This is a genomic window from Falsiroseomonas bella, from assembly GCF_003173615.1.
GTDB lineage: Bacteria > Pseudomonadota > Alphaproteobacteria > Acetobacterales > Acetobacteraceae > Falsiroseomonas > Falsiroseomonas bella.
Window position 1 is genome coordinate 274237 of sequence record NZ_QGNA01000004.1, and the last position, 53692, is coordinate 327928.

General features: G+C 71.8%; 60 protein-coding genes and 1 tRNA gene (2 of these 61 running past the window's edge). 48 read left to right on the forward strand and 13 right to left on the reverse strand.

The genetic code is table 11. The features are described 5' to 3' along the window. The 3 genes from DFH01_RS18195 to DFH01_RS18205 form a co-directional block, all read left to right on the forward strand. On the forward strand, nucleotides 1–374 hold the 3' end of the coding sequence (locus DFH01_RS18195; RefSeq protein WP_233256174.1) for a TRAP transporter small permease subunit. The gene continues 406 nt to the left of window position 1, outside the view; the window shows 374 of its 780 coding nt (coding positions 407–780); its start codon lies off the left edge, out of view; it ends in the stop codon at nucleotides 372–374. A gap of 140 nt (nucleotides 375–514) precedes the next feature. Next, nucleotides 515–1933 carry a TRAP transporter large permease gene (locus tag DFH01_RS18200; RefSeq protein WP_109871900.1) on the forward strand — a complete coding sequence of 473 codons (1419 nt, stop codon included), beginning with the start codon at nucleotides 515–517 and terminating at the stop codon, nucleotides 1931–1933. Next, entirely contained in the window at nucleotides 1933–2643 is a 711-nt protein-coding gene (locus DFH01_RS18205; protein ID WP_109871901.1) for a hypothetical protein, read from the forward strand. The genes DFH01_RS18200 and DFH01_RS18205 overlap by 1 nt, the downstream gene beginning before the upstream one ends. 3 nt (nucleotides 2644–2646) lie before the next feature. Here DFH01_RS18205 and DFH01_RS18210 read toward each other — a convergent pair whose 3' ends face one another. Continuing rightward, on the reverse strand, nucleotides 2647–2973 hold the full coding sequence (locus tag DFH01_RS18210) for a c-type cytochrome (protein WP_199231285.1): 327 nt from the start codon (nucleotides 2971–2973) through the stop codon (nucleotides 2647–2649). A gap of 66 nt (nucleotides 2974–3039) precedes the next feature. After that, nucleotides 3040–3411, reverse strand: a complete 372-nt coding sequence (locus DFH01_RS18215; RefSeq protein ID WP_109871903.1) for a hypothetical protein — start codon at nucleotides 3409–3411, stop codon at nucleotides 3040–3042. Nucleotides 3412–3451: 40 nt separating this feature from the next. On the opposite strand from DFH01_RS18215, the gene DFH01_RS18220 reads away from it, so the two are divergent. From DFH01_RS18220 to DFH01_RS18245, 6 genes are all read left to right on the forward strand, one after another. Further along, on the forward strand, nucleotides 3452–4393 hold the full coding sequence (locus DFH01_RS18220; RefSeq protein WP_109871904.1) for an ArsR/SmtB family transcription factor: 942 nt from the start codon (nucleotides 3452–3454) through the stop codon (nucleotides 4391–4393). 8 nt (nucleotides 4394–4401) lie between these two features. Beyond that, nucleotides 4402–7893 carry a methionine synthase gene (gene metH / locus DFH01_RS18225; RefSeq protein ID WP_109871905.1) on the forward strand — a complete coding sequence of 1164 codons (3492 nt, stop codon included), beginning with the start codon at nucleotides 4402–4404 and terminating at the stop codon, nucleotides 7891–7893. Between the two features lie 67 nt (nucleotides 7894–7960). Beyond that, on the forward strand, nucleotides 7961–8863 hold the full coding sequence (locus DFH01_RS18230) for a cation diffusion facilitator family transporter (protein ID WP_199231286.1): 903 nt from the start codon (nucleotides 7961–7963) through the stop codon (nucleotides 8861–8863). Beyond that, nucleotides 8860–9867 (forward strand): energy transducer TonB, encoded by a 1008-nt coding sequence (locus DFH01_RS18235; RefSeq protein ID WP_146217087.1) that lies wholly within the window; start codon nucleotides 8860–8862, stop codon nucleotides 9865–9867. The genes DFH01_RS18230 and DFH01_RS18235 overlap by 4 nt, the downstream gene beginning before the upstream one ends. Further along, complete coding sequence (locus tag DFH01_RS18240; RefSeq protein WP_109871907.1) at nucleotides 9867–10427, forward strand: cob(I)yrinic acid a,c-diamide adenosyltransferase; 561 nt, start codon at nucleotides 9867–9869, stop codon at nucleotides 10425–10427. Before DFH01_RS18235 ends, DFH01_RS18240 begins: the two co-directional genes overlap by 1 nt. A 65-nt stretch (nucleotides 10428–10492) precedes the next feature. After that, the gene (locus DFH01_RS18245) at nucleotides 10493–10960 is read left to right on the forward strand and encodes a YHS domain-containing (seleno)protein (protein ID WP_109871908.1); all 468 of its coding nucleotides are present in this window, start codon (nucleotides 10493–10495) and stop codon (nucleotides 10958–10960) included. Between the two features lie 4 nt (nucleotides 10961–10964). Here DFH01_RS18245 and DFH01_RS18250 read toward each other — a convergent pair whose 3' ends face one another. Then, nucleotides 10965–11588 (reverse strand): glutathione S-transferase family protein, encoded by a 624-nt coding sequence (locus tag DFH01_RS18250; protein WP_109871909.1) that lies wholly within the window; start codon nucleotides 11586–11588, stop codon nucleotides 10965–10967. Nucleotides 11589–11679: 91 nt separating this feature from the next. Between DFH01_RS18250 and DFH01_RS18255 the strand changes: the two genes are divergently transcribed. Beyond that, on the forward strand, nucleotides 11680–12153 hold the full coding sequence (locus DFH01_RS18255; RefSeq protein WP_109871910.1) for a disulfide bond formation protein B: 474 nt from the start codon (nucleotides 11680–11682) through the stop codon (nucleotides 12151–12153). Nucleotides 12154–12157: 4 nt separating this feature from the next. Here DFH01_RS18255 and DFH01_RS18260 read toward each other — a convergent pair whose 3' ends face one another. Continuing rightward, nucleotides 12158–13333 carry an MFS transporter gene (locus DFH01_RS18260; RefSeq protein WP_158287808.1) on the reverse strand — a complete coding sequence of 392 codons (1176 nt, stop codon included), beginning with the start codon at nucleotides 13331–13333 and terminating at the stop codon, nucleotides 12158–12160. Between the two features lie 241 nt (nucleotides 13334–13574). On the opposite strand from DFH01_RS18260, the gene DFH01_RS27865 reads away from it, so the two are divergent. Beyond that, nucleotides 13575–14444, forward strand: coding sequence for a dienelactone hydrolase family protein (locus tag DFH01_RS27865; protein ID WP_233256175.1), 870 nt, complete (start codon nucleotides 13575–13577; stop codon nucleotides 14442–14444). A 54-nt stretch (nucleotides 14445–14498) separates the two neighbouring features. Here DFH01_RS27865 and DFH01_RS18265 read toward each other — a convergent pair whose 3' ends face one another. Further along, complete coding sequence (locus DFH01_RS18265; RefSeq protein WP_109871912.1) at nucleotides 14499–15074, reverse strand: HNH endonuclease; 576 nt, start codon at nucleotides 15072–15074, stop codon at nucleotides 14499–14501. 174 nt (nucleotides 15075–15248) lie between these two features. After that, nucleotides 15249–15899, reverse strand: coding sequence for an alpha/beta hydrolase (locus DFH01_RS18270; protein WP_109871913.1), 651 nt, complete (start codon nucleotides 15897–15899; stop codon nucleotides 15249–15251). Nucleotides 15900–15938: 39 nt separating this feature from the next. On the opposite strand from DFH01_RS18270, the gene gluQRS reads away from it, so the two are divergent. Continuing rightward, nucleotides 15939–16793 carry a tRNA glutamyl-Q(34) synthetase GluQRS gene (gene gluQRS / locus DFH01_RS18275; protein WP_109871914.1) on the forward strand — a complete coding sequence of 285 codons (855 nt, stop codon included), beginning with the start codon at nucleotides 15939–15941 and terminating at the stop codon, nucleotides 16791–16793. Between the two features lie 92 nt (nucleotides 16794–16885). Here gluQRS and DFH01_RS29025 read toward each other — a convergent pair whose 3' ends face one another. Further along, the gene (locus DFH01_RS29025) at nucleotides 16886–17500 is read right to left on the reverse strand and encodes a histidine phosphotransferase family protein (RefSeq protein WP_109871915.1); all 615 of its coding nucleotides are present in this window, start codon (nucleotides 17498–17500) and stop codon (nucleotides 16886–16888) included. A gap of 94 nt (nucleotides 17501–17594) precedes the next feature. Here DFH01_RS29025 and DFH01_RS18285 point away from each other — a divergent pair, with 94 nt between their 5' ends. From DFH01_RS18285 to DFH01_RS18320, 8 genes are all read left to right on the forward strand, one after another. Next, complete coding sequence (locus DFH01_RS18285) at nucleotides 17595–17774, forward strand: DUF3553 domain-containing protein (protein WP_332903282.1); 180 nt, start codon at nucleotides 17595–17597, stop codon at nucleotides 17772–17774. Next, on the forward strand, nucleotides 17771–18526 hold the full coding sequence (locus tag DFH01_RS18290) for a sulfite exporter TauE/SafE family protein (RefSeq protein WP_233256176.1): 756 nt from the start codon (nucleotides 17771–17773) through the stop codon (nucleotides 18524–18526). The genes DFH01_RS18285 and DFH01_RS18290 overlap by 4 nt, the downstream gene beginning before the upstream one ends. Before the next feature lie 60 nt (nucleotides 18527–18586). Further along, the gene (gene moaA, locus DFH01_RS18295) at nucleotides 18587–19579 is read left to right on the forward strand and encodes a GTP 3',8-cyclase MoaA (protein ID WP_109871917.1); all 993 of its coding nucleotides are present in this window, start codon (nucleotides 18587–18589) and stop codon (nucleotides 19577–19579) included. After that, nucleotides 19580–19972 (forward strand): hypothetical protein, encoded by a 393-nt coding sequence (locus DFH01_RS29030; RefSeq protein ID WP_109871918.1) that lies wholly within the window; start codon nucleotides 19580–19582, stop codon nucleotides 19970–19972. 99 nt (nucleotides 19973–20071) lie between these two features. Continuing rightward, a complete protein-coding gene (locus DFH01_RS18305) occupies nucleotides 20072–20449 on the forward strand; it encodes a hypothetical protein (protein WP_146217089.1) in 378 nt (125 codons plus the stop codon). 84 nt (nucleotides 20450–20533) lie between these two features. Continuing rightward, entirely contained in the window at nucleotides 20534–21376 is an 843-nt protein-coding gene (locus DFH01_RS18310) for a carbon-nitrogen hydrolase family protein (protein ID WP_109871920.1), read from the forward strand. 139 nt (nucleotides 21377–21515) lie between these two features. Continuing rightward, nucleotides 21516–22277: an NAD kinase gene (locus DFH01_RS18315; RefSeq protein ID WP_199231328.1), complete on the forward strand. Its 762-nt coding sequence runs from the start codon at nucleotides 21516–21518 to the stop codon at nucleotides 22275–22277. Nucleotides 22278–22299: 22 nt separating this feature from the next. Beyond that, nucleotides 22300–23499, forward strand: a complete 1200-nt coding sequence (locus DFH01_RS18320) for an MFS transporter (protein ID WP_109871921.1) — start codon at nucleotides 22300–22302, stop codon at nucleotides 23497–23499. Here the strand turns inward: DFH01_RS18320 and DFH01_RS18325 are convergent. Beyond that, entirely contained in the window at nucleotides 23463–24083 is a 621-nt protein-coding gene (locus DFH01_RS18325; RefSeq protein ID WP_109871922.1) for an SH3 domain-containing protein, read from the reverse strand. The two genes, DFH01_RS18320 and DFH01_RS18325, sit on opposite strands and share 37 nt — an antisense overlap. A 202-nt stretch (nucleotides 24084–24285) precedes the next feature. Here DFH01_RS18325 and hisG point away from each other — a divergent pair, with 202 nt between their 5' ends. The 7 genes from hisG (at nucleotide 24286) to DFH01_RS18360 (ending at nucleotide 28804) form a co-directional block, all read left to right on the forward strand. Further along, nucleotides 24286–25002 carry an ATP phosphoribosyltransferase gene (hisG, locus tag DFH01_RS18330; protein ID WP_109871923.1) on the forward strand — a complete coding sequence of 239 codons (717 nt, stop codon included), beginning with the start codon at nucleotides 24286–24288 and terminating at the stop codon, nucleotides 25000–25002. Continuing rightward, complete coding sequence (gene hisD, locus DFH01_RS18335) at nucleotides 24999–26294, forward strand: histidinol dehydrogenase (RefSeq protein ID WP_109871924.1); 1296 nt, start codon at nucleotides 24999–25001, stop codon at nucleotides 26292–26294. Before hisG ends, hisD begins: the two co-directional genes overlap by 4 nt. Nucleotides 26295–26417: 123 nt before the next feature. Then, nucleotides 26418–26636: a translation initiation factor IF-1 gene (infA, locus tag DFH01_RS18340; protein ID WP_026033499.1), complete on the forward strand. Its 219-nt coding sequence runs from the start codon at nucleotides 26418–26420 to the stop codon at nucleotides 26634–26636. A gap of 154 nt (nucleotides 26637–26790) precedes the next feature. Beyond that, entirely contained in the window at nucleotides 26791–27390 is a 600-nt protein-coding gene (locus DFH01_RS18345) for a Maf family protein (protein WP_199231287.1), read from the forward strand. Next, nucleotides 27375–28481, forward strand: a complete 1107-nt coding sequence (locus tag DFH01_RS18350; protein WP_109871926.1) for a ribonuclease E/G — start codon at nucleotides 27375–27377, stop codon at nucleotides 28479–28481. Before DFH01_RS18345 ends, DFH01_RS18350 begins: the two co-directional genes overlap by 16 nt. Beyond that, nucleotides 28478–28666 carry a DNA gyrase inhibitor YacG gene (yacG, locus tag DFH01_RS18355; protein ID WP_109871927.1) on the forward strand — a complete coding sequence of 63 codons (189 nt, stop codon included), beginning with the start codon at nucleotides 28478–28480 and terminating at the stop codon, nucleotides 28664–28666. The genes DFH01_RS18350 and yacG overlap by 4 nt, the downstream gene beginning before the upstream one ends. Nucleotides 28667–28728: 62 nt before the next feature. Beyond that, nucleotides 28729–28804: transfer RNA gene (locus DFH01_RS18360), tRNA-Phe, on the forward strand. A gap of 22 nt (nucleotides 28805–28826) precedes the next feature. On the opposite strand, the gene DFH01_RS28265 is transcribed toward DFH01_RS18360, so the two are convergent. Further along, on the reverse strand, nucleotides 28827–28985 hold the full coding sequence (locus DFH01_RS28265) for a hypothetical protein (RefSeq protein WP_158287810.1): 159 nt from the start codon (nucleotides 28983–28985) through the stop codon (nucleotides 28827–28829). 163 nt (nucleotides 28986–29148) lie between these two features. On the opposite strand from DFH01_RS28265, the gene DFH01_RS18365 reads away from it, so the two are divergent. The 10 genes from DFH01_RS18365 to DFH01_RS18410 all read left to right on the forward strand — a co-directional run bounded on the left by DFH01_RS18365 (nucleotide 29149) and on the right by DFH01_RS18410 (nucleotide 39020). Continuing rightward, on the forward strand, nucleotides 29149–30063 hold the full coding sequence (locus tag DFH01_RS18365) for an ABC transporter permease subunit (RefSeq protein ID WP_109871928.1): 915 nt from the start codon (nucleotides 29149–29151) through the stop codon (nucleotides 30061–30063). Further along, nucleotides 30060–31343 carry a high-affinity branched-chain amino acid ABC transporter permease LivM gene (gene livM, locus DFH01_RS18370; protein ID WP_109871929.1) on the forward strand — a complete coding sequence of 428 codons (1284 nt, stop codon included), beginning with the start codon at nucleotides 30060–30062 and terminating at the stop codon, nucleotides 31341–31343. The genes DFH01_RS18365 and livM overlap by 4 nt, the downstream gene beginning before the upstream one ends. Further along, nucleotides 31340–32191 carry an ABC transporter ATP-binding protein gene (locus DFH01_RS18375; protein WP_109871930.1) on the forward strand — a complete coding sequence of 284 codons (852 nt, stop codon included), beginning with the start codon at nucleotides 31340–31342 and terminating at the stop codon, nucleotides 32189–32191. The genes livM and DFH01_RS18375 overlap by 4 nt, the downstream gene beginning before the upstream one ends. Then, complete coding sequence (locus DFH01_RS18380; protein ID WP_109871931.1) at nucleotides 32188–32907, forward strand: ABC transporter ATP-binding protein; 720 nt, start codon at nucleotides 32188–32190, stop codon at nucleotides 32905–32907. Before DFH01_RS18375 ends, DFH01_RS18380 begins: the two co-directional genes overlap by 4 nt. Nucleotides 32908–32979: 72 nt before the next feature. After that, entirely contained in the window at nucleotides 32980–35502 is a 2523-nt protein-coding gene (locus tag DFH01_RS18385; RefSeq protein WP_109871932.1) for a hybrid sensor histidine kinase/response regulator, read from the forward strand. A 75-nt stretch (nucleotides 35503–35577) separates the two neighbouring features. Further along, nucleotides 35578–36042: a chemotaxis protein CheW gene (locus DFH01_RS18390; protein WP_109871933.1), complete on the forward strand. Its 465-nt coding sequence runs from the start codon at nucleotides 35578–35580 to the stop codon at nucleotides 36040–36042. An 8-nt stretch (nucleotides 36043–36050) separates the two neighbouring features. After that, entirely contained in the window at nucleotides 36051–36437 is a 387-nt protein-coding gene (locus DFH01_RS18395; RefSeq protein ID WP_109871934.1) for a response regulator, read from the forward strand. Then, on the forward strand, nucleotides 36434–37531 hold the full coding sequence (gene cheB / locus DFH01_RS18400) for a chemotaxis-specific protein-glutamate methyltransferase CheB (RefSeq protein ID WP_332903283.1): 1098 nt from the start codon (nucleotides 36434–36436) through the stop codon (nucleotides 37529–37531). The genes DFH01_RS18395 and cheB overlap by 4 nt, the downstream gene beginning before the upstream one ends. Next, nucleotides 37528–38352: a CheR family methyltransferase gene (locus tag DFH01_RS18405; RefSeq protein WP_109871935.1), complete on the forward strand. Its 825-nt coding sequence runs from the start codon at nucleotides 37528–37530 to the stop codon at nucleotides 38350–38352. Before cheB ends, DFH01_RS18405 begins: the two co-directional genes overlap by 4 nt. Nucleotides 38353–38393: 41 nt before the next feature. Next, nucleotides 38394–39020: an MSMEG_1061 family FMN-dependent PPOX-type flavoprotein gene (locus tag DFH01_RS18410; protein ID WP_109871936.1), complete on the forward strand. Its 627-nt coding sequence runs from the start codon at nucleotides 38394–38396 to the stop codon at nucleotides 39018–39020. A gap of 63 nt (nucleotides 39021–39083) precedes the next feature. Here the strand turns inward: DFH01_RS18410 and ctrA are convergent, their stop codons facing one another. Next, nucleotides 39084–39812 carry a response regulator transcription factor CtrA gene (gene ctrA, locus DFH01_RS18415; RefSeq protein ID WP_109871937.1) on the reverse strand — a complete coding sequence of 243 codons (729 nt, stop codon included), beginning with the start codon at nucleotides 39810–39812 and terminating at the stop codon, nucleotides 39084–39086. Nucleotides 39813–39983: 171 nt separating this feature from the next. On the opposite strand from ctrA, the gene DFH01_RS18420 reads away from it, so the two are divergent. Both DFH01_RS18420 and DFH01_RS18425 read left to right on the forward strand, forming a co-directional pair. Then, nucleotides 39984–41285, forward strand: a complete 1302-nt coding sequence (locus tag DFH01_RS18420) for a FliI/YscN family ATPase (RefSeq protein ID WP_109871938.1) — start codon at nucleotides 39984–39986, stop codon at nucleotides 41283–41285. Next, nucleotides 41272–41664 (forward strand): flagellar FliJ family protein, encoded by a 393-nt coding sequence (locus DFH01_RS18425; RefSeq protein ID WP_109871939.1) that lies wholly within the window; start codon nucleotides 41272–41274, stop codon nucleotides 41662–41664. Before DFH01_RS18420 ends, DFH01_RS18425 begins: the two co-directional genes overlap by 14 nt. A 4-nt stretch (nucleotides 41665–41668) precedes the next feature. Here DFH01_RS18425 and hppD read toward each other — a convergent pair whose 3' ends face one another. Further along, nucleotides 41669–42778, reverse strand: a complete 1110-nt coding sequence (gene hppD, locus DFH01_RS18430; protein ID WP_109871940.1) for a 4-hydroxyphenylpyruvate dioxygenase — start codon at nucleotides 42776–42778, stop codon at nucleotides 41669–41671. 111 nt (nucleotides 42779–42889) lie between these two features. Here hppD and DFH01_RS18435 point away from each other — a divergent pair, with 111 nt between their 5' ends. Beyond that, nucleotides 42890–43369, forward strand: coding sequence for an Lrp/AsnC family transcriptional regulator (locus tag DFH01_RS18435; RefSeq protein WP_109871941.1), 480 nt, complete (start codon nucleotides 42890–42892; stop codon nucleotides 43367–43369). 50 nt (nucleotides 43370–43419) lie between these two features. Continuing rightward, nucleotides 43420–43890 (forward strand): GNAT family N-acetyltransferase, encoded by a 471-nt coding sequence (locus DFH01_RS18440; protein WP_109871942.1) that lies wholly within the window; start codon nucleotides 43420–43422, stop codon nucleotides 43888–43890. Nucleotides 43891–43896: 6 nt separating this feature from the next. Here the strand turns inward: DFH01_RS18440 and DFH01_RS18445 are convergent, their stop codons facing one another. Beyond that, nucleotides 43897–45072 (reverse strand): BaiN/RdsA family NAD(P)/FAD-dependent oxidoreductase, encoded by a 1176-nt coding sequence (locus DFH01_RS18445; protein ID WP_109871943.1) that lies wholly within the window; start codon nucleotides 45070–45072, stop codon nucleotides 43897–43899. A gap of 41 nt (nucleotides 45073–45113) precedes the next feature. Between DFH01_RS18445 and DFH01_RS18450 the strand changes: the two genes are divergently transcribed. Together DFH01_RS18450 and DFH01_RS18455 are read left to right on the forward strand one after the other, a co-directional pair. Beyond that, nucleotides 45114–46118 (forward strand): NAD-dependent epimerase/dehydratase family protein, encoded by a 1005-nt coding sequence (locus tag DFH01_RS18450; protein WP_109871944.1) that lies wholly within the window; start codon nucleotides 45114–45116, stop codon nucleotides 46116–46118. A 79-nt stretch (nucleotides 46119–46197) separates the two neighbouring features. Then, the gene (locus tag DFH01_RS18455) at nucleotides 46198–48558 is read left to right on the forward strand and encodes a xanthine dehydrogenase family protein molybdopterin-binding subunit (protein ID WP_109871945.1); all 2361 of its coding nucleotides are present in this window, start codon (nucleotides 46198–46200) and stop codon (nucleotides 48556–48558) included. Nucleotides 48559–48583: 25 nt separating this feature from the next. On the opposite strand, the gene DFH01_RS18460 is transcribed toward DFH01_RS18455, so the two are convergent. Further along, nucleotides 48584–49411, reverse strand: coding sequence for a hydroxypyruvate isomerase family protein (locus tag DFH01_RS18460; RefSeq protein WP_109871946.1), 828 nt, complete (start codon nucleotides 49409–49411; stop codon nucleotides 48584–48586). Nucleotides 49412–49543: 132 nt separating this feature from the next. Here DFH01_RS18460 and ilvD point away from each other — a divergent pair, with 132 nt between their 5' ends. The 5 genes in view from ilvD to DFH01_RS18485 are tightly spaced (each overlapping or abutting the next) and all read left to right on the forward strand, a layout consistent with a single transcriptional unit that may run on beyond the window. After that, nucleotides 49544–51238 carry a dihydroxy-acid dehydratase gene (gene ilvD / locus DFH01_RS18465; protein ID WP_109871947.1) on the forward strand — a complete coding sequence of 565 codons (1695 nt, stop codon included), beginning with the start codon at nucleotides 49544–49546 and terminating at the stop codon, nucleotides 51236–51238. Continuing rightward, the gene (locus DFH01_RS18470) at nucleotides 51235–52128 is read left to right on the forward strand and encodes an NAD(P)-dependent oxidoreductase (protein ID WP_109871948.1); all 894 of its coding nucleotides are present in this window, start codon (nucleotides 51235–51237) and stop codon (nucleotides 52126–52128) included. Before ilvD ends, DFH01_RS18470 begins: the two co-directional genes overlap by 4 nt. Next, the gene (locus DFH01_RS18475) at nucleotides 52125–53177 is read left to right on the forward strand and encodes a TRAP transporter substrate-binding protein (protein WP_109871949.1); all 1053 of its coding nucleotides are present in this window, start codon (nucleotides 52125–52127) and stop codon (nucleotides 53175–53177) included. Before DFH01_RS18470 ends, DFH01_RS18475 begins: the two co-directional genes overlap by 4 nt. Next, the gene (locus DFH01_RS18480; protein WP_109871950.1) at nucleotides 53174–53662 is read left to right on the forward strand and encodes a TRAP transporter small permease; all 489 of its coding nucleotides are present in this window, start codon (nucleotides 53174–53176) and stop codon (nucleotides 53660–53662) included. The genes DFH01_RS18475 and DFH01_RS18480 overlap by 4 nt, the downstream gene beginning before the upstream one ends. Further along, nucleotides 53662–53692: the 5' end (the start) of a TRAP transporter large permease gene (locus DFH01_RS18485; protein ID WP_109871951.1), read on the forward strand. 1274 nt of this gene lie beyond the right edge of the window; only the first 31 of its 1305 coding nucleotides appear in the window; the start codon lies at nucleotides 53662–53664; its stop codon lies off the right edge, out of view. Before DFH01_RS18480 ends, DFH01_RS18485 begins: the two co-directional genes overlap by 1 nt.

Below are 53692 nucleotides of genomic sequence, written 5' to 3' on the forward strand. Positions count from 1 at the left end.
TGATCTCCGGCTGGCACTTCTTCGAGCTGAGCTGGATGCAGAACGAGCGGAGCAGCGTCAGCCCCACGGGGCCGATCATCTGGCCGTTCAAGTTCCTCATTCCTGCCGTTGGCCTGCTGCTGCTGCTGCAGGGGCTGGTGGAGGTCGTGCGCTGCGTGCAGTGCATCCGCAGCGGCGACTGGCCGCCGCGCATCTCCGACGTCGAGGAGCTCGAGAAGCAGATCCTGCTCGCCGCGCAGGAGAAGGGCGCGGAGGCCCTGGCCGCCGAGATGGCCAGCGGTGGCGAGGCGGCGATCCTGAAGGCGGCGCACGAGGTCGAGGAGAAGGCCTCCCGCGACCCCCGCCCGCACGCGCGCGACCACCACGAAGGCTGACGCCGCGCCATGGCGAAGAACGATCCGACGCGGCCGGCAAGGCCGGCCAGCGCACCGCCCAGCCGTCGTCATCCGTGCAACCCGTCAGAGGCGCGCAAGCCAAGCCGGCGTACGCCGGCGCCGGCGCCTGAGGGCACACCATGATCTCTGATGCCGCCCTGGGGCTCACGCAGCTCCTGCTGTTCCTGTTCTTCATCATGCTGGGCTTCCCCATCGCCTTCACGCTGATGGCGATGGGCCTCTTCTTCGGCTACCTCGGCATGCAGGAGCGCGTCTTCGACCTGCTGGTGCAGCGCACCTATGCGGTGATGAGCAACGACGTGCTGATCTCCGTGCCGCTCTTCGTCTTCATGGGCTACATCATCGAGCGGGCGAACATCCTCGACCGGCTGTTCCGCTCGCTGCAGCTCGCCTCCGGCGGGCTGCCGGGATCGCTCGCGGTCGCGACGCTCGCCACCTGCGCGCTGTTCGCGACGGCGACCGGCATCGTCGGCGCGGTGGTCACGCTGATGGGCCTGCTGGCCTTCCCCGCGATGCTGCGCGCGGGATACGATGCGCGGCTCGCGGCCGGCGTCACCTGCGCGGGCGGCTGCCTCGGCATCCTCATCCCGCCCTCGATCATGCTGATCCTCTACGGCGCGACGGCGGGCGTCTCGGTGGTGCAGCTCTACGCCGCCGCCTTCATCCCCGGCGTGACGCTCGCGCTGCTCTACATCCTCTATGCGGTCGGCGTCGGCATCGTCCGCCCCGACATGGCGCCGCGCCTGCCGCCGGAGGAGCGCAACGTCCCCGTCAGCACGATCCTGCTCTCGCTGCTCACCTCCTTCTTCCCGCTGGCCTTCCTGATCGCCGCGGTGCTCGGGTCCATCATCATGGGGCTCGCCACGCCGTCCGAGGCGGCGGCGATGGGCAGCCTCGGCTCGATCGTGCTCGCCATCGCCTACCGCGCCTTCACCTGGCAGAAGCTGAAGGAGAGCGTGTTCCTCACCGCGCGGACCAGCGCGATGGTCTGCTGGCTGTTCGTCGGCAGCTACATCTTCTCCTCGGTGTTCGGCTATCTCGGCGGGCAGACGGTGGTCGAGGAGTTCGTCAAGAGCCTGCCGCTCAACAGCTTCACCTTCCTGCTGCTGGCGCAGGTGATCATCTTCATCCTCGGCTGGCCGCTGGAATGGACCGAGATCATCGTGATCTTCGTGCCGATCTTCCTGCCGCTGCTCGACGATTTCGGCGTGAGCCCGATCTTCTTCGGCATCCTCGTCGCGCTGAACCTGCAGACCAGCTTCCTGTCGCCGCCCGTGGCGATGGCGGCCTTCTACCTGAAGGGCGTCGCGCCGCCTCAGGTGAAGCTCGAGCAGATCTTCGCCGGCTGCATGCCGTTCATCTACATCGTCGTCTTCACCATGGCGCTCGTCTACATCTTCCCCGATCTGGTCACCTGGCTGCCGGAGGCGCTCTACGGCAACGCACCGATCGAGCCTGGCGCGCCGACCATGCTGGACAGCCCGCCCGCGGGCGGCTTCCAGGAGCAGGAAGAGATCAGCCTGCCGCCGCTGAACTGATGGCGAGCCATGATCCCGCCGCGGCGGGGCGCTGGATCGCGGAAGCCGTCGAGACGGGCAATCCGCTGGCGCCGCTGCCGACGGAACTCGCCCCGACCGACATGGCGGAGGCCGAGGACACCGCGCTTGCCGTCCTGGAGGCGCTGGGGATCGCGCCCATTGGCCTGCGGCTGGTCCGCCGGCCGGAAGGCGGCGCGCTGGCCGGCCCGTTGATCGAGGGGCGGCTCTTGCGAACGGGGGTGTCGGTGGCACCGGCGACGCTGCGCCATCCGCAGGTCACCGCCGCGGTGATCGGCGTCCTGGCGGAGCCGCTCGAGGAAGGGGCGGATATGCCGCCGGTCTTTGCGCGGCTGCACCCGGCGCTCGACATCGCCGCCAGCCGGTTCACCGCGCTGCCGGAGGATCCGCGCCTGCTGGCGGCCGACCTGGCGCGGCTCGGCCTCGTCGTAGTGGGGCGGGCGAAGGTGCTGGAACCCGGCCGCTTGCGCGTCGCCCTGGGGCCGAAGGGCAGCCGGGCGCGCGGCATCGAGACCGACCTGGCCGCTGCCTTCGCCGAGGCCGCGGCCGCGGCGCGGCGCATGGGTGGGCTGCCGGCGGGCGCGCTGCTGGTCGTCGCCGGCCTCGCCCTGCCGATGGAGCCCACGGGGACGCTGCGTGCCAGCTTCGGCGCGCTGGGCGCCGCGGAAGCCAGCTTCGCCGTGCCCGCCTGACCCTCAGCGCCGGGGCTCGCCCCGCAGCGACAGGATGTAGGCGATCACGTTGTCGAGCTCGGCCGGCGTCAGCACGATGTCCGGCATCGGCGGGTGCGGCTGGCGCAGGAAGGCCTGCAGCGCGAGTTGGGTGGTGGAGGGCATCGCCGCGACGTCGGCGAAGGCCGGAACGCCCGGAATGCTGCGACCCGACGCGCCGGGCCCGATCGCATGGCAGGCGCTGCACCGGGCCTCCGCGAGGCGCCGTCCCGCGGCGGGGTCGCCGAAGGGCTGCGCGAGGGCCGCGCCCGCAGCGAGGGAGAGCGCGAACGACATCAGCAACATGCGCATGGGCATATCCTCCGGCCCGATCCTGCCCCGCAACGCGCGCCGTGGCGACCTGTCGCAGCGGGAGGGTCAGTTCGCGGCGCGGAACCGGGCCGCGGTGACGGCATCCTCGCGCAGCGCCGCGGCGATCTCGGCCCGCGCCGCATCGGTGCCGGCCAGCGCCAGGACGCGCTCGAACCAGCCGCATTGGCCGCGGACACGGGCCTGGAACAGGCGGTCGAGCGCTGCCGCGGCGGCGCTGCGCCCGGCGCAGCAGGCGCAGGCGGCGGGATGGGCCGGCCCGGATGGCTCGAAGCTGGCCGAGGCGATGGCGCCAGGCAGGTCCGGGTGCGGCGTCGCCGCCAGCACGGCCGCCGGCTTTCCCGCGGCCAGCGCTACGGCCAGGGCCGCCGGGTCCGCCACGGTCACGATCGGGATACGTGCGTCGAGCGACCAGGTCATGTGCTGGACATAAGGATATCTTTATGCCATTTGCAAGCGCATGGACGACCTTCTCACGCAGCTGCGCGCCGCGGCCGAGCCGACGCGGCTCCGCCTGCTCGCCCTCTGCGCCCGCCAGCCGCTGTGCGTGACCGACCTTTGCGCCGTGCTCGGGCAGTCCCAGCCGCGGCTGTCGCGGCATCTCAAGCTGCTGACGGATGCCGGGCTGCTGGAGCGCGTGCCGGAGGGATCGAACGCCTATTTCCAGATGCCGGCCGGCGCCGAGCTGGCGCGGATGATCCTCGCCCGCCTGCCCGAGGATGACGTGCGGCTTTCCGCCGACCGGCGCGTGGCGGCGCGGCTGGCGGCGGAGCGAGCCCGCAGCGCCTCCGACGCCTTCCGCCGCGACGGCATGGACTGGGACGAGATGCGCGCCCTCGGCCTGCCGGCGGCGGCCATCGAGCAGGCGCTGCTGGATTCGCTCCCCGCCCGGATGGAGGCGCTGCTCGACATCGGCACCGGGACCGGCCGCCTGCTGGAACTGGTGGCGCCACGCGCCGAGCGCGCCCTCGGTGTGGACATGAGCCGCGACATGCTGGCGCTGGCGCGCGCGCGCCTGGCGGAGCGCGGCCTCGCCGACCGCGCCACGGTGCGCCAGGCGGACATGTATCGCCTGCCCTTCGCCGATGCGTCCTTCGACGCCGTCGCGATGCAGATGGTGCTGCACTACGCCGAGGATCCGGCCGCCGCGCTGGCCGAGGCCGCGCGGGTGCTGCGCCCGGGCGGTTCGCTGCTGATCGCCGACCTCGCCGCGCATGGGGAGGCCGCGCTGCTGGAGAAGCATGCGCATCGCTGGCCCGGCTTCGACGATGCGCAGCTTGCCGGCTGGCTGGGTGCCGCCGGCTGCAGCCTGGCGCAGGCCACCAGCATTCCCGGCCCGCTCACCGTCCGCGTCTGGCCCGCACAGCGCCAGCCCGCTTCCGTTTCCGCTCTCGCCCGCTGAGGTACCGCATGTCCCGCCCCCATCTTCTCGACGCACTGCGCGATCGCGTCCTGCTCTGCGACGGCGGCTTCGGCGCCCGCATCCAGGGCATGACGCTCGACATCGAGCGCGACTTCTGGGGCAAGGAGAACTGCACGGAGGTGCTGAACCTCTCGCGCCCCGACATCGTGCGCGAGATCCATCACAGCTACTTCGCCGCCGGCGCCGACATGGTGCTGACCAACACCTTCGGCGGTTCGCCCGTCACGCTCGGCGAGTTCGAGCTGGAGGAGAAGGCGTTCGAGATCAACAAGCTCGCGGTCGAGATCGCGCGCGAGGCGGCGGCGGAGTTCGCCGACGGCCGCCATCGCTACGTCATCGGCGACATCGGGCCGGGGACCAAGCTGCCGACGCTCGGCAACATCGGCTACGACGCGCTGGAGGCGGCGCTGGTGGTGCAGTGCCGCGGCCTGATCGCCGGCGGCGCGGATGCGCTGCTGACCGAGACCAACCAAGACACGCTCTACATCAAGGCGGCCGTCAACGCCGCGAAGATCGCGCGCGCGGAAGCGAAGTCGGACATCCCGATCTTCGTGCAGGTCACCGTCGAGACGACGGGCACGCTGCTGGTCGGCCCCGACATCTCGGCCGCCGCCGCGGTGGTGCATGCGCTGGACGTGCCGTTGCTCGGCCTGAATTGCGCGACCGGCCCGCAGGAGATGGCGGAGCATGTCCGCTGGCTGTCGAAGAACTGGCCCGGCCTGATCAGCGTGCAGCCCAATGCCGGCCTGCCGGAGCTGGTGGACGGGAAGACGCATTATCCGCTCGGCCCGTCGGAGCTCGCCACCTGGATGGAGCGCTTCGTCACGGAGGACGGGCTGAACCTGATCGGCGGCTGCTGCGGGACCAACGACACGCATATCGCGGCGTTGGATGCGCTGCTGCGCAAGCTGGCGGGCGGCGCGGCGCGGCCGGCGCCGGTGGCGCGCAAGCCGTTCTGGGTGCCCTCCGTCGCCAGCCTCTACACGGCGACGGCGCTCCGGCAGGAGAACAGCTACTTCTCGATCGGCGAGCGCTGCAACGCGAACGGGTCGAAGGCTTGGCGCGAGCGGCAGGCGCAGCACGACTGGGACGGGTGCCTGGCGATCGGGCGCGAGCAGGTGGCGGAGGGCAGCAACAGCCTCGACATCTGCACCGCTTTCGTCGGCCGCGATGAGATGGCGGAGATGAACGAGGTGGTGCGCCGCTTCACCAGCAGCGTGAACAGCCCGCTGGTGATCGACAGCACCGAGACGCCGGTGATCGAGGCGGCGCTGAAGCTGCATGGCGGCAAGGCGATCATCAACTCGATCAACTTCGAGGAAGGCGAGAAGGCGGCGCATGACCGCATGGTGCTGGCGAAGAAATTCGGCGCCGCGGTGATCGCGCTGACCATCGACGAGGTCGGCATGGCCAAGACCGCCGAGGACAAGCTGCGCATCGCGGAGCGCCTGGTGGACTTCGCCTGCAACCGCTACGGCCTGCCGCAGTCGGACCTGATGATCGACCCGCTGACCTTCACCATCGCCACGGGCAACGAGGACGACCGCAAGCTCGGTCAGTGGACGCTGGAAGGCATCCGCGCGATCCGCGAGAAGTTCCCGGAGATCCAGATCATCCTGGGCCTCTCCAACATCTCCTTCGGCCTGAACCCGGCCGCGCGCCACGTGCTGAACAGCGTCTTCCTCGACCACGCCGTGAAGGCGGGGATGACGGGCGCGATCGTGCATGTCTCCAAGATCAAGCCTCTGCACCAGATCCCGCCCGAGGAAGTGCAGGTCATGGAGGATCTGATCTACGACCGGAGGCGCGAGGGCTACGACCCGCTCCAGAAGGTGCTGGAGATGTTCGCCGGCCGGAAGGCCGCGGATGCCGGCGCGAAGAAGCGCGCCGAGACGGTGGAGGAGCGGCTCAAGGACCGCATCGTGGACGGTGACCGCAAGGGGCTGGACGACGAACTCGCGGATGCGCTGGCCAAGGGCATCGCGCCGCTCTCCATCATCAACGACATCCTGCTCGACGGGATGAAGGTGGTGGGCGACCTGTTCGGCGCGGGCAAGATGCAGCTGCCCTTCGTGCTGCAGAGCGCGGAGACGATGAAGGCGGCGGTCGCCTATCTCGAGCCGCACATGGAGCGCGTCGAGGGTCAGGAGAAGGGGACGATCGTGCTCGGCACGGTCAAGGGCGACGTCCACGACATCGGCAAGAACCTCGTGGACATCATCCTGACCAACAACGGCTACAAGGTGGTGAACCTCGGCATCAAGGTGCCGCTGGCCGACATCGTCACCGCCGCGAGGGAGCACAAGGCGCATGCCATCGGCATGTCGGGCCTGCTGGTGAAGTCCACCGTGGTGATGCGCGAGAACCTCGAGGAGATGTCGCGCCAGGGCGTCGAGCTTCCGGTTCTGCTCGGCGGCGCGGCGCTGACGCGCAACTATGTCGAGGAGGATTGCGTGAAGGCCTATGCCTGCGGGCGCGTGGCCTATGCGCGGGACGCCTTCGACGGCCTGCACCTGATGGACAAGGTGATGGGCAACGGCTTCGACGACTACCTCGCCGCGCTGCAGGCCAAGCGCAAGGGCAAGGCGAAGAACGAGAAGCGCACGCTAGGCCAGGCCGATCCGCGCGGCTTCGCGCCGGTGGACGTGAACTACGCCCAGGCGCGCCGGCGTCGCGTGAGTGCCGAGAGCAGCGCGCCGACGCCGCCCTTCTGGGGTGCGCGCGTGATGGAGGCGGCGCCGAAGGCGCTGGTGCCCTTCATCAACGAGCGCAGCCTCTATCAATTCCAGTGGGGCTTCCGGAAGGCCGGCCGCTCGCTCGACGACTTCCTCGGCTGGGCGAAGCAGGAGCTGCGCCCCGTGCTGAAGCGGATGCTGTCGCTGACGGACGAGCAGAAGATCCTGAAGCCGCAGGCGATCTACGGCTACTGGAAATGCGCGGGCCAGGGCAACGACCTGGTGCTGTTCGAGGAGGACGGCGTGACGGAGGCGTGCCGCTTCACCCTGCCGCGCCAGCCCAAGGAGGACGGCGAGTGCATCGCCGACTTCGTGACCGACATCGAGGACGGGCGCGACGTGATCGGCCTGCAGGTCGTCACCGTCGGCCAGAAGGCGTCCGACATGGCGCGGGACTGGTTCGAGGAAAATCGCTACCAGGACTACCTCTACCTGCACGGCCTGTCGGTCGAGATGGCGGAGGCGATGGCGGAATACGTCCACAAGCGCATCCGCGCCGAATGGGGCTTCGCCGGCGAGGACGACCGCGACATCGAGAAGATGCTGCAGCAGGGCTATCGCGGCGGCCGCTATTCCTTCGGCTACCCCGCCTGCCCGCGGCTGGAGGACCAGGAGCCGTTGCTGAGGCTGCTCGGCGCCGAGCGCATCGGCGTGACGATCAGCGACGAGTGGCAGCTCCATCCGGAGCAATCCACCAGCGCGATCGTGCTGCACCACCCGCGGGCGAAGTACTTCAGCGTCTGAGGGTTGCCGGCGCCGGGCCGGGCGGGGCAAAACCCTGCCTCGCCCAGCACCGGGGAAGGTTTTCCGTTTGGCCGAGACCAGGGCCTCGCGCATCGAGCACGTCGCCGCCGCCTCCGTCGCGGTGGCGCTGGCCGTGCTCGCTCTCAAGGCCGGTGCCTGGTGGATCACGGGCTCGGTCGCGCTGTTCGCCGACGCGCTCGAATCGGTGGTGAACGTCGCCGCCGCCGTGGCGGCGCTGCTGGCGATCCGGCTCTCGGCCCTGCCGCCCGACGCCAACCATCCCTATGGCCACGCCAAGGCGGAGTATTTCTCCGCCGTGCTGGAAGGCGCGCTGATCATCGTGGCCGCGCTGCTGATCCTGCACGAGTCCTGGGCCGCCTGGCAGAATCCGCGGCCGCTCGACCAGGCGCCGCTCGGCCTTGTGGTCTCCGCGGTGGCCACGGGCGTGAATGCCGCCTGGGCCGCGCTGCTGTTCCGCCGCGGCCGGGCAGGGCGCTCCCCGGCGCTGCTGGCGGATGCGCGGCACCTGCTGGCCGATGTGGTGACCTCGGGCGGCGTGCTGGTCGGCGTGGCGCTGGTGGCGCTCACGGGCATCCTGTGGCTCGATCCGCTGCTCGCGGCGCTGACCGCGCTCAACATTCTCTGGTCCGGCACGCGGCTGATGCGCGAATCCGTCGGTGGGCTGATGGACGAGGCGGTGCCGGCCGAGACGCTGGCGCGCATCCGCGAGCTCGTGGCGCGGAACGCCGAGGGCGCGATCGAGGCGCATGACATGCGCACGCGCCATTCCGGCCGGTTCACCTTCGTGGAGTTCCACCTGGTGGTCCCGGCGGCGATGACCGTGACGGATGCGCACGACATCTGCGACCGGGTGGAGGCGGCGCTGAAGGCCGAGCTCGGCAACGCGACCATCACCATCCATGTCGAGCCAGAGGGCAAGGCGAAACACAGGGGCGTCCTGGTGCTGTGAGGCCGTCGCGGGCAGGGACAGGGGCGGGAAGCGGGCGCCACTCCGCCTCCTTCGCCGCCTCCCTGCTGCTGCATGGCGCGGTGCTGGCGGCGCTGCTCTGGAGTGCCTCGCAACCCCTGCCGACGGCGGTGGAACAGCCGGTGGCGCTGATCTGGGCAGCCTCCGACGGCGGTGCCGGCGATCCCGCCGACAGTGCCGCCGAGCCCGCGCCGCCGGGCGCGCCCCCCGCCGTGCCGCCGCCGCCGGTCGCGGCCGCGCCGGAGACGCCGCCCCCGGCGCCGCCACCTGCCCCCCCGCCGCCGCAGGCGGCAGCATCTGTGCCGCCGCCGCAGGCGGCAGCATCTGTGCCTCCGCCGCAGTCGGCAGCGCCTGTGCCTCCGCCGCCGGAGGCCGCGCCGCCCGTGCCGCCGGGCCCGGTCCCGTCGCCTGCCCTCGCCGCGCTGCCGCCGCCCCCGGCGCCGCCCCTGCCGCTGCCCGCCGCGCCGGAGGGCGTGACGCCGCCGCCGCCTTCCGAGGCCGAGGCCCCGGTGCAGGAGGCCGCGCTGCCCCTGCCGCCGCCGCCCGCCCCGCCGCCGCCCGCCCCCGCCGCGCGCCCGGCGTCGCAACCGACACCGCAGCCCGCGCCCCGCACCCGCGAGGTCTGGTCGCCGCCCGCCCGCGCCGCGACGGAAGGCAGCGCGACGGCCATGGCTTCCGGCGCCGCCGCAGCGATCGGCGCCATCGTCCCGCCACGGCCATCCGCCGCCCAGAACCCCTCGCCGCAATATCCGCTGGCGAGCCGGCGGCGCGGCGAGCAGGGGCGCGTGACCCTGCTGGTGCAGGTGGACCCGGCGGGGCGCGTCGCCGATCTCTCCGTCGTCACCTCCTCCGGCTTCGTCGCGCTGGACCGGGAGGCGGAGCGCACGGTGCGGCTCTGGCGCTTCGAGCCGGGGCGGCAGGAAGGGCGGGCGGTCTTTTCGGCGGTGTCTCTCAGCATCACCTTCCGTCTCGAGGGAGAACGATGATGGTGAAGCTCGACGTGATCACGACCCGCGGCGGCGACGGCGGGGAGACCTCGCTCGGCGACGGCGGGCGGGTGCGCAAGGATTCCTTGCGCGTGGAGGCCTTCGGGACGGTGGACGAGGCGAATGCCGCGCTCGGCGTGCTGCGCCTGCACCTGGCCGGCGATGCCGAGGCCGATGCGATGCTCGCCCGCGTGCAGAACGATCTTTTCGACCTGGGCGCCGATCTCTGCGTGCCGGGGGTTGCGGCGGACCGCTTGCGCGTCAGCGACGCGCAATGCCTGCGGCTGGAACAGGAGCTGGCGGCGATGAACGCCGTGATCCCGCCGCTGTCGAGCTTCGTGCTGCCCGGCGGCTCGCCGGGTGCCGCGCAGGCGCATGTCGCACGCACCGTGGTGCGGCGCGCCGAGCGGCTGGTGGTGGCGCTGGCCGGCGAGGAGACGGTGAACGCTGCGGTGATCCGCTACCTCAACCGGCTCTCGGACCACCTGTTCGTGCTGGCGCGCCGGCTGAACGGCAACGGCGCGCGCGACGTGGCCTGGGTGCCCGGCGCGTCCCGCTGAACGGGGCGTAACCCGGCGACGCTGTGCGGCGAAGTTCCGGCAGCATCCGCCGAGGAGCAAACGCCATGCAGAGCCCCGCAATCCGTCTCGACCGCCGCAGCCTCGCCGCGCTGTTCATCGGTCTCGCCGTCGCGCCGCAGGCGGCGCGCGCCGCGAAGCCGGAGATCAACGCCGAGGACGGGCTTGCGCTGCGCGGCTACGACGCCGTCGCCTATTTCACGCAGGCGCGCCCGGTGCGCGGCGAGGCGCGGTTCGAGGCCGAATGGGGCGGCGCGCGCTGGCGCTTCGCCGATGCGGCGAACCGCGACGCCTTCCTGGCCGATCCCGCGCGCTACGCGCCGCAATTTGGCGGCTATTGCGCCTGGGCCGTCGCGCAGGGCTACACGGCGCCGGCCGACCCGCTGCAGTGGCGCATCGTGGAGGGCAAGCTCTACGTGAACTACGATGCCGGCGTGCAGCGCCGCTGGCTGCGCGACATCCCGGGCTTCATCACCGCCGCGGACCGCAACTGGCCGGCCGTGCTGACGCGGTGAGCCTTCAGCTCAACGGCCCGGCGCAGTGCTTCGCGAAGCCGGGCCGCGTCTTGAGCCGCGCATACCACGCCTCCAGCGCCGGCATCGGCTTGCGCGCGATGGGCAGGCTGAACCAGCGATGCGCGTAGATGCCGAGCGCGATGTCCGCGATGGTGAAGTGCTGCCCGCACACCCAGTCGTTGCCGCCAAGCTTCGCCTCCACCATCGCCCAGAGCCGCTCCGCCGCGTCGCGCGCCTTGGCGGCGGCGGGCAGGTCGCGGTCGGGTTCGGGGATGCGGACGAAGGTGAAGAAGATCGTCGTCATCGGCGCGTTGAGCGTGCCGAGCTGCCAGTCCAGCCAGCGGTCGCAATCGGCGGCGACCTTCGGATCGGCAGGATAGATCGTGCCGCCCGGCGCGCGGGTGCGCGCCAGGTAGCGCATGATCGCGTTGCTCTCCCACAGGACGAAGCCGTCATCCTCGATGGTCGGCACCAGCGCGTTGGGGTTCATCGCGAGATAGGCGGGCTCCTGCGTGCGGCCGAAGGCGCCGCCGGCATCCACGCGCTCGAAGGCGATGCCGAGCTCCTCGCAGAGGCAGAGCACCTTCATGACGTTGGACGAGTTGGTGCGGCCCCAGATTCGCAGCATGACGTGACCCCTGCCTTCGCGCCGGCAGGGTAGGCGGCGCACCGGCGTGGGTCCAGTTGCGGAGCGCGCGCGGCGGGACGATCTTCGCGCCATGCCGTTCCCGCTGATCGCCGCGATCCTCGCCGCCGCCGCGCCGCTGATCGCCATGGGCAGCGAGCGCTGGCCCGGGCTTGCGCCCTGCGCGCTCTGCCTGTGGCAGCGCTGGCCCTATTGGGTGGCGGCGGCGATCGCGCTCCTCGCGCTCGCTTTGCCGGCGCGGCTGCGCGTCTGGGCGCTGCGCGGGGCGGCGCTGGCGGTGCTGGCCTCGGGCGCGATCGCGGTGGTGCATGTCGGCGTGGAGCAGGGCTGGTGGCCCTCGCCGCTGCCGGCCTGCCTGGCGCCGACGGCGACGCTCGGCAGCGTGGACGACATGCTGGCCAGCCTGCCTGCGATGCCGAGCAAATCCTGCGACGAGCCGGCCTATGCCTTCGAATGGCTGCCGCTGACGGTGCCGCAGATGAACCTGCTCTACGCAATCGGGCTCGCGGCCTTCATCTGGCGTGGCGCGGGGCGGGAGAGGCGATAGGCGCTCAGCGGCTGCGCCCCGGCGCGGGCGCGGCCAGGCGGCCGAACAGCCAGAGAAGCGGGATCATGGCGAACACGAGCGCGGCGGTGACGAGCAGCGGCAAGGCGAGGCTGCCCGACCGGTCGCCGAGCCAGCCGGCCAGCGGCGGCAGCCCGCCATGGCCGACATAGAGCCAGACATAGAACAGGCCGAGGCCGACGGCCCGGTTCTCCGGCCGCAGCGCCTGGGCGGGCAGGGACATGATCACCCCGACCGGCAGCCCCATCACGAGTCCCGCCGCGAGCAGGGCCGGCCCCGCCAGCGAATCGGACAGCACCAGCGCCACCAGCAGCGCGGCCCAGCCGCCGGCCCCCACGGCCATCAGCAGCAGGGGGCGCAGGCCGCGCTGCGCCAGCATCCCGCCCGCCTGGACCGAGGCGACCAGAGCCCAGGTCGCGATGCCGACCAGCAGGCCCGCCGCGGCCGGCGACATCCCCCGCTGCGCCAGCAATGTCGGCGCGAAGCCGAACATCACCCCGAAAGCGCCGTTGAAGATGCCCCATTGCGCCCCGGCCATGCTGACCAGCCCGGCCTCCCGCAAGGAGGGCCAGGGCCGCGCACCCGGGGCCGCCACGCCGTCGTTCGGATGCCGCCGATAGGCCAGGCGGAGCAGCAGCCAGGCGAGCAGCGCCGCGCCGGCGGCGGCGCCGAGCCCGGCCGCCCAGCCGGCCACCGCCGCCAGCGGTGCCAGCAGCAGCAGCGCCAGCCCGACCCCGATCGGGAAGGAATTGACGAAGACCGCCATGGCGAGCGTCAGGTCGCGCTCGCCGGCGAACCAGTCGGTGACCATCTTCGCCATCAGCACGTTGAGCAGCACCCCGCCCGTGCCGGACACCAGGCGGCCGATGGCCAGCACCCGCGCATCCGGTGCCAGCGCGGCGAGCGCGCCGCCCGCCACCATCAGCGCCAGACCGATCCCCACCATCCGCGCATCGCCGAAGCGCCGCCCGAGCGCGCCGCCGGGCAGCGCGACGAGCACGCCGGGCAGGAAATACAGGCCGATCAGCGTGCCGAGTTCGCCATAGCCGAGGCCGAGATCGTCCATCAGCCAGGGCGAGACGGAGGCGAGCGACTGGAACTGGAAGCCCATGCTGGTGCGGGCTCCCGCAAGGACCAGCAGGGCATGCCAGCGCGGCTGCATCCGGTTGTCCTCCGCCCAGGCCGCGCCATGAGCCGGCGCCGGGACCGGCGGCGCCCACAGCGAGCCCGCATCGGGTGCCTCGGGATGGGCAGCCTCGCGGCGGCGCCGGGCGCAATCAAGGGAAAATCCAGGAATTCCATTGTATACTGAACAACAGATGGAATGCTCTTCGTAACATCGCCAGCGTTCCGGGTGCGGACCGGTTCCCGCCGACCCGGGGGAGGGCATGGCGATGGGCAGCATGGCGAGCCGCGTCCTTGAGGGGTTGCGGCAGCGGCTTTCCAGCAGCGCGGTGGCGCTGCTCCTATTCCTCGCGGCGGTTCCCGCATCCGCGATGCACGAGCTCGAACATGGCAAGGCGGTCGGCGTCATCCGCCCGGTCTCCCTCAGCGAAACGGCCTGGGGGCTGCTGTCGCTGCCGGCGTCGATGGAGGCCGAGGACCGGGTAGCCGGCATCCTGCTGCTCGGCGACGGCGAGAGCGTGCTCGACGGCCGGAGCGAACTCTATGCGCAGCGCCTGCTTTCCCTCGGCTTCGGGGTGCTGGATGCGGATTTCGACGGGCTCGTCGCCGACGAGGGCACCCCGGCGCATCCCAATGTCGAGCCGGTCGGGCGGCGTCTGGGGCTCACGCTGGCCGCGCTGGATCACGGGGCGGAACTCGACCCCGGCCGGGTCGCGGTGATCGGCATCGGCTTGGGGGCGCGCGCGGTGCTGGAGGGCTGGGCGGAGCACGGGGGAGCGCTGCGTGCGGCCGTGCTGGTGTATCCGGGCTGCGACGCCGGGCTGATCGCCAGGGCGCCGGCGCTGCGCCCGCAGCCCGGCCAGGGGCGCATCCTGCTGGTGCATGGGGATCTGGATGAAGCGGAGGCCGCGCAGTGCGCCGACCTTGTCGCGGCACTTGGCGGGGCCGAACGCGGCGTGGCGCGCTACGTGCTGCGTGGCGCCGATGCCGGCTGGGATATCGATGGCGGAGAGCTCGATGCCCGCTCCTACATCCCGGATCCGGCGAATCCCGCGCGGCGCAGGGCGGCGCAGCCCGACGATGCCCGTGCGGCGATCGCGCTCGACCGCATGCTCATCTTCCTGATGGGTGCGCTGGACCCGCAGTGAGGAGGCGGGCCGATCCAGATCCTCGGGGCTGACGGCCCTCCGGTCGGGCCGCCCTCAGCTCTCCAGTTCGGAATCCCAGTAGAGATAGTCGCGCCAGCTTTCGTGCAGGTAGTTGGGGGGGAAGCTGCGGCCGTTCTCCTGCAGTTCCCAGCTTGTGGGCTGGCGGGGCGGCAGGCGGGGCAGCATGTGGCACTCCCGCGGCAGGCGGTTGCCCTTGCGCAGGTTGCATGGCCCGCAGGCGGTGACGACGTTCTCCCAGGTAGTGCGCCCGCCGCGGCTGCGCGGGACCACATGGTCGAAGGTGAGGTCCTGGGTCGGCTTGGGCTGGCCGCAATACTGGCAGGCGAAGCTGTCGCGCAGGAACACGTTGAAGCGTGTGAAGGCCGGGCGGCGCGCGGCCGGGATGAATTCCTTGAGCGCGATAACGCTCGGCAGCTTCATGCGCAGCGAGGGCGAATGCACCACCGTCTCGTATTCCGAAAGCACCGAGACGCGGTCGAGGAACACCGCCTTCACGGCGTCCTGCCAGCACCAGACCGAGAGCGGGAAATAGGAGAGCGGCCGGAAATCCGCGTTCAGGACGAGCGCGGGGAAGGACCTGTCGCCGACGAAGGCTCCGCCATCGGGCAAGCGTCACTCCTCATGCCGAGGGCGACACCCAAGAGCTAGGGCCCGAAACGACAGGCTGGCCCCAGATACTGTGGCATCGCCGCGTTAGCAAAGCCTTCATGCCAGCCGCCGCGCCGCAGCGCAACACACGCGAGCCGGGTGGTCGGGGCGGCGCCGGAGCATTTCATCGTGTCGTCACGCGGCCGCGCCGAGATGCTGCTGCAGCATCAGGCCGCCGAGCGCGATGCCGGCATCGTCGAGCCCATGCCCGAGCCCGGGTCTGTACGCCGCTTCGACCGGCACGCCTGCCGCGCGCAGCGCCGCTTCTGCGTCGCGGCTACCGGAGACGGGCACCACCTCGTCCGCCTCCCCATGGACCAGCAGCACCGGCGGGCGGGCGGCGAGCCCTTCGGCCCCGAGCAGGCGGCCGGAATAGGCGAGGATCGCCGCCGGCGGCGGGTCACGGCGCAGCCCGGTGAACAGCGCCGTCATCGCGCCCTGGCTGAAGCCCATCAGCGCAACGTCGCCGGCGGACAGGCCGAGTCGTGCTGTCTCGGCATCGAGGAAGGCGTCGAGATGCGCGGCCGCGACCTGCACCCCGGCCAGCATCCGCGCCGGCGTGCGGTCCTGCACGCTGAACCATTGACGGCCATAGGGCGCCAGGTCGCAGGGCTCCGGGGCATGCGGCGCGAGGAACAGCGCATCGGGCACCGCCTTGCCCCAGCCGGGGGCGAGGTCGATCAGGTCGAAGCCGTCGGCGCCGAGGCCGTGCAGCAACACGACCAGCTTGCGCGGCGCGCCGCCTTCGGCCGGGCCCCAGCGCGGGCCGTCGAGCGTTTCGGGCATGGCCTTGTTCCCCGGTGTGCTTCCTCGTAGGGCTCAGACATGGCGGCAATGCTGCGCTGCGTCACCCGTTTCGCGCCGAGCCCGACCGGATTCCTGCATCTGGGCCACGCCCATTCGGCCCTGGCGGGCTGGACGCGCGCGCGGGCGGCGGGCGGGCGATTCCTGCTGCGGCTCGAGGACATCGATCCCGGCCGCTGCCGGCCGGAGTACGCGACAGCGATCCTCGAGGACCTGCGCTGGCTCGGCCTGGACTGGGACGGGCCGGTGCGGGTGCAGTCGGAGCACCTGGAGGAATACCGCCTGGCGCTCGATTCGCTGGCGGCGCGGGGGCTGCTCTATCCCTGCTTCTGCACGCGCGCCGACATCGCGCGCGAGATCGCGGCGAGCGGTGCTGCTCCGCATGGTCCGGACGGGCCGCTCTATCCCGGCACCTGCCGCAACCTGTCGAAGGAAGAACGCGCGCGGCGCATCGCTGCAGGGGAGGCGCATGCGCTGCGGCTCGACATGGCGCGCGCGCTGGCCCTGGCGCCGCGGGACCTGTCCTTCCACGAGGAAGGCGAGGGCCGCATCGCCTGCCGGCCGGAGCGCTTCGGCGATGTCGTGCTGGCGCGCAAGGACGCGCCGGCGAGCTACCATCTCTGCGTCACGCATGACGATGCGCTGCAGGGCGTGACGCTGGTGACGCGCGGCGAGGACCTGCGCCCCGCGACCGACCTGCACCGGCTGCTGCAGGCGCTGATGGGCTGGCCGGAGCCCGCCTATGCGCATCACCGGCTGCTGACGGATGCGAGCGGGCGGCGGCTGGCCAAGCGCGACAAGGCGGCGACGCTGCGGGATCTGCGCGCGGCGGGCGTGTCGCCGGCCGAGGCGCGGGCGATGGCGGGATTCGGGTAGGGCGGTCGCGGTTCAGGGAAGGTCGGCCGCGCCCCCACCCGCCTTCGCTCCGCTCAGGCACCCTCCCCCGCACAGCGGGAGAGGGAGGGATGTCACCCTCGCGGCACCAGCATCAGCAGTCCGGGCCCCGTCGCGCCCATGGCCAGGTCCAGCCGCACCTGACCCGCCGCGGCGAGCGCGGAAAGCAGCGGCAGCGCGATGCCGCGGGGGGTGAGCACCGGCTTCTCGCCGGCCAGAAGCGCGGCCAGCCCCGGCGGCCAGGCGGCGCCTGGGCCGTCGGGGCGCAGGCCGATGCCCTCCGCCGGGTCGCCCGCGACATGCAGGATGCCGCCGCGGGGCATCGCCTCCACGCCCACCAGCATCGCCATCAGCAGGGGCTGTGCCAGGCCGGGCGGGATCGGCGCGGGCGCCAGGCCCGAGAAATCCACCACCGCCTTGCGGCCGAGGGTCAGCCCCTCCGCAAGCTGCGCCAGCGTTGGGACATCGAGGTCCGAGGACGGGCCGCCCACCGCGGCGCGCCAGAAGCGCAGCCGCCGGTCGATGATGCGCACCGCGTCCCGCGCGACCTCCGCCGCCTCGTCCGCCGTGCCCTCCAGCAGTTCCAGCGCCCCCGCGAGCGCGCCGGTCGGGCCGCCGAGGTCGTGGCAGAGCCGTGTGCACACCGCCTGCGCCAGCCCCACCTGTGCCGACGCCCCACCTTCCGCCATTCTGGATCCCCCAGCCTTCTCCGCCCGTCCTGGGCGCGGCGACACTAAGCCACAGGCTGGTCAGCGAGGGGTTAACGATGCTGAACGGCTGGCCGTGAGCAGCGATTTCGTACCGGGCATGCGGGTGCGCCTGCCCGCGCAGCCCGACTGGGGCACCGGCCAGGTGCAGTCCGTCGCAGGCGATCGGGTCACGGTGAATTTCGAGAATGCCGGCAAGGTGACGCTCCGCCTCTCCGCCGCCGCGCTGGAGCCGGTGGAGGACGATCGCGCGTGACCGATTTCTGGGGGGAGCTGGTCGGGCTGCTGTCCGACTGGCGCATCTTCGTGGCGCTGGCGGTCACCGCCATCGCGGGAGTGATGCGCGGCTATTCGGGCTTCGGCACGGCGGTGCTGCTGGCGCCGGCCTATTCGGTGCTCTGGGGGCCGCGGATCGGCGTGCCGGTGATGCTGCTGATGGAGCTGTTCGTCTCGATGCAACTGCTGCCGAAGGCCTTCGGCCAGGCGGATCGCCGGGTGATGCTGCCGATCGGCGGGGCGGCGGTGCTGTTCACGCCGCTCGGCGCCTTCATCCTGCTGACCGCCGACCAGGACCTGCTGCGCCGCTTCATCGGCGGATTCGTGCTGGTCTTCGGCCTGCTGCTGAGCTCCGGCTGGCGCTACCACGGCTCCCGCCCGCTGCCGCTGAACCTGGCGGTGGGCAGCGTCGCGGGGATGCTGAAGGGTGCCACGGGCATCAGCGGCCCGCCGGTCATCCTCTATCTGCTGGCCGGACCGGAGGAGGCCAAGCGGCACCGCGCCAACCTGATCCTGTTCTTCGCGGTGATCTCGGTGATCTCGGTGATCCCGCCGGCGCTGGGCGGGCTGGTCGGCTGGACGGTGCTGGCCAAGGTGGTCCTGCTGCTGCCGGTGCTGCTGCTCTGCGTGCCGGTCGGGGCGCGGCTGTTCCATGTGATCCCGGACCGCTGGTACCGCCGCCTGGCGCTGGCTTTCCTGGTGACGACCGGGCTGATAACGGTTCTCGCCTAGGGGCTTGATTAGGGGGCACCGGCCGGACCAGATACCGTGCGGGGAGTTTCGGCGGCACTCATGATTGATCCCTTCGGTCGGAAGATCAGCTACCTGCGCGTGTCGGTCACAGACCGCTGCGACCTTCGCTGCGTCTATTGCATGGCGGAGGACATGACCTTCCTTCCCAAGAAGGAAGTGTTGACGCTCGAGGAGCTGGACCGGCTCTGCGGTGCCTTCATTGCGCTCGGCACCGAGAAGATCCGGCTGACCGGCGGCGAGCCGCTGGTGCGGAAGAACGTGATCAGCCTGTTCCGCAGCCTCGGCCAGCGCCTCGACGGCGGCGGCCTGAAGGAGCTGACGGTCACCACCAACGGCACCCAGCTCGAGAAGATGGCGGGCGACCTCTATGCGGCGGGCGTGCGGCGGATCAACGTCTCGCTCGACAGCCTCGACCCCGCGACCTTCACCGCGCTCACCCGCTGGGGGAAGATCGAGCCGACGCTGGACGGCATCTTCGCCGCCAAGGCCGCCGGCTTGCAGGTCAAGATCAACGCCGTCGCCATGAAGGGCGTGAACGAGCACGAATTCGACCGCATGCTGGTCTGGTGCGGCGAGCACGGCTTCGACCTCTGCCTGATTGAGACCATGCCGCTGGGCGAGATCAGCCAGGACCGCACGGACCAGTACCTGCCGCTCTCCACCGTGCGGTCCCGCCTGCGGGAGCACTGGACGCTTCAGGAGACCGACTACAAGACCGGCGGGCCGGCGCGGTACTACACGGTGAAGGAGACGGGGCGGCGAATCGGCTTCATCACGCCGATGACCCACAATTTCTGCGAGAGCTGCAACCGCGTGCGCCTGACCTGCACCGGCACGCTCTACATGTGCCTCGGCCAGGACGACGCGGCCGACCTCCGCCGCGTGCTGCGCGATCCGAAGGTTGACGAGGCGGGGCTGCAACAGGCCATCCTGGAGGCCATCGCCCGCAAGCCGAAGGGGCATGACTTCGTGATCGACCGCGACCGCCAGGCGCCCGCCGTGGCACGCCACATGAGCGTGACGGGGGGCTGATTGCTCCAGGACCTCGCCAGCGCCGTCACCCTGCCCGGCCTGCCGGAATGGACGGGGCTCGTCGCGCTGGTCGTCCTGCTGCTGGTCGGGCTGGCCTATCTGCTGATGCCCTTCGCGGTGTTCGGGGTGAAGGGGCGGCTCGATGCGATCGAGGCGCAACTCGACGAGATCCAGACCGAGATCCGCACCCTAGCGCTGCGCCTGCCTGAGCCGAGCCGAGGCCGGCGCCCGCCGGTGGAGGAGGACTGGGCCGAGCCCCCCATGGTGGCGCGCCGCGCGGACCCGGCGCCGCCGCCCCGTAGCGCGCCCCCGGTGCCGCCGCCGGCCGCCTGGCCGGAGCGTGGCGCAGGCCGTTCCGAGCCGCGTGTGGAGTGGCCACGGCCGCCGCGCTGAACCATCCGGCTGAAGAAAAAAGACCTTTCTCTACCCCTTGTTGGCAATTTCGCGACTAGTCTAGCCTCCGTCCGTTTTGGAATCAGGAGGTTGTCCTTGATGCGTCGTCGTCTCTTGCCCGCGGCCGTGCTCGGTGCGGCAGCCCTTGGATTGGCCGCGTGTCAGCAGCAGCCGGCGCAGCAGGTGGTGGTGGTGCCGACCCAGGCCTGCGACACCTCCTTCGCTGTGACGAACCAGTCCTCCGGCACCGTGGCGCAGCTCTTCTTCAGCCATTCCAGCCAGAGCGGCTGGGGGGCGGACCAGCTCGGCCAGTCGGTGCTGCCGCCGGGGCGCTTCGTGAACTATCGTGCTGCGAATACCGGCGCCTACGATTTCCGCGTGGTCTGGACGAATGGCCGTGCGGCGGAGCTGCGCGGGGTGAACATCTGCCGCGCCAGCCGGATCACCGTGACGAACAACGGGCTGATCGCAAGCTGAAGCCTCGGGCCGCCCGGAGCCGGGCGGCCCCCGCCGGCGCGCGCGTGGCTTGCGCGGCGCGCCGTCCCGGCGCTTCATCGGACGATGCGCGTCGCTGTCATCCAGATGAACCAGGGCTCCGACAAGGCCGCGAACATCGCGCAGGCCCGGAGGCTGATCGAGGGCGCCATCGCGGCCGATCGGCCCGACATGGTCTCCCTGCCCGAGACCTGGACCAATCTCGGCGGCGGGCGCGATGCGCGCATGGCCGCGGCCGAGGAACTGCCGGAGCCGGGCGCGACGGGCGGCCCGGCCTATGAGTTCCTGCGCGAGGTCGCGCGCGCCAACGGCATCCATGTGCATGGCGGCAGCATCATCGAGAAGGGCGAGGAGAAGCTTTTCAACACCTCCCTGGTGTTCGACCCGGGCGGGCGCGAGGTCGCGCGCTACCGCAAGATCCACCTGTTCGACATCACCGCGCCCGACGGTACCGGATACCGGGAGAGCGCGCTCTATGGCGCGGGGACCGAGCTGGTCTGCGTGGATGCGGGCGGCGTCACGCTCGGTCTGACTGTCTGCTACGACATGCGCTTCGCCGAGCAGTTCGTCGCGCTGCGGCGGATGGGCGCGGAGGCGATCCTGGTGCCCTCCAACTTCACGCTGCAGACCGGCAAGGACCATTGGGAGGTGCTGCTGCGCGCGCGCGCCATCGAATCGCAATGCTGGATCATCGCCGCGGCGTCCTACGGCAGCTACGAGGAGCGCGGCGCGACGCGGCAGGTCTATGGCCATTCGCTGGTCTGCGACCCCTGGGGCCATGTCGTCGCGAAATGCAGCGACGGCGTGGGCTGGGCGACGGCACGGATCGACCCGGACGTCACCGCCCGCGTCCGCCGCGACATGCCGGTGCTCGAGCATCGCACGGCGAGGCGAGTGGAGGGGTTGTGAGCCGCATCGGCGGGCTTACCCCCATCCCGAACCTCTCCCGCAAGCGGGAGAGGGAGAACCGGCGCGACACACTCCCTCTGCCGCGGAGCGGGGGAGGGTCGGGGTGGGGGTCTTTGCGCTCCGCCGGGGATTGCTGCGCGTGACCGCCATCGCCTTCCTCGCCGCGCCCACCGAGGTCGCGCGGGCGGCGCAGGACAGCCTGGCGGCGCGCTATGGCGCGGCGCCGCTGGACCGGGCGGAGGTGGTGGTGGCACTCGGCGGCGACGGGATGATGCTGGAGACGCAGCACCGCCTGCTCGGCCGCAACCTGCCGGTCTATGGCATGAATTGCGGCAGCGTCGGCTTCCTGATGAACGACTACCGGGAGGACGGGCTCGCCGAACGCCTGGCGCAGGCGCAGGCCGCCATCCTGCATCCCCTGCGCATGCACGCCTTCACCGGCGCGCCGGAGGTGTCGGAGGCGCTGGCGATCAACGAGGTCTCGCTGCTGCGGGAGACGCGCCAGGCGGCGAAGATCCGCGTGATGGTGGACGGGAAGGTGCGGCTGTCGGAGCTGATCTGCGACGGCATTCTCGTCAGCACGCCGGCGGGCAGCACGGCCTACAATCTCTCGGCGCATGGCCCGATCGTGCCACTCGGCGCCAACCTGCTGCCGCTGACGCCGATCAGCGCCTTCCGCCCGCGGCGCTGGCGCGGCGCGCTGCTGCCGGCGGAGGCGGAGGTGGTGTTCGAGGTGCTGGAGCACGAGAAGCGCCCCGTCTCCGCCACCGCCGACTACACCGAGGTGCGCGACGTGCGCCGCGTGGAGGTGCGGGAGGACCGTTCCGTCTCGCTCACCATGCTGTTCGACCCGGACCACGGGCTCAGCGAGCGCATCATCGCCGAACAGTTCACGGTGTGATGCGCGCGGACGCCCGCGACCCATGACGCAGGAGCGGCGGTTGGTGCTGGCCGTCGCGATTCACCAGCTGATCAGCTGGGGCACGCTCTACAGCGCCTTCCCGGCCTTCATCGTGCCGATCGAGGCGGAGCTCGGCTGGTCGCGCGCCAGCATCGCGGGGGCCTTCAGCACCGGGCTGCTCGCATCGGGCATCGCGGCGATCCCGGCGGGGCGATGGGTGGACCGGCATGGCTCGGGCGGGCTGCTGACGGTCGGCGCGGGGCTTGCCGCGCTGCTGCTGGCGGCCTGGTCGGCGGTGGACAGCCTCGTGCTGTTCTACGCGCTCTGGATCGCCATCGGCATCACCCATGCGATGTGCCTGACCGACCCGGCCTATGCGCTGGTCACGGCGAACACGCGCGACCCGCGCCGGGCGATCACGCAGGTCAGCTTCATCACGGGCTTCTGCAACGCGCTGTTCCTGCCGCTCGGCGCGGTTCTGGTGGAGACGATCGGCTGGCGGCCGGCGCTGCTGGTCTTCGCGGCGCTGCAGCTGCTGCCCTCGGTGGTGGCGGCGGTGGCGCTGCGCGGGCTGCGCGGCAGCCTGGCGGGCTCGGCGGAGGGCCGAGGGCTGCTGCGCGCGGCGCTGCGCAGCCGCGTCTTCTGGGCGCTGACCGTCGCTGCCTGCTGCCAGGTCTTCGTCAACAGCGGCGTGATGTTCCACATGCTGCCTTTCCTGGACGAGCGCGGCATGGCGCTGGGCGCGGCGCTGGCGATCATCGCGCTGCACGGGCCGATCCAGGTGGCGTCCCGCGTGGTGCTGGTGGCGCTCGGCCCGCGCGGCATGGACAGCCGCCGCGTCGGGCTGTTCGGCTTCGTGCTGCTGCCGCCCGCCATGGCGATGCTGGCGATCGCGCCGCCCTCCTTCCCGATGATGGTGGTGTTCGCGCTGCTGTTCGGGATCTCCGGCGGGCTGGTGAACATCGTCCGCGCGACGGCGATCGTGGATCTGCTGGGCCGGGCGGGGTACGGGCAGATCAGCGCGGCGATGAGCATGGCGATGGTGCTGCCGCGCGTGGCGGCGCCGCTCTCGCTCGGGCTGCTCTGGGAATTCGCCGGCGGCTACGGGCCGATGCCCTGGCTGCTGACGGGCATGGCGACCGTCGCGGGTCTCGCCTTCCTGGTTGCGGTGCTGGCTGCCCGCGGTCAGCCGCCATTGACCACGGCGAGCGGCACCTCGTAGCGCTCGCCGCCGATGCGGATCAGGAACAGGTCGTTCAGCCGCTCCACCGTGAAGACGCCCTCGCCATCCGAGCGGACCGGCGCCCCCTCGTCGAAATAGATCCAGCGCGTCACGCCGGCGGCGCCGCGCACCCGCAGGCTCGCCGCGCCGGGCGCACTGCGCAGCACGCCGAAGGCGCAGTCGCGCGAGGTCTGGCCGGGGATGGTGGCGCAGGGGATGTTGCCCGTCGCGTCGAAGGCGGGCTCTTCCTCGGTGACCGGCGGCGCGGAGCCAGGCGGGGCAGGCAGCAGGAAGCGGGCGGCGACCCAGCCGGATTGGGCGCCCGAGAGGCGCTCTACCCGGCACCAGCGCTCGGCCCGGACGGTGCGGCAGCCGCGGTTGCGCACCACCTCGCCGGGCGGCAGGCCGGCGATGATCAGGCCCTCGAGCGGCTCCTCCCGCAGGTTGAGGCGGCTGCCGCCGGCGGCGCCGCGCACGGCCCAGAAATCGGGCTCGGCATCGGCGGGCACGGTGAGGCCCGGGGTTTGCGCGGCCGCTGTGCCGAGCCAGAACAGGCAGGCCAGGAACGGCACCAGCAGGCGCATCGCAATCCTTCCGCTTCGGCGGGGACAGGTTAGGAAGGCCGCACCGCAACGGTCCAGACGCCCCGCGAAGGGCTGCCGCGCGCGCGCCGCCGGTTGACCCGCCGGGCCGGCTCTGCGATTCGCGCCCGGACCCGCAAGATATTCACCCGGGCGCCACGCCGCCGTGATCGCGACTGGGCGGCGCGCGGTGCCAGGAACGAGCATGGAAAGCCTGACTGACGCAACATTCCCCGCCGATCCCTCCACCCCGGCCGAGGCCGGCGGCACGCTGATCCTGGCGCTGCCGAAGGGGCGGATCCTGGCGGAGCTCGGCCCGGTGCTGGCGCGCGCCGGCATCCACCCCGCCGCGGACTTCGCCGACGAGGGCAGCCGGCGCCTGCGCTTCGAGACGGATCATCCCGGCCTCGACGTGGTGCGGGTGCGGTCCTTCGACGTGGCGACCTTCGTCGCGCATGGCGCGGCGCAGATCGGCGTGTGCGGCGCGGATGTGCTGATGGAGTTCGACGACGACCAGATCTATGCGCCGCTCGACCTCGGCATCGGGCGGTGCCGGGTCAGCGTGGCGGCCCCGGTGGAGATGGCGGGGCAGGACCTCGGCGCGGCGTCGCGCCTCAGCGTCGCGACGAAGTATCCGGCGATCGCGCGGCGGCATTTCGCGCAGAAGGGCGTGCAGGCGGACATCGTGCACCTGAACGGCGCGATGGAACTGGCGCCCTCGCTGGGCCTGGCGCGGGTGATCGTGGACCTGGTGCAGACCGGCTCGACGCTGAAGGCGAACGGGCTGGTGGAGACGGAGGTGATCGCGAACGTCACCTCCCGCCTGATCGTCAACCGCACCGCGCTGAAGACGCGGCCGGAGGCGATCGCGGGCTGGATCAGCCGCTTCCGGGCGGCGCTGGCGGAGCGCGACGCAAGGTGAAGCGACTGGATACGAGGGACGCCGGCTTCGAGGCGGCGTTCCGCGCCCTGCTGGACGAGGCGCGGGAGACGACGGCGAAGGTGGATGCCGCCGTTGCGGGCATCATCGCGGACGTCCGCGCGCGGGGCGATGCGGCGTTGCTGGAGCTGACGGCGCGCTTCGACCGCTGGACGCCGGCCTCGGCCGCGGCGCTGCGCGTGACGGCGGCGGAGATGGACGTGGCCGTCGCCGCGATCCCCGAGGAAAGGCGCGCCGCGCTTGAATTGGCTGCCAAAAGAATCGAAAAATTCCACCGGGCGCAGATGCCGCGGGACGTGGAGCTCAGCGAGCCCGGCATCGTCACGGGCCTGCGCTGGGGTGCGCTGGATGCGGTCGGGCTCTACGTGCCGGGCGGCAAGGCGGCCTATCCGTCCTCCGTGCTGATGAATGCGCTGCCGGCGCGGGTCGCGGGCGTTTCGCGCATCGCCATGTGCGTGCCGACGCCGGATGGCGTGCTCAACCCGCTGGTGCTGGCCGCGGCGCGGCTGGCCGGCGTGACCGAGGTGTTCCGCGTCGGCGGCGCGCAGGCGGTGGCGGCGCTGGCCTGGGGCACCGACGGCATCGCGCCGGTGGACCGCATCGTCGGCCCCGGCAACGCCTATGTGGCGGAGGCGAAGCGCCAGGTCTTCGGCCGCGTCGGCATCGATTCCATCGCCGGCCCCTCCGAGGTGGTGGTGATCGCGGACGGGTCGAACGACCCGCGCCATGTCGCGCTGGACCTGCTGGCCCAGGCCGAGCATGACGAGGCGGCGCAATCCATCCTGGTCACCGACGATGCCGGCTTCGCCGACGACGTGGCGGCAGCGGTCGAGCGCGCGCTGCGGACCCTGCCGCGCGCGATGATCGCGGGCGCCTCCTGGGCGCGGCACGGGGCGCTGGTTGTGGTGCGCGACTGGGAGGAGGCGGCGGAACTCACCAACCGCCTGGCGCCGGAGCACCTGCAGATCATGGTCGCCGATCCGCGCGCGCTGTTCGGCAGGATCCGGCATGCGGGCGCGGCCTTCCTCGGCCGCTGGTGCCCGGAGGCGATCGGGGATTACGTCGCCGGCCCGAACCATGTGCTGCCCACCGGGCGGACGGCGCGCTTCGCCTCCGGCCTTTCGGTGTTCGACTTCCTGAAGCGGACCACCTGGGTGGAGGCTTCCGAGCAGGGGCTCGGCGCGATCGGCCCGGCGGCGGTGACGCTGGCCGAGGCCGAGGGGCTGGATGCGCATGGCCTGAGCGTGGCCGTGCGACTGGCCCACAATCCTTGACCCGGGGGGCCTTGGCGCTCATCTTCCCGGCCGAATCCGAATATTGCGCCCGTTTCGGACGCTCCTGCCCGGCCCCCCGGCCCAGGCGCGAACCATCAGGACGCGACAGCGAAAAGGAGCCTCATGTCGAAGGAAGACATGATCGAGTTCAGCGGGCAGGTGGTGGAACTTCTGCCCAATGCGATGTTCCGCGTGAAGCTCGACAACGACCACATGGTGCTGGCGCATACCAGCGGGAAGATGCGCAAGAACCGCATCCGCGTGCTCGCGGGCGACCGCGTCAACGTGGAGATGACGCCCTACGACCTGACCAAGGGTCGTATCACGTTCAGGTTTAAGTAGCCGCCGGCTTTTTTTGGCGCCTCAATCGCCGGCGCGCCCTCCGGGCGCTTGGCTTTCGCGCAGGCCACTGTTCAGCCCGGCGAGACGGTTGGTTTGTGCGCGGGCCGCATTCGCGGCCTCGGCCCGCTACGCGGGCCGCCCAGGATCGAGCAACGTGGCAGTCCATTCCCCGCCTGAGCGCCCGCCGCTCGTCCTCGCCTCGGCCAGTCCGCGGCGGCGCGAATTGCTCGCGCGCATCGGCGTGACGCCGGATCGCGTTCTGCCCGTGGACATCGACGAGACGCCGCGCAAGGCGGAACTGCCGCGCCTGCTCGCCGCGCGCCTCGCGCGCGAGAAGGCGGAGGCGGCGCATGCCGCCGCGCCCGATGCGCTGGTGCTGGCGGCCGACACGGTGGTGGGCGTCGGGCGCCGCATCCTCGGTAAGCCGGCCGATGCGACGGAGGCGCGGCGCTTCCTGGACCTGCTCTCCGGCCGGCGGCACCGCGTGATGACGGGCATCTGCCTGATCCGGCCCGACGGCAAGCGATCGGAGCGCCTGGTGACCACCATCCTCGCTTTCCAGCGCCTGACGGAGGCGCAGATCGCGCAGCACCTGGACAGCGACGAGTGGCAGGGTGTTGCGGGCGGCTACCAGATCCAGAAGCGCGCCGAGGCCTGGACGCGCTTCCTCTCCGGCAGCCATTCCAACGTGGTCGGCCTGCCGCTGTTCGAGACGGCGCAATTGCTGCGGGGCGCGGGGTGGTTGCGGCCCTGATCCGCGTCTCGGTGTCGCCCGGCGAGCGGCGCGTCGCGCTGCTGCGCGACGATGTGCTCGACCTGGCCGCGGTGGAGCGGCCCGCTCGCCCCGACGGCGTCGGCGACCTGCACCGTGCGCGCGTGACCGCGATCTCCCGCGCCATGAGCGGCGCCTTCCTGGTGATGGCCGATGGCGCGACAGGCTTCCTGCCGGAAAGCGAGGCGCCCGACCGCAAGGCGGTGACGGAGGGTGCGATCCTGCCCGTGCGCGTGACGCGCGCGCCGCAGGGCGGCAAGGGCCCGCGCCTGACCGCGCGCCTTTCGGCGGAAGACATTGCCGCGGCGGCAGGGCAGGGGTTGGTGCTTGTCCGCCGTGGCCCCGACGCCGTGCTGCGCTTCGCCCGGCTGGCGCGCGATGCCGCCGTGGTGACCGATGATGCGGCGGAGCTCGCGCGGCTGCGGCCGCTGCTCGGGGAGCGCGTTTGCCTGGACCGCGCCGGCGCCTTCGACGATGCGCTCGAGGCCGAGTTCGACGGGCTCGCCGGGCCGGAGGTGCCGCTGCTGGGCGGCGGGCTGCTCACCATCCATCCGACGCCCGCGCTGACCGCGCTGGACGTGGATGCCGGGGGACAGGTCGCCGGCGACGCCGAGGCGGTGATGCGCCTCAACCGGGCCGCGGTGGCCGAGGCCGCGCGGCAGATCCGGCTACGCGAGCTGGCCGGCGCCATCCTGCTCGATGTGGCGGGCCTCGCGGTGAAGCGGCGGGAAGCGCTGGCAGGGCCGCTGGCGGCCGCGCTGGCCGCCGATCCCTTGCGGCCGAAGCTGCTCGGCCTGACGCGGCTCGGACTGTTCGAGATCCAGCGCCAGCGTGTGCATCCGCCGCTGCATGAGGTGCTGGGCTGGCCGCTCTCCCCGCTCACCCATGGCCTCGCCGCGCTGCGCCGCGCCGCGCGGGAGGTCGCTGCCGTGCCGGGGCGAATGCCGGTGCTGCACGCGGCGCCCGCCGTGGTGGCGGCGCTGCAGGCGATGCCGGAAGTGCTGGCCGCCCTGCCGGGGCTGCGGCTGCTGGCCGAGCCCGGCCTGCCGCCGGGGCGGGAGGAGCTGCGATGACCACGCCGCCGCGCAAGCCCCGCAAATGCCCGGTCTGCGGCAAGCCGCTGACGCAGCCGGGCCAGCGCTTCTGCTCGGAGCGCTGCCAGCGCGTGGATCTCGGCCGCTGGCTGACCGGCGGCTACGCAATCCCGGCCGTGGAGGAGGAGCCGGATGACGAGACGGGGACGGGTGGACAGCCCTGAGGGCTTCCGCTATCACCCGCGGCCTCTGCCGGGCGGGCGCGCGATGCGTCCGTCAGCGATGGGCCCAGGTAGCTCAGTTGGTAGAGCATGCGACTGAAAATCGCAGTGTCGGTGGTTCGATTCCGCCCCTGGGCACCATTTTCCTCCCATTCATGTTGCGTCAGTCCGGGCGTTGCGCGTCGTCTCGTGCCGAGGCCTGGCCGGGCTTGCGATGGCCGACGGTGCGACGCTCGGCTTCCTGTCGGGCGCGATCGGCGATGCCGGGGATCGGGCGCTGCGGGGCGGGCGCGGTGGGCGGCCGGTCGGGTTCGTGCGGCATCCTGCTGGTCCTCCTGATTGGCGGAGGGAGCTAGCCGAGGGCGCCACGCGGCGCCTGTTCCGGCGGGAACAGCGCGGGCGGCGCGGCGGCGCAGCGGCACTTCCCCATTGACCGGCCTTGCCGGAACGTCTCTCACTGGCTGCAAACGGGGAGAGTCGCGACCTTGGCCTATGCCCTGCAGCAGCTGATCAACGGCATCAGCCTCGGCATGATCTACGGCATGATCGCCGTGGGCTACACGATGGTCTACGGCATCATCGGCATGATCAACTTCGCCCATGGCGACATCTTCATGATCGGTGCCTTCATCGCGCTGATCTCGATCGTCATGCTGATCTCGGGCGGCTTCATGGAAGGCCCCGCCGCGCTGCTGCTGGTGCTGGCGATCTCCATGGCCTTCACCGCGCTCTATGGCTGGACGGTGGAGCGCGTGGCCTATCGCCCGCTGCGCGGCAGCTTCCGCCTGGCGCCGCTGATCAGCGCCATCGGCATGTCCATCGTGCTGCAGAACTACGTGCAGATCAGCCAGGGCGCGCGAGTGAAACCGCTGGAGCCGCAGGTGACCGGCGGCTTCGAGATCATGCGCGACGGCAATTTCGTCGTGCAGCTCTCCAACATGCAGATCCTGATCATCGTGACGACGCTGGCGGTGCTGGCGATCTTCACCTGGCTGGTGACGAAGACGCCCTTGGGCCGCGCCATGCGCGCCTGCGAGCAGGACCGCAGGATGGCGAGCCTGCTCGGCATCGACACCGATCGCACGATCAGCCTGACCTTCGTGATCGGCGCCTCGCTCGCCGCGGTGGCGGGCACGCTCTACCTGCTGCGCTACGGCGTGATCGATTTCTACATCGGCTTCCTCGCCGGCGTGAAAGCCTTCACGGCCGCGGTGCTGGGCGGCATCGGGTCCCTGCCCGGCGCGGTGCTGGGCGGGCTGCTGATCGGCCTGATCGAGACCTTCTGGTCGGCCTATTTCAGCGTGCAGTACAAGGACGTCGCGGCCTTCTCGATCCTGGCGCTGACCTTGATCTTCCTGCCGACCGGGCTGCTCGGGCGGCAGGAGGTCGAGAAGGTATGACCCCGCGCCTGCTCGGCGCCGTCCGCGACGCGGCGCTCGCCACGCTCGTCGCCTTCGGCCTGTTCGTGGTGATGGTCGGGCTGCGCACCGATGTCGCGCCGGGCGGCGAGCTGTTCCTGCGGCAGCGCTGGGCGGATGTGGCACTGCTTTGCGCGCTGGTCTTCGCGGGGCGACTGGTGGTCTCGCTCTGGGGCCTCAGGCCGCAGCCCACCGTAGCGTCGCCAGGGCGCGCGGCGCTGGCGGCACGACTCGGAAAGGTCTTCGCGCCGGCGCTGCTGGCTGCGGCGCTGGTGCTGCCCTTCATCCCCGGCATCGGGCGCTACGAGCTCGACCTCGGCATCCTGGTGCTGACCTATGTGATGCTGGGATGGGGGCTGAACATCGTGGTCGGCCTCGCCGGTCTGCTCGACCTCGGCTACGTCGCCTTCTACGCCGTCGGCGCCTACTCCTATGCGCTGCTGGCGGAGCATTTCGGATTCTCCTTCTGGCTCTGCCTGCCGCTGGCCGGCATCCTCGCCGCGTTCTGGGGCATCCTGCTCGGCTTCCCGGTGCTGCGCCTGCGCGGCGACTACCTGGCGATCGTGACGCTCGCCTTCGGCGAGATCATCCGCATCGTGCTGCTGAACTGGACCGAGCTGACCAACGGCCCGAACGGCATGACGGGCATCCCCCGCCCGACCTTCTTCGGCCTGCCATTCAGCATGTCCGGCGAGCCCGACACCTTCGCCGGCTTCTTCGGGCTGGAGCCGAGCCCGGTGCACCGCGTGATCTTCCTCTACTACCTGATCCTGGCGCTCGCGCTGCTGACCAACTGGGTCACGCTGCGCATCCGCCGCCAGCCGATCGGCCGCGCCTGGGAAGCACTGCGGGAGGACGAGATCGCCTGCCGCGCGCTCGGCATCAACATCACCGCGACGAAGCTGACCGCCTTCGCGCTGGGCGCGATGTTCGGCGGCTTCGCCGGCGCCTTCTTCGCCACGCGGCAGGGCTTCATCAGCCCGGAATCCTTCACCTTCATCGAGAGCGCGATCATCCTGGCCATCGTCGTGCTCGGCGGCATGGGCAGCCAGATCGGCGTGGCCGTCGCGGCGCTGGTGATGATCGGCGGCTTCGAGCTGTTCCGCGACCTCGAGGAATGGCGGATGCTGGTGTTCGGCGCGGCGATGGTGGTGATCATGGTGCTGCGCCCGCGCGGGCTGGTGGGCACGCGCACGCCCTCCATCGCGCTGGGAGACAAGCGCGCGATCTCGGCGGCGCATGTCAGCGAGGGGCGGGGATGAGCGCGCAACTCACCACGCCCCCAACCGCCGTGTCCGATCCGATCCTGGAGGTGGATGGGCTGACCATGCGCTTCGGCGGGCTGCTCGCGGTGGACAGCGTCAGCTTCACCGCGCGGCGCGGCGACATCACGGCGCTGATCGGGCCGAACGGCGCGGGCAAGACCACGGTGTTCAACTGCATCACCGGCTTCTACCGCCCGACCGCGGGCGCGCTGCGGCTGCATCGCGCCGAGGCCGGCGTCGCCGAGCTGCAGCGCCTGAAGGACCACCGCATCGCGCGCGCGGGCGTGGCGCGCACCTTCCAGAACATCCGCCTGTTCCCCGGCATGACGGCGCTGGAGAACCTGCTGGTCGCGCAGCATGTCGTGCTGAACGCGGCGACGGGCTTCGGCATCGGCGCGCTGCTCGGCCTCGGCGGCTATCGGCGCGCGGAAGCGGCGGCGGTGGAGCGCGCCGCGGCCTGGCTGCGGGCCACCGGCCTGATCGAGCGCGCCGACGACCCTGCCGGCGCGCTGCCCTATGGCGCGCAACGGCGCCTCGAGATCGCGCGCGCCATGTGCACCGGCCCCGCGCTGCTCTGCCTGGACGAGCCGGCGGCTGGCCTCAACCCGCGCGAATCGGAGGAACTCGCCGCATTGCTGCGCGCCATCCGGGACGGAAGCGCGGCGGAAGGCGCGGCGGCGACTTCCGTGCTGCTGATCGAGCACGACATGGGCATCGTGATGGGCATCTCCGACCACGTGATCGTGCTGGACCACGGCAAGAAGATCGCCGACGGCACGCCGGAGGCGGTGCGCAACGATCGCCACGTGATCGCCGCCTATCTGGGTGAGGAGGAGGCGGAATGACCGCTTCCATGCTGGAGGTGACCGACCTCGTCGCCGCCTATGGCGCGGTGCAGGCGTTGAAGGGCGTGTCGCTGTCCGTGAAGCGCGGCGAGATCGTCACGCTGATCGGCGCCAATGGCGCGGGCAAGTCCACGCTGCTGATGAGCATCTGCGGCGATCCCCGCCCGCGCTCCGGCCGCGTGGTGCTGGACGGGGCGGAGATCACGCAGCGCCCGACTCACGAGATCATGCGCATGGGCGTGGCGCAGTCGCCGGAAGGCCGTCGCGTCTTTCCGCGCATGAGCGTGCTCGAGAACCTGCTGATGGGCGCGCAGGCGCAGGGCCACGATCCGGGGCCCGAGCTCGAGAAGGTCTTCGCGCTGTTCCCGCGCCTGAAGGAACGCCAGGCGCAGCGCGGCGGCACGCTCTCGGGCGGCGAGCAGCAGATGCTGGCGATCGGGCGCGCGCTGATGTCGAAGCCGCGCCTGCTGCTGCTGGACGAGCCCTCCCTCGGCCTGGCGCCGCTGATCGTGCGGCAGATCTTTTCCGCCATCCGCGCGCTGAACGAGACCGAGGGGCTGACGGTGCTGCTGGTGGAGCAGAATGCCAACCAGGCGCTGCGGCTGGCGCATCGGGGCTATGTGCTGGTGACCGGCCGCATCACGATGGAGGGTACGGGCGCGGAATTGCTGGCGCGGCCGGAGATCCGCGACGCCTATCTTGGCGGGGGCCACTGACCGCCCGGCTGTTTACGGCTTCTTCGCCACCCCGCGTGCAGGATGCGCCCTGCCGCAGCTGCCGGGGTGCCCATGGACGACCTGATCGCGGATTTCCTTGCCGAGACCCATGAGGGCCTCGCCGCCCTCGACGTGGCGCTGGTGCGGCTGGAGAAGGCGCCGCAGGACGGGCCGACGCTGTCCGAGATCTTCCGCGTTATCCACACGATCAAGGGCACCTGCGGCTTCCTCGGCCTGCCGCGCCTGGAATCGGTGGCGCATGCGGCGGAGAACGTGCTCGGTCGCTATCGCGACGGCTCGCTGAAGGTCACGCCGGACGGCATCACGCTGATCCTGCAGGCGCTGGACCGCATCAAGCTGATCGTCGCGGGCCTCGAGGAGAAGGGGACGGAGCCGGCAGGCGACGACGCGGCGCTGATCGCGGCGCTCGACGCCGCCTTCGCCGGCGAGGCGCCGGCGCCCGCCGCCTCGGCGCCGGAGGAGATCGAGGCCGAGGCACCGGCCGAGCCCGCCGCCGAAGCGCTTGCGGCGCCCGCGGCGGAAGGCGGCGCCGCCGCGCCGCCACAGAGCATCCGCGTCTCGGTGGATGTGCTGGAAGACCTGATGATGCTGGTGAGCGAGCTGGTGCTGACGCGCAACCAGCTGCTGCAGGTGGCGCGCGCGCGGGGCGACCAGGCCTTCTCCGTGCCGTTGCAGCGCCTGTCGCACATCACCTCGGACCTGCAGGACGGGGTGATGAAGACGCGCATGCAGCCCATCGGCAATGCCTGGGCGAAGCTGCCGCGCCTGGTGCGCGACCTGGCGCGCGAGCTCGGCAAGAAGATCGAGCTGGAGATGCGCGGCGCCGACACCGAGCTGGACCGCCAGGTGCTGGAGCTGATCAAGGACCCGCTGACGCACATGGTGCGCAACAGCGCGGACCATGGGCTGGAATCCACCGAGGAACGCCGCCGCGCCGGCAAGCCCGAGACCGGCCGCGTGACGCTGAACGCCTATCACGAGGGTGGCCACATCCTCATCGAGATCGCCGATGACGGGAAGGGCCTGAACACCGCGCGCATTCGCGAGAAGGCGGTGGCGCAGGGTCTCGCGACCGAGACCGAGGTCGCGGCGATGTCGGACCGCGAGATCCATCGCTTCATCTTCCGCGCGGGCTTCTCCACCGCCGCCGCCGTCACGGCCGTCTCCGGCCGCGGCGTCGGGATGGATGTGGTGAAGACCAATGTGGAGCGGATCGGCGGCACCATAGATGTCGCTTCCGCCGCCGGGCGCGGCACCACCTTCATCATCAAGATCCCGCTGACACTCGCCATCGTCTCCGCCCTGGTGGTGGAGGTGGCGCAGGAACGCTTCGCGATCCCGCAGATCGGCGTGCTGGAGCTGGTGCGCGTCGGCGGCGCCACCGGCGCGCAGGTGGAGCGGATCAAGGACGCGCCGGTGCTGCGCCTGCGCGACCGGCTGCTGCCCCTGGTCTCGCTCGGCCGCGTGCTGGGGCTGGAGGAGGAGGCGCCGGCGGCCGATATCGGCTTCGTCGTCGTCACGCAGGTCGGCCCCGCGACCTTCGGCATCATCGTGGACCGCGTGCACGACACCGAGGAGATCGTGGTGAAGCCGGTGCCGCCGATCCTGCGCCATATCGGCGTGTTCAGCGGCAACACGATCCTCGGCGACGGCAGCGTGATCATGATCCTCGACCCGAACGGCATCGCGCGCGCCACCGGCGTCGCGGCCGAGGGCGCCAGTGCGCGCGCGGCGGAAGGCGTCGCGGCGGGCATGCGCTCGGCCGGCAGGACGGCGCTGCTGCTGTTCCGCGCGGGCGACGCGACACCGAAGGCCGTGCCCCTCGGCCTTGTCGCGCGGCTCGACGACCTGCCGGTGGACCGCATCGAGTTCTCGGGCGGCGCGGCGGTGGTGCAGTACCGCGGCGCGCTGATGCCGCTGGTGCCGATGGGCGGCGCGGGACTCTCGGCCGAGGCCGAGGTGCGCGGGCGGCAGACCGTGCTGGTGTTCAGCGAGGGCGAGCGCAGCCTGGGGCTGATGGTGGACGCGATCCTCGACGTCGTGGAGGAGCGTCTGGAGATCAAGGGCGGCACGGACCGCGCGGGCTTCCTCGGTTCCGCCGTGGTCGCGGGCAAGGTGACGGACGTGATCGACACGGCCTGGTGGCTGCGCCAGGCGGGCGGCGACTGGTTCCGCGCGAACGAGACGGTGGCGGCCAAGCGCCTGCTGGTGGTGGAGGACAGCGCCTTCTTCCGCGAACTCGTCGTGCCGAGCCTCGCGGCCGCCGGCTACGAGGTGGTGGCCGTCGGCCAACCCGCGGAGGCGCTGGCGCTGCGCGAGCAGGGCGCCGAGTTCGACGCCATCGTCTCCGACATCGAGATGCCGGGCATGGACGGCTTCGCCCTGGCGCGCGCGCTGCGCGAGGGCGGAAGCTGGGCGGCGCTGCCGCTCATCGCGCTCTCGGGCCGCAGCGATCCGCCGGCGCTGGCGCGCGCGCGGGAAGCGGGCTTCACCGATTTCGTGGCGAAATACGACCGCGACGCGCTGGCGGCCTCGCTGGCCGCCTGCCTCGCGATGCCGGTCGCGGCGGGCTGAGGCGGCCCGATGACCGGAGGGGCGTCAGCCCCGCAGGTCTGAATCGGTCCGCCCAACAAGCAGGGAGTATTCTTGATGCGCACGCAATCGACGCAGGCCGCGATCGACGAAGGCGAGCTGGTGCTGACGCTGACCGTGGGCGGGCAGCCCTGCGGCGTGCCGGTGCTGCAGGTGCGCGACGTGCTGGGCGCGCAGGGCATCACGCCCATCCCGCTCGCCCCACCGGAGATCGAAGGCGCAATGAATTTGCGCGGGCGGATCGTCACCGCGGTGGATCTGCGCCGGCGGCTCGGCCTGCCGTCGCGGGATGCCACGGCGAAGCCGATGAGCATCGTGGTCGAGCAGGGCGGCGAGCTCTATTCCATGCTGGCCGATGCGGTGGGGGAGGTCGTGCCGCTGCTCGCGGCGGATCGCCAGCCCAACCCGCCAACGCTCGACCCCGCCTGGCGCGAGGTGTCGCGCGGGGTGCACCGGCGCGACGGGCAGCTGCTGATCCTGCTGGATGTCGAGCGGCTGCTGGCGATCGGGGGCGGGCGATGAGTGCGGCGATGGAAGCTGGCCGCGACTGCCTGGTGGTGGACGACAGCCGCGTGATGCGCAAGGCGGCGCGCCGCCTGCTCGAAGGCCTCGGCTTCGGCGTGCGCGAGGCGGAGGATGGCGAGAAGGCGCTGGTCGCCTGCCGCGAGGCGATGCCGGACCTCGTGCTGCTCGACTGGAACATGCCGGTGATGGACGGGCTGGAATTCCTGCGCGCGGCGCGCGCCGAACATGGCGCGGAGCGGCCGCTGGTGATGCTCTGCACCACCGAGAACACGCCGGAGCGCATCATGCAGGCGCTGGAGGCGGGCGCGCAGGAATATGTGATGAAGCCCTATGATTCGGAGATCCTGGCGGGCAAGCTCGCGCAGCTCGGCCTGCTGCAGGACGCCGCGTGAGCGCCGCACTCGCCGCCGCGCCGGCGCCGGCCATCTCCGGCGCGGTGCGGGTGATGCTGTGCGACGACAGCGCGGTGGCACGCGGCGCGCTCGCGCGCCTTCTGGGGCGCGATGCGGCGATCCGGGTGGTGGCCCAGGCGCAGGACGGGCGGCAGGCGCTGGAGATGCTGGCGGCGATGCCGGCCGCGGCGCGGCCCGAGGTGATCCTGCTCGACCTCGAGATGCCGGTGATGGACGGGCTGACGGCGCTGCCGCTGATCCTGCGCGCGGCGCCGGGCAGTTCGGTGATCGTGGCGAGCGCGCTGAGCCAGCGCGGCGCCGCGGCGACCATGGCCGCGCTGCGCGCCGGCGCGGTGGACTACGTGCCGAAGCCGGCCGCCGCGCAGGGCGGCATGGCCGATCCCGCCTTCGGCGAGGAACTTCGGGCGAAGGTGCTGGGCTGGGCGCGGATGCGCCAGCGCGCGGCGCCGCGGCCAGTGCGGCCGGCCGCGACGGCGTCGGGCACGCTGCCGAAGCCGCAGGTGATCGCCATCGGCAGCTCCACCGGCGGGCCGCAGGCGCTGGCCGCGCTGGTGGGCGCGCTGACGCGGCCGCCGCCGGTGCCGGTGCTGGTGGTGCAGCACATGCCGGCCGGCTTCACGGCGCTGCTGGCTGATCATCTGGCGCGGCTGCGACGGCTGCCCTGCGCCGAGGCGCGTGACGGAGAGGCGCTGCTGCCGGGCCGGCTCTATCTGGCGCCGGGTGACCGGCATCTGCTGGCGAAGCCGGCCGCCGCGGGCCTGGTGGCGCAGTTGTCGGACGGAGCGCCCGAGAATTTCTGCCGGCCCGCGGTGGACCCGCTGCTGCGCAGCCTGGTCGCGGCCTGTGGCGGGCGGGTGGTGGCGGCGATCCTGACCGGGATGGGCCAGGACGGGCTGGCCGGCTGCCGCGCGCTGCGGGAGGCGGGCGGCGGCGTGCTCGCGCAGGACGAGGCTAGCTCGGTGGTGTGGGGCATGCCCGGCGCGGTGGCGCGCGCGGGACTGGCGGCGACGATTGCGCCGCCGGAAGAGATCGCGGCGCGACTGCTCGCCGCCTGCGGGGAGGGACGCGCGTGACGGAGCCGGGCTTCGCCGAGATTGCCGCGCTGGTGCGCCGGCGCGCCGGCATCGTGCTGACCGAGGACAAGTCCTACCTGCTGGAGACGCGGCTCGGTCCCGTGCTGCAGCGCTTCGGCCTGGCGTCGCTGCGCGTGCTGGGGGAGAGGCTGCGCGCCGCGCCGGGCGAGGCGATGGAACGCGCCGTGGTCGAGGCGCTGACCACGCATGAATCGAGCTTCTTCCGCGACGGGCGCCCCTTCGAGCATCTGCGCGCATTGCTGCCGCGGCTGGCCGCGCGCAAGGCGCCGGGGGAGCGGGTGCGGGTGTGGTCGGCCGCCTGCTCGACGGGGCAGGAGCCGTATTCCATCGCGATGCTGGCGCATGAGACGCTTGGCGCCGGGGCGGCCCGCGCTGTCGAGATCCTCGGCACCGACATCTCGGGCGAGGTGCTGGCGCGTGCGCGCGAAGCCGCCTTCAGCCAGTTCGAGGTGCAGCGCGGCCTGCCGATCCGCGCGCTGATGACGCATTTCGCGCAGGAGGGCGCGCGCTGGCGGCTGAAGCCCGAGCTGCGCGGCATCGTGCGGTTCGAGGAGCGCAACCTGATGGCCGATTGCGGCGCGCTCGGGCGGTTCGACGTGATCTTCTGCCGCAACGTGCTGATCTACTTCGACAGCCCGACCAAGACGCGCGTGATGGAGATGCTGGCGCGCATGCTGGCGCCGGAGGGCGTGCTGTATCTCGGCGCCGCGGAGACGGTGGTGGGACTGACCACGCGCCTCGCGCCGCTGCCGGGCGAACGCGGGGTCTATGGCGTGTCAGCGCAGCGGGCGGCAGCCTGACCCGCGATGACAGCGCGGCCGGCGGCTGCCATCCTGGCCGCATGGACGCGCTGACCGAGGATCCCTTCGCGATCGCCACGCCGGAAGCGCTGGACGCGATCTATGGCATGCCGAGCGCGCTGGCGCAGGGCAAGGTGGGCGACCGGATCGGGCCGGCGACGCGCGGCTTCATCGCGGCGAGCCCGTTCTGCCTGCTGGCGACGATCGGTCCCGCCGGGCCTCACATCACGCCGCGCGGCGACGCGCCCGGCTTCGTCGCGGTGGCGGATGACCGCACGCTGGTGCTGCCGGATCGGCGCGGCAACAACCGGCTGGATGCTCTGCGCGACATCCTGCACGATCCCCGCGTCTCGCTGCTGTTCCTGGTGCCCGGCGCGATGGAGGCGCTGCGGGTGCATGGGCGGGCGCGGATCACGACCGATCCGGCGCTGCGCGCGCGCCATGCCGCGCAGGGCAGGGAGCCCGCGACGCTGCTGGTCGTGACGGTGGAGAGCCTGTTCATGCAGTGCGGCAAGGCGCCGATCCGCTCCCGCCTGTGGGAGGATCGCGCCCGGCCCGAGGGGCTGCCGACGATGGGCGCGCTGATTGCCGAGCACAGCGCCGGCGCGGCGGAGGCCGGTGCGGTGGATGCTGGCCTGCCGGAAAGCTACCGGACACGGCTGTACTGAGCCTGCTGGACCGACCCGGCCGCGTCGCGCCGCCGGGGTGGCAGCGCGGCGCGGCGGAAGCGGTCAGGCGGCGGCGATGGTCGGGCGGTCGGCCGGCGGCAGGGTGATGCGGGCCGGGCTGGTCGGATCGCGCAGGACGTAGCCGCGCCCCCAGACGGTGCCGATCAGGTCCGGCGCGCCGGCCTGGGCGAGCTTCTTGCGCAGCTTGCAGATGAAGACGTCTATGATCTTCACCTCGGGCTCGTCCATGCCGCCATAGAGGTGGTTCAGGAACGCCTCCTTGGTCAGCACGATGCCCTTGCGGAGCGTGAGCAGCTCCAGCACGGCGTATTCCTTGCCGGTCAGGTGGACGTTGTGCCCCTCCACCGAGACCTCGCGCGAGCCGAGGTTCAGGGTGAGCGGGCCGACGGTGAGCGTCGGCTGGCTGAAGCCCTTGGCGCGGCGGACGATGGCCTGGATCCGCGCGATCAGCTCCTGCTGGTCGAAGGGCTTGGTGATGTAGTCGTCGGCGCCCATGCCGAAGCCGCGGACCTTGGCCTGGGGCCGGGTGAGGCCGGAGAGGATCAGGACAGGCGTCTCGATCCGGGCGGCACGCAGCCGGCGGACGACCTCATAGCCCTCCATGTCCGGCAGCATGAGGTCCAGAATGATGATGTCATAATCGTACAGCCGCGCGAGCTCCAAGGATTCTTCACCCGTATCGGCTGTATCAACGATCATCGAGGCTGCCTTCAGCGCGAGAGACACGCCGCGGGCGACAATCGTATCGTCTTCAACCAAAAGGACACGCATCGGTGGCACTCCCACATCCCACGCGTGCAGTGATACCATCTGCAGGCCGGAAGGGAAGCCATTTTTTTAAGAAAAAAGCTAATCCGAAGGTAAATACGTCGCAAAAATAGGACAATGACTCGTCAATCAATACCATGCTCAATCCGAACAAGGGCGTCCCTCGCGCAGGCCATGCTCGCGCAGGTTGAGGCGTCCGCATCGCGCGGGCAGCTCGGCGCGGCCGGCCCGCGCGGCCTCGAGATCGCCGGCCTGCGCCCGCCGCCGGCGCCGGGCGAGCGAGTCGCGGTGCTCTCCGCGGGCCCGCCCCTGCTCGCCGAGATCGTCGCGACGCGGCCCGAGGCGCAGCAGGCGCTGCCGCTCGGCCCTGCCGGCGGCGCGCGCGCCGGCCAGGCGGTCAGGCTGCTCGGCCCGGCGCGCCTCGATGTGAGCGAAGGGTGGCTCGGGCGAGTCCTGGATCCGCTCGGCGCGCCGCTGGATGGGCGCGGGGCGCTGCCGCGCGGCGGCCGCCCGCGCCCGCTGCAGGCCGATCCGCCGCCGCCGGGGCTGCGCGCACGGCTCGGTCCGCGCATCGGGCTCGGCGTGCGGGCGCTCGACCTGTTCTGCGCGATGCGGGAGGGGCAGCGCCTTGGCCTCTTCGCCGCCTCTGGCATCGGCAAGTCCACGCTGCTGGCGATGCTGGCCGGCGCGCCGGGCTTCGACGTGGTGGTGCTCGGCCTGGTCGGCGAGCGCGGGCGCGAGCTGCGCGAATTCCTCGAGGACGACCTCGGGCCGGAGCGGCTGGCGCGCAGCGTGGTGGTCTGCGCCACCTCCGACGCTGCGGCGCCGCTGCGGCGGGAAGCGGCGCTGGCCGCCATGACCGTCGCCGAGCATTTTCGCGATGCCGGCCAGCGGGTGCTGCTGCTGCTCGACAGCGTCACGCGCTTCGCCCTCGCCTGCCGCGAGATCGGGCTGGCTGCCGGAGAGCCGCCGGCGACGCGCGGCTTCCCGCCGGGCGTCTTCGCCGAGCTGCCGCGCCTGCTGGAGCGTGCCGGGCCCGGGGCGGAGGGCTGCGGGGGTTCGATCACGCTGCTGGCCACCGTGCTGGTCGAGGGCGATGACCATGACGAGCCGGTCGCGGACGCGGTGCGCGGCATCCTGGATGGCCATGTCGTGCTCGATCGCGCAATCGCCGAGCGTGGCCGCTATCCGGCGGTGGATGTGCTGCGCAGCCTCTCGCGCACGATGCCGGGCTGCCTCGATCCCGCGCAGCGGGAGCTGGTCGCGCGGGCGCGCGCGGTGCTTGCGCTGCAGCAGGAGATGGCGGAGCTGGTTCGGCTCGGCGCCTATCGCGCCGGGACGGATGCGGCCGTGGACACGGCGCTGCGGATTGCGCCGCGCATCGAGGCGCTGCTGCGCCAGGGAAGGGGCGAGGCGACGCCGCAGGACGCGGCCTTCGCGCAGCTCGCGGAGGCGCTGGCCGATGCCGGCGCGTGATCCCCTCGCGGTGCTGGCGCGGCTCCGGCGGCTGGAAGTGGCCGGGGCGCGGCGGGTTATGGCGGCGCGACAGTCGGATCTGGCCGCCGCATCGGCGGGGGAGGCGGCCGCGCGCGATGCCGTTGCGGCAGAGCTGTCCGGGGCGCCCGCCGACTACGCCGCTTTCCTGCCGCGGGCGCGCGCGGCGCGCGACGATGCCGTGGCGGCGACGGCGCGCGCCGAGGCCGCCGCCGAACTCGCGCGTGCGGAGCTCGTGGGCGCCCGCGTCCAGGCGCGCGTCGTGGAGGCGCTGATGGCGCGCCGTGCGGACGCGGCGCGCGCGGAGGCGGAGCGGCGCGACCAGGCGCGGCTGGACGATTGGCGCCCCGCCGCGCCCTGAGCGGCTATTCGGCCGCCGGGTTCAGCACGCCGCGGCGGATCTGGTCGAGCTCGATGCTCTCGAACAGGGCGCGGAAATTGCCTTCGCCGAAGCCCTGGTCGCCCTTGCGCTGGATCAGCTCGAAGAAGATCGGGCCGATCACCGTGCCGGTGAAGATCTGCAGCAGCCGCCCGCCCTCCGGCGTCGGCGCGCCATCGGTCAGGATGCGGTTCTTCGCGAGACGCGCGACTTCCTCCGGCGCGAGGTCCGGCATGCGCTTCGGCAGCAGCTCGTAGTAGGTGTCGGGCGTGTCCATGAACGCCACGCCCGAGGCGCGCATCGCCTCCACACTCGCAAAAATGTCGGTGGTCCCGAGGGCGACGTGCTGGATGCCCTCGCCGCGATAGGCGCGCAAATACTCCTCGATCTGGCTCTTGTCGTCGCTGCTCTCGTTGATCGGGATGCGGATCTGGCCGCAGGGCGAGGTCAGCGCGCGGGACTTAAGGCCGGTGAGCTTCCCTTCGATGTCGAAGTAGCGGATCTCGCGGAAGTTGAAGAGCTTCTCGTAGAACTGCCACCACACATCCATCCGGCCGCGATGCACGTTGTGCGTCAGGTGGTCGATCACGGTCAGGCCATTGCCCGTGGGCTTCGGGTCGCGCACGCCCGTCCAGCGGAAGTCCACGTCGTAGATGCTGCCGTTCTCGCCGTAGCGGTCCACGAAGTAGAGCAGGCTGCCGCCGATGCCCTCGATCGCCGGTATGTTCAGCTCCATCGGGCCGACCCGGCCGGTGACCGGCTTTGCGCCGAGGGCGATGGCGCGATTGTAGGCCTGCGCGGCATCGGCCACGCGGAACGCCATGGCGCAGGCGGAGGGGCCGTGCACGCGCTGGAAGGACTGCGCGAAGCTCTCGGGCTCGGCGTTCAGGATGAAGTTGATGTCGCCCTGGCGCCACAGCGTCACGCGCTTGGAGCGGTGCTGCGCGACCGCGGCGAAGCCGAGCTGGGTGAACAGCGATTCGAGATAGGGGATGTCGGGGCCGGTGAACTCGACGAATTCGAATCCGTCGGTGCCCATCGGGTTGATGTCGCTGATGGTGCCGGCGACGGCAGTGCGGTCGGGCGGGATGTCCATGGACGCGTTCCTTCCTGCGGCAGGAGGAGGAGTAGCGCGGCTGCCGGAGCGAGTTTCGGCAATCTTCACGCTTTTCCTGGCTGACAGCACAGGAATTCGCTAAGAAAGATCATGTCCAAGGCAAATTCCGCTCCGGAACTGGATGCCGCCGACCGGCGCATCCTGCGCGTCCTGCAGCGCGACGGCCGCATCGCGGTGACGCAGCTTGCGGAGGAGGTCGGACTCTCGGCCACACCCTGCCTGCGGCGCATCCGGCGGCTGGAGGAGGCGGGCGTGATCGCCCGCTACGCCGCGCTGGTGGACCCGAAGCGCGTGGGCCTGCCGATCCAGGCCTTCGTGCAGGTGGCGCTGTCGTCGCATGCCGAGGAGGTGGCGGAGGCCTTCCACAAGGCGATCGCCGCGCGGGAGGAGGTGCTGGCCGCCTGGGCGATGAGCGGCGACATGGACTACCTGCTGCATGTCGTCGCGGCGGATTTCGACGCCTATGCGGAGTTCGCGCTGAAGGCGTTGCTGCGCATGCCCGGCGTGAAGGAGACGCGGAGCAGCTTCGTGCTGACGGCGCTCAAGCCGCCGGGCGCGGTGCCGGTGTAACCACCCGCCGATCCGCGGCGAATGTGAGAGCTTCGGACGGAAGGGGCGCGATGCGGGACCAGGAGGAGGGCGTGCGGCCCGTCGTGACGGGCGATCTTCCCGCGCTGCGCGCGGTGATCGCCGCGACCGGACTGTTTCCGGCCGAGATGCTGGAGGGCATGGCTGCCCCGTTCCTGGCCGGCGAGGCGGAGGAGGTGTGGCTGACCGCGGCCGGCGGCGCCGCGGTCGCCTATGTGGCGCCGGAGCGGATGACGCAGGGAAGCTGGAACCTTCTGCTGATCGCCGTGCATCCGGGCCACCAGCGGCGCGGTCTCGGCGCCGCGCTCGTCGCGGCGGTGGAGGCCGAGGTCATCGCGCGGGGCGGCCGCCTGCTGCTGGTCGAGACGTCGAGCCTGCCGGACTTCGACGGCACGCGCGCCTTCTATCGGCGGCAGGGATACGAGCAGGAGGCGCGGATCCGCGACTTCTACCAGGCCGGCGAGGACAAGGTCGTCTTCCGCAAGCTGCTGCGCGCGGACTGATCGCCCTCAGGCATTCCGCGCCAGCACGCCCCGCGCCGCCGCCACCCCCGTCGCGAAGCAGGCCTGCAGCAGGTAGCCGCCGGTCGGCGCTTCCCAGTCCAGCATTTCGCCGGCGGCGAAGATTCCGGGGTGTCTGCGCAGCATGAAGCGGTCGTCGAACTCGGACCAGGCGATGCCGCCGGCAGAGGAGATGGCGCGCTGGAGGCCGGCCATGCCACGTGTCGTCAGCGGCAGCGCCTTGACCAGCGTGGCGAGGTCCTCGCTTGCGCCGGCATGCCGCGCCTCGTGGATCAGCGCGATGGCGACGGGCGGCAAGGCCAGGGCCTTGCGCAGCGCGGTGCTGACCGTCTCCCCGCGGCCGCGCGTGGCGAGCTTCGCGCGCACTGCCTCCATCGTCATGTCGGGGCGCAGGTCCAGCGTGAGGAGCGCTTCGCCGTCCCGTGCGATGGCCTCGCGGATCGGGGCGGAGAGCGCATAGACCGCGCCGCCTTCGAGGCCACTTGCGGTCAGCATCGCCTCGCCGCGGATCGTCGTGTCCTGATGCGTGATCGCGATGCGCTTCAGCGGCGTGCCAGCCAGCCGCGCGAGCTTGTCCGACCAGGGGAGGACCACGCCGGCATTGGTGGGCGCGAAGGGCGTGATCGAAACATCCGGCAGCAGCGCAGTCCAGCCGCCATCGGAGCCGAGCCGCGGCCAGGAGGCGCCGCCGCAGGCGAGCAGCACGGCATCGGCCGGCTGCACCGTCTCGCCCTCCGGCGTGCCGAAGCGGAGCGGCGAGAGTCCGATGCAGCGGTGCCGCGTGCGGATCTCCACGCCGAGGGTGGCGAGCCGTCGCAGCCAGGCGCGCAGCAGCGGCGAGGCCTTCAGCGGCTTGGGGAAGACACGGCCCGAACTGCCGACGAAAGTCTCGATGCCGAGGCCCTCGCACCAGGCGATCAGCGCCGAAGGAGGGAAGGCGCGCACCGCGTCCAGCAGCAGCGGCGCCTGCGGACGGTAGCGCGCGAGGAAGGCGTCCAGCGGCTCGGAATGCGTCAGGTTGAGCCCGCCACGCCCCGCCATCAGGAATTTGCGGGCCGCCGAGGGCATGGACTCGAACACGGTTACCGCGCAGCCCGCCTGCGCAAGGATTTCGGCGGCGATCAGCCCGGCGGGGCCTGCGCCGATGACGGCAATATGGGGCATGGCGGCTTTCTGCGCCCGCCCGGCCGCGATATCCAGACGGCATGGATGCGATCCTCGTCACCGGCGGCGCCGGCTTCGTCGGCCTCAACGTCGTGGAGGCGCTGCTCGCCCGCGGCGAGCATGTGGTCGTCTTCGGGCGGGAGGCGGCGCTGCCCGATCCGGCGCCCGCGCGCTTCGCCGCGCTGCCCGGCAGCATCGAGGTGATCCAGGGCGATGTCACCGACCACGCCGCACTGCGCGACGTCTTCAGCGCGCGCCGCATCGGCGCCGTCTTCCCCTTCGCCGCGATCACCGCCGGGCCGCAGCGCGAGGCCGCCGACCCGCAGCGCATCCTGGATGTGAACCTTGGCGGCGTGATCGCCACGCTGCAGGCCGCGCGCGACGCCGGCACGGTGCGGCGTGTTGTGCTGCCCTCCTCCGCCGCGGTCTATGGCGAGAGCGCCTACGCCTTCCAGGTGCTGGACGAGGCGACGACGCCGCCGGTGCCGATCAGCCTCTATGGCGTGACGAAATACGCGGTGGAGCGTGCGGGACTGCGGCTCGCCGGGCTCTTCGGGCTGGATGCCGTGGCGGCGCGGATCGGCGCCACCTTCGGACCGTGGGAGCGCGACACGGGGCTGCGCGACACGCTCAGCCTGCACCTCGCCTTCGCGGAGGCGGCGCGGCGCGGGGAGGCCGCGGTGCTGCCGCCGGCGCCGCTGCCGGCTTACGACTGGGTGTATGTGCGCGACCTGGCGGCGGGGCTGCTCGCGCTGCTGGATGCGAAGGATCCGCCACATCGCGTGGTGAATCTGGCCAGCGGCGAGGATTGGGCTCCGCATTACGCAGCCTGCCTGGATGTGCTGGCCGCCCGGTTCCCCGGCTTCCGCTGGCGCCATGCCGAACCCGGCGAGGCGCCGGGCCTGCGCTGGAACGAAAGCCGGCCGCGCGGCGTGATGGCGGTTGCGCGGGCGGCGGACTTTGGCTGGCGCCCGCGTTTCGATCCCGCCTCGGCCACCGCGGATTACGCGGGGTGGTTGGCAAACGGGGATCAGGGATTACGCTAGGACCATCGCTGCCCCTTCCGAGGGGTCTCCGCCCCCACCCCGGCCCTCCCCCGCACGCGGGGGAGGGGGAGAGAGACCGATGCCCGACACGCTTGCCTTCGATCCTTCGCGCCTGAAGTTCGGCATCGGCCAGCCCGTGCCCCGCGCCGAGGACCCGACGCTGCTGACCGGCCGCGGCAACTACACCGACGACATCCAGCTTCCCGGCCAGGTCTGGGCCGTGATGGTGCGCAGCCCCTATGGCCACGGCGTGATCAAGGGCATCGGCACGGAGGCGGCGAAGGCGATGCCCGGCGTGCTCGGCGTCTGGACCGGGGCCGACCTGCCGAAATTCGGGCCGATGGTCTGCGGCATGCCGCTCAAGAACGCTGACGGCTCGGCCTTCAAATCCACGCAGCGCCAGCCCCTGGCCACCGACAAGGTGCGCCATGTCGGTGATCCCGTGGCCTTCGTGGTGGCGGAGACCAAGGCGCAGGCCAAGGACGCGGCCGAGGCGGTGGAACTCGACATCGAGGCGCTCGACGCCGTGACCGATGCTTCGGCCGCCGCGGCGCCGGGCGCGCCGCTGCTCTATGACGAGCATCCGAACAATGTGGTGCTGGATTTCGCCGCGGGCGATTCCGCGAAGGTGACGGAGGCCTTCGCCAGGGCCGCGCATGTGACGAAGTTGTCCATCCGCAACAACCGCATCGTCGTCGCCGCGATGGAGCCGCGCAGCGCGATCGGCAGTGTGGAGGACGGGCGCTACGTGCTGCGCGTCGGCTGCCAGGGCGTGTTCGGGCTGCGCGCCTCGCTTGCCGGGCAGATGGGCGTGGAGACGAAGCAGGTGCGGGTGCTGACCGGCAATGTCGGCGGCAGCTTCGGCATGAAGGCCGGCCTCTATCCCGAATATCCCTGCCTGCTGCATGCCGCGAAGCAGCTCGGCCGCCCGGTGAAGTGGACCGATGAGCGCACCGGCTCCTTTCTGTCGGACGCGCATGGCCGCGACCACGAGGTGGAGGCGGAGCTTGCCCTGGACGCTGAGGGAAAATTCCTCGCGGTGCGACTGGTGAGCTACGCCAATATGGGTGCCTGGCTCTCCGCCGTCTCGCCGCTGATGGGCACGGGCAACTTCTTCAAGAACGTGCAGTCCAACTATGCGACGCCGGCGATCGAGGTGCGCACCAAATGCGTGCTGACGAACACCGTCCCGATCAGCGCCTATCGCGGCGCGGGCCGCCCCGAGGGCAACTACTTCATGGAGCGGCTGATCGAGCAGGCGGCGCTGGAGATGGGCAAGGATCCCGTCGCGCTACGCAAGCTGAACCACATCCGGCCGGACCAGTTCCCGTATTCCGCTGCCTCCGGCTCGGTCTATGACGGCGGCGCGTTCAGCGCGCTGCTGGAGAAGACGATGGAGGCCTCGGACGCCGCGGGCTATCCGGCGCGGCTGGCGGCGAGCAAGGCGCAGGGGCTGCTGCGCGGGCGTGGGATCGGCAACTTCCTCGAGTGCACCGCGCCGCCCACCAAGGAACAGGGTGGCATTCGCTTCGAGAAGGACGGCACCGTCACCATCATCACCGGCACGCTCGACTATGGGCAGGGCCATTGGAGCGCCTTCGCGCAGGTGCTGCACCAGTCGCTCGGCGTGCCCTTCGCGCAGGTGCGGCTGCTGCAGGGCGATTCGGACGAGCTGATCGCCGGCGGCGGCACCGGCGGGTCGAAGTCCATCATGGCCTCCGGCGCCGCGATCGCGGAGGCGAGCGAGAAGGTGATCGAGAAGGGCAAGGCCGCCGCCGCCTGGGCGCTGGAAGCCGCCGTCTCGGACATCGAGTTCGAGGCGCATGCCGGGCCGGAGGCCAGCGGGCGCTTCACCATCGCCGGCACCGACCGCGCGATCGGAATCATGGAACTCGCCGCAAAGCTGCGCGCCACGCCGCAGAAGCCGGAGGGCGTGCCCGAAAACCTGGACGTGACGCATGTCTTCGACCAGGCGCCGATGGCCTATCCGAACGGGTGCCATGTCTGCGAGGTCGAGGTGGACCCGGAGACGGGCGTGGTGCGGATCGACCGCTACCTGGCGGTGAACGACTTCGGCGTGCAGGTGAACCCGCTGCTGGTCGCGGGCCAGGCGCATGGCGGCATCGCGCAGGGTGTCGGCCAGGCGCTGCTGGAGCACGTCGTCTTCAGTGAGGACGGGCAGCTCGTCTCGGGGAGCTACATGGACTACGCGCTGCCGCGCGCGGGCGACCTGCCTTCCATCACGACGGAAAGCCACTCCATCCCGTGCAAGACCAATCCCCTCGGCGCGAAGGGCTGCGGCGAGGCGGGCTGCGCGGGGTCGCTGCCGGCGGTGATGAATGCGCTGGTGGATGCGCTGAAGCCGCTCGGCATCACGCATATCGACATGCCCGCGACGCCGGAGCGCGTCTGGGCGGCGATCCAGGACGCGAAGGCGTAGGATCGTTCGAAAGCCCTCTCCCCCCTCAGGGGGGGTTCAACGCCGAAGGCGTTGGACGGTGGGTGAGGGGGGCGAGCAAGTCCCGAAGCTGCCCCAGCCAACCTATTCCGTCCGCCGTTGCCCCCAGCGGGCGATACTCCGCCGCGAACCAGTCCGCGTAGCCCGCGCGGTCCAGCGCGGCGACGGCCGCGGCGAAGTCGATTGCGCCGCTGAACGGCTCGTGCCGGCCGGGCGTGTCCGCGAACTGCACATGCGCGATTCGCGCGCCGGCCCGAGCGATGGCAGCCGGCAGGTCAGGCTCGGTTCGCGCCATGTGGTACAGGTCGAACTGCAGGCCGGCGTTCGGATGCGCCGCGTCGTCCAGCACGCGCAGCGCGGCGTCGAGGCTGTCCAGGAAGAAGCCCGGCACGTCGAAGGGGTTCACCGGCTCCACCAGCACGCGGATGCCGAAGGGTGCGAAGGCCTCGGCGGCGTGGCGCAGGTTCTCGACCAGCGTCGCATGGCAGACGGCGCGGTCCGCCTGGGCGCCTGGGCGGCCGGAGAGGATGTTCACCCGCTGCACGCCGAGCGCCCGCGCATAGGGGATGCAGCGTTGCACGGCGGCCCGGAACTCCGCGCGGCGGTCGGGCAGGGCGCCGAGTCCGACATCGCCGCCCGCGATGTCGCCAGCCGGGATGTTGATCAGCACGACGGGCATCCCGGCCGCCTGCGCCGCCTGCGCCAGTGTCGAGGCGTCGTGGTCGTACGGGAACTGGATCTCCACCCCCTCGAAGCCCGCCCCGGCCGCCGCGGCGAAGCGCGCCGGCAACGGCAGGTCGGCGAATAGAAGAGAAATGTTGGCGGCGATCCGCATCGGCGTTCCCGGGGCTGAGGCGCGGCGGAATCCCGCCCCGGGGGCGATTTTGCCGCCGCGCGAAGTGATCTAGTCTCCGCCAGGATCGGGCATTCCGGGGGAGGCAGTCGAGTGGCGGGGCAGGGCAGGCCGTTGCGGTCGCGCATCACGACGGACGGGCTGGACCGCACGCCGCACCGCGCCTTTCTGCGCGCCATGGGGCTGGACGACGCGGCCATCGCGAAGCCGATGGTCGGCGTGGTCTCGATGAAGGGCGAGACGACCCCCTGCAACATGAGCCATGGCTGGCAGGCCGAGGCGGCGCGTCAGGGCATCGCGGAGGCCGGCGGCACGCCGCGCGAGTTCACCACCATCTCCGCCTCCGACGGGCTCGGCATGGCGCATGAGGGAATGAAGTTCTCGCTCGTCTCGCGCGAGGTGATCGCGGATTCGATCGAGGTGGTGGTGCACAACCACGCCTATGACGGGCTGGTCGGCTTCGGCGGCTGCGACAAGACGCTGCCGGGCGTGCTGATGGCGATGGTGCGCTGCGATGTGCCATCCGTTTTCGTCTATGGCGGCAGCGCGCTGCCGGGCACCTGGCGGGGGAAGAAGGTTTCCGTGCTGGATGCCTATGAGGGCGTCGGCGCGGTGATGGCCGGCACGATGACCGAGGAAGAGCTGCGCGCGCTGGAACTGGCCTGCAAGCCGACGGTCGGCGCCTGCGCGGGGCAGTTCACGGCGAACACCATGGCGATGGTGGCGGAGGCGATCGGCCTCGGCCTGCCCGGCAGCGCCACCATGCCGGCCGTGTTCAGCGAGCGCGCCGCGCTCAGCCGCCGCGCCGGTGCGCTGGTGATGGCGATGATCGCGGGCGGGGGACCGACGCCGCGGCAGATCGTCACGCGCAAGGCCATCGAGAATGGCTGCGCGATCGTCGCGGCGACCGGCGGGTCCACCAACGCCGCGATGCATCTCTGCGCCATCGCCAACGAGGCCGGCATCCGCTTCACCATGGACGACGCGGCGGTGGTGATGCAGCGCACGCCGCTGATCGGCAACCTGCGCCCCGGCGGCGCCTATCACGCGGCGGAGCTGCACGAGGTCGGCGGCGCGGCCGTGGTGATCCGCGCGCTGATCGAGAGCGGCCATCTGCATGGCGACATCCTGACCGTGACCGGCCGCACGCTGGCCGAGACCTATGCCGATGCGGCCGCGCCGGATGGCGAGGTGATCCGCCCCGTCGCGCGCGCCATCCTGCCGACCGGCGGCGTGGTGGTGCTGAAGGGCAATCTCTGTCCCGATGGTGCGCTGCTGAAGGTGGCGGGGCTGAAAAGCCAGGTCTTCGAAGGACCGGCGCGGGTGTTCGACAGCGAGGGCGAGGCCGTGGCCTGCGTCGCGGCGCGCGCCTACAAGCCCGGCGAGGTGCTGATCGTGCGCTACGAAGGCCCGGTCGGCGGGCCCGGCATGCAGGAGATGCTGGGCCTCACCGCGCTGATCTACGGCCAGGGCATGGGCGAGCAGGTGGCGCTGCTGACGGATGGGCGCTTCTCCGGCGCGACGCGCGGCATGTGCATCGGCTATGCCGCGCCGGAAGCCGCCGTGGGCGGGCCGCTGGCGCTGGTGCGCGACGGCGACGTGATCCGCATCGACGGCAACGCGGGCAGCATCACGCTGGCGGCGGATGCGGCGGAGCTGGAAGCGCGTCGCGCCGCCTGGCAGCCGCGCGCCACGCCGCATGTCTCCGGCGCGCTGGCGAAATACGCGAAGCTGGTCGGCCAGGCGAATGAGGGCGCGGTGACGCACCAGGGCGGCGGCCGCTTCCCGGACGGGCGCGGCGTGCGATGAGCGGGATGCTCGGCTTCGTCGGCATGGGGCTCATGGGCCTGCCCATGGCGAAGCGCCTGCTCGCCGCAGGGCATCGCGTGAAGGTCTGGAACCGCACGGCGCAGAAATGCGCGCCGGCGGCGGAAGCGGGCGCGGTGCTGGCGGCGAGCGCCGCTGACTGCGCGCGCGACGCGCCGGTGGTGTTCATGTCCCTGACCGATACGAAGGCAGTTGAGGCCGCGGTGTTCGGGCCTGGCGGCATCGCGGACGGCATCCCGCGCGACGCGGTGCTGGTGGATTTCTCGTCCATGGCGCCCGAGGCGACGCGCGCCTTCGCGTCGCGCCTGCTGGCGGAGCGCGGCGCGCATTGGCTGGATGCGCCGGTTTCCGGCGGCGTGCCTGGCGCGGAAGCGGGCACGCTGGCGGTGATGGCGGGCGGCGACGCGGCGGCCTTCGCGCGCGCAGAGCCTTTCGTGCGCGCCATGGCGCAGCGCTTCACGCTGATGGGGCCATCCGGCGCGGGGCAGACGACGAAGCTCTGCAACCAGGTGATCGTGGGATCCCTGATGTGCGTGCTGGCGGAAGCGACGCGGCTGGCGACCAACGCGGGCATCGAGGCCGCGCGCCTGCCGGAGGCGCTCGCCGGCGGCTGGGCGGATTCCAAGCCGATGCAGATCTGCGTGCCGCGGATGGTGGCGGGCACCTACGACCCACCGCTCGGCCACGCCTACACCATGCTGAAGGACCTCGACACGGCGCGCGCACTGGCAGTGCAGAAGGGCAGCCCGCTGCCCCTCGCCGGCCTCGCCGCCGAGACTTTTCGCACGTTGATCGCGCGCGAGGGTGAGGAAGCCGACGCGCTGCGCATCTTCGCGCTGACCGAACCACAGAAAGGGAGAAGCGGGACATGACGACACGCAGGATGCTGATGGCGGGGACGGCGGCGGTGCTCGCCACCCCCGCGCTGGTCGGCCGCGCCGCGGCGCAGACGCGCACCATCCGCGTCGGCAATTGGCTGCCGGCGCATCACCTGATCCCCCGCGGCATCATCGAGCCCTGGGCGCGCGCTATCGAGGCGGAGAGCAACGGCTCGCTCAAGTTCGAGATCATGCCCAGCGCGCTCGGCCCGCCGCCGCAGACCTTCGACCTGCTGCTCGATGGCGCCTTCGACGTCGGCTACGGCGTCTCCGGCCACAATCCCGGCCGCTTCACCATGACGCAGGTGATGGACCTGCCCTTCATGTCGCCCGATCCTTGGGCCGGCGCGGCGGCGTCCTGGCTGACCTACCAGCGCTACGGCGGCCGCTACAACGAGCATCGCGGCGCGCATGTGGCGGGCCTCTTCGTGCATTCCGTGCCGGCGCTGCACTGGCGCGGCGAACCGATCACGAAGCTCGAGGACATGCAGGGCCGCCGCGTGCGCGTGGGCGGCAACGTGACGGGGCGGATCATCACGGCGCTCGGCGGCACGCCAGTGCAGCTGCCGCCGACCGAGGCGCAGCAGGCGATGGCGCGTGGGGTGGCGGACGGCATCACCTTCCCGATCGAATCCATCGCCTTCTTCAACATCACGCCGGTAATCCGCTCCACCACGCTGATCCCTGGCGGGCTCTACACCGACACCTTCTGGATCGCCTTCAACGAGCGGACCTGGCAGGGGCTGACGGATGCGCAGCGCGCCGCGGTGAACAAGCATTCCGGCATCGCCATCGCGCTGCAGTCCGGCTGGGCCTGGACCATGGGCGATCGTGTCGGCCAGCAGGGGCTGGAGGCGCGCAACGTCGCCTTCAACACGCTGGCCGAGGCCGAGATTGCGCGCGCCAAGGAGCGGCTGAAGGTGCTGGAGACCGAATGGCTGGCGGAGGCTCAGAAGCGCAATCTGCCGGGCCAGGAGATCCTTGACTACGCCCGCACCATGGCGCGGCTCTACACCGCGGAGCGGCGGGTGAACGTGCGTTGATCTGGACCGACCGCCTGTTTGCGCTGCTCGGTCTCTGCGCGGGCGTGCTGGCGGCGGCGATGATGGTCGTCACCACGGTGGATGTCGGCGGCCGGTATTTCTTCAACCGGCCGCTGCACGGCGCCTTCGAGGCGACCGAGGTGATGATGGGGCTGATGGTCTTCCTCGCGCTGCCGCTGGCCACGCGGCGGCGCGAGCACATCACGGTGACGCTGTTCGACCACCTGCTGCCGGAATGGGTGAAGCGCGCGGCCGGGCTGCTGTTCGGCGTGGTCTGCGCCGGCGTGTGCGGGCTGCTGGCGTGGCGGCTCGGCCTGTACGGGGAGCGCCTGTTGCGCGTGGGCGAGGTGACGCTGGAGCTCGGAATTCCGCGCGGCGGCGTGGCGACGGCGATGTCCTGGCTGCTGTGGGTGGCGGCCGCCGCCTTCGTGCTGGACGGCATCGCCGCGCTGCGCGGCCGACCGGGTGCGCAGGCGGGCGCCTGATGGAAGTCTGGGAGAGCGCGGGCCTCGCCT

What these genes read in the sequence shown, in the direction of transcription:
- DFH01_RS18200 (WP_109871900.1), top strand. Translation starts at nt 515, where the DNA reads ATGATCTCTGATGCCGCCCTGGGGCTCACGCAGCTCCTGCTGTTCCTG.
- DFH01_RS18205 (WP_109871901.1), top strand. Translation starts at nt 1,933, where the DNA reads ATGGCGAGCCATGATCCCGCCGCGGCGGGGCGCTGGATCGCGGAAGCC.
- DFH01_RS18210 (WP_199231285.1), bottom strand. Translation starts at nt 2,973, where the DNA reads ATGCGCATGTTGCTGATGTCGTTCGCGCTCTCCCTCGCTGCGGGCGCG.
- DFH01_RS18215 (WP_109871903.1), bottom strand. Translation starts at nt 3,411, where the DNA reads ATGACCTGGTCGCTCGACGCACGTATCCCGATCGTGACCGTGGCGGAC.
- DFH01_RS18220 (WP_109871904.1), top strand. Translation starts at nt 3,452, where the DNA reads ATGGACGACCTTCTCACGCAGCTGCGCGCCGCGGCCGAGCCGACGCGG.
- metH (WP_109871905.1), top strand. Translation starts at nt 4,402, where the DNA reads ATGTCCCGCCCCCATCTTCTCGACGCACTGCGCGATCGCGTCCTGCTC.
- DFH01_RS18240 (WP_109871907.1), top strand. Translation starts at nt 9,867, where the DNA reads ATGGTGAAGCTCGACGTGATCACGACCCGCGGCGGCGACGGCGGGGAG.
- DFH01_RS18245 (WP_109871908.1), top strand. Translation starts at nt 10,493, where the DNA reads ATGCAGAGCCCCGCAATCCGTCTCGACCGCCGCAGCCTCGCCGCGCTG.
- DFH01_RS18250 (WP_109871909.1), bottom strand. Translation starts at nt 11,588, where the DNA reads ATGCTGCGAATCTGGGGCCGCACCAACTCGTCCAACGTCATGAAGGTG.
- DFH01_RS18255 (WP_109871910.1), top strand. Translation starts at nt 11,680, where the DNA reads ATGCCGTTCCCGCTGATCGCCGCGATCCTCGCCGCCGCCGCGCCGCTG.
- DFH01_RS18260 (WP_158287808.1), bottom strand. Translation starts at nt 13,333, where the DNA reads ATGCAGCCGCGCTGGCATGCCCTGCTGGTCCTTGCGGGAGCCCGCACC.
- DFH01_RS27865 (WP_233256175.1), top strand. Translation starts at nt 13,575, where the DNA reads ATGGCGAGCCGCGTCCTTGAGGGGTTGCGGCAGCGGCTTTCCAGCAGC.
- DFH01_RS18270 (WP_109871913.1), bottom strand. Translation starts at nt 15,899, where the DNA reads ATGCCCGAAACGCTCGACGGCCCGCGCTGGGGCCCGGCCGAAGGCGGC.
- gluQRS (WP_109871914.1), top strand. Translation starts at nt 15,939, where the DNA reads ATGGCGGCAATGCTGCGCTGCGTCACCCGTTTCGCGCCGAGCCCGACC.
- DFH01_RS29025 (WP_109871915.1), bottom strand. Translation starts at nt 17,500, where the DNA reads ATGGCGGAAGGTGGGGCGTCGGCACAGGTGGGGCTGGCGCAGGCGGTG.
- moaA (WP_109871917.1), top strand. Translation starts at nt 18,587, where the DNA reads ATGATTGATCCCTTCGGTCGGAAGATCAGCTACCTGCGCGTGTCGGTC.
- DFH01_RS18305 (WP_146217089.1), top strand. Translation starts at nt 20,072, where the DNA reads ATGCGTCGTCGTCTCTTGCCCGCGGCCGTGCTCGGTGCGGCAGCCCTT.
- DFH01_RS18310 (WP_109871920.1), top strand. Translation starts at nt 20,534, where the DNA reads ATGCGCGTCGCTGTCATCCAGATGAACCAGGGCTCCGACAAGGCCGCG.
- DFH01_RS18320 (WP_109871921.1), top strand. Translation starts at nt 22,300, where the DNA reads ATGACGCAGGAGCGGCGGTTGGTGCTGGCCGTCGCGATTCACCAGCTG.
- DFH01_RS18325 (WP_109871922.1), bottom strand. Translation starts at nt 24,083, where the DNA reads ATGCGCCTGCTGGTGCCGTTCCTGGCCTGCCTGTTCTGGCTCGGCACA.
- hisG (WP_109871923.1), top strand. Translation starts at nt 24,286, where the DNA reads ATGGAAAGCCTGACTGACGCAACATTCCCCGCCGATCCCTCCACCCCG.
- infA (WP_026033499.1), top strand. Translation starts at nt 26,418, where the DNA reads ATGTCGAAGGAAGACATGATCGAGTTCAGCGGGCAGGTGGTGGAACTT.
- yacG (WP_109871927.1), top strand. Translation starts at nt 28,478, where the DNA reads ATGACCACGCCGCCGCGCAAGCCCCGCAAATGCCCGGTCTGCGGCAAG.
- DFH01_RS28265 (WP_158287810.1), bottom strand. Translation starts at nt 28,985, where the DNA reads ATGCCGCACGAACCCGACCGGCCGCCCACCGCGCCCGCCCCGCAGCGC.
- livM (WP_109871929.1), top strand. Translation starts at nt 30,060, where the DNA reads ATGACCCCGCGCCTGCTCGGCGCCGTCCGCGACGCGGCGCTCGCCACG.
- DFH01_RS18375 (WP_109871930.1), top strand. Translation starts at nt 31,340, where the DNA reads ATGAGCGCGCAACTCACCACGCCCCCAACCGCCGTGTCCGATCCGATC.
- DFH01_RS18380 (WP_109871931.1), top strand. Translation starts at nt 32,188, where the DNA reads ATGACCGCTTCCATGCTGGAGGTGACCGACCTCGTCGCCGCCTATGGC.
- DFH01_RS18385 (WP_109871932.1), top strand. Translation starts at nt 32,980, where the DNA reads ATGGACGACCTGATCGCGGATTTCCTTGCCGAGACCCATGAGGGCCTC.
- DFH01_RS18390 (WP_109871933.1), top strand. Translation starts at nt 35,578, where the DNA reads ATGCGCACGCAATCGACGCAGGCCGCGATCGACGAAGGCGAGCTGGTG.
- DFH01_RS18395 (WP_109871934.1), top strand. Translation starts at nt 36,051, where the DNA reads ATGGAAGCTGGCCGCGACTGCCTGGTGGTGGACGACAGCCGCGTGATG.
- DFH01_RS18410 (WP_109871936.1), top strand. Translation starts at nt 38,394, where the DNA reads ATGGACGCGCTGACCGAGGATCCCTTCGCGATCGCCACGCCGGAAGCG.
- ctrA (WP_109871937.1), bottom strand. Translation starts at nt 39,812, where the DNA reads ATGCGTGTCCTTTTGGTTGAAGACGATACGATTGTCGCCCGCGGCGTG.
- DFH01_RS18420 (WP_109871938.1), top strand. Translation starts at nt 39,984, where the DNA reads ATGCTCGCGCAGGTTGAGGCGTCCGCATCGCGCGGGCAGCTCGGCGCG.
- DFH01_RS18425 (WP_109871939.1), top strand. Translation starts at nt 41,272, where the DNA reads ATGCCGGCGCGTGATCCCCTCGCGGTGCTGGCGCGGCTCCGGCGGCTG.
- hppD (WP_109871940.1), bottom strand. Translation starts at nt 42,778, where the DNA reads ATGGACATCCCGCCCGACCGCACTGCCGTCGCCGGCACCATCAGCGAC.
- DFH01_RS18435 (WP_109871941.1), top strand. Translation starts at nt 42,890, where the DNA reads ATGTCCAAGGCAAATTCCGCTCCGGAACTGGATGCCGCCGACCGGCGC.
- DFH01_RS18440 (WP_109871942.1), top strand. Translation starts at nt 43,420, where the DNA reads ATGCGGGACCAGGAGGAGGGCGTGCGGCCCGTCGTGACGGGCGATCTT.
- DFH01_RS18445 (WP_109871943.1), bottom strand. Translation starts at nt 45,072, where the DNA reads ATGCCCCATATTGCCGTCATCGGCGCAGGCCCCGCCGGGCTGATCGCC.
- DFH01_RS18450 (WP_109871944.1), top strand. Translation starts at nt 45,114, where the DNA reads ATGGATGCGATCCTCGTCACCGGCGGCGCCGGCTTCGTCGGCCTCAAC.
- DFH01_RS18455 (WP_109871945.1), top strand. Translation starts at nt 46,198, where the DNA reads ATGCCCGACACGCTTGCCTTCGATCCTTCGCGCCTGAAGTTCGGCATC.
- DFH01_RS18460 (WP_109871946.1), bottom strand. Translation starts at nt 49,411, where the DNA reads ATGCGGATCGCCGCCAACATTTCTCTTCTATTCGCCGACCTGCCGTTG.
- DFH01_RS18470 (WP_109871948.1), top strand. Translation starts at nt 51,235, where the DNA reads ATGAGCGGGATGCTCGGCTTCGTCGGCATGGGGCTCATGGGCCTGCCC.
- DFH01_RS18475 (WP_109871949.1), top strand. Translation starts at nt 52,125, where the DNA reads ATGACGACACGCAGGATGCTGATGGCGGGGACGGCGGCGGTGCTCGCC.